The sequence below is a fragment of the Enterococcus sp. AZ119 genome (assembly GCF_050546175.1).
Lineage (GTDB): Bacteria > Bacillota > Bacilli > Lactobacillales > Enterococcaceae > Enterococcus > Enterococcus faecalis.
Genome location: NZ_CP172951.1, coordinates 220,001 through 277,671, shown reverse-complemented (window position 1 = coordinate 277,671; position 57,671 = coordinate 220,001). Strand labels below are relative to the sequence as shown.

General features: G+C 38.2%; 56 protein-coding genes and 8 tRNA genes (2 of these 64 running past the window's edge). 17 read left to right on the top strand and 47 right to left on the bottom strand.

What is annotated here, in order from left to right; translation table 11 throughout:
- A protein-coding gene (fdrA, locus tag IGL37_RS01425; RefSeq protein WP_080296938.1) for a DUF1116 domain-containing protein crosses the window boundary here: on the bottom strand, positions 1–558 show its 5' end (the start). It extends 2,454 nt beyond the left edge of the window; 558 of the gene's 3,012 nt are visible here — the first part of the coding sequence; the start codon lies at positions 556–558; the stop codon falls past the left edge of the window.
- A gap of 122 nt (positions 559–680) precedes the next feature.
- On the opposite strand from fdrA, the gene IGL37_RS01420 reads away from it, so the two are divergent.
- Positions 681–2,273 carry a PucR family transcriptional regulator gene (locus IGL37_RS01420; RefSeq protein WP_002355248.1) on the top strand — a complete coding sequence of 531 codons (1,593 nt, stop codon included), beginning with the start codon at positions 681–683 and terminating at the stop codon, positions 2,271–2,273.
- Positions 2,248–3,060, top strand: coding sequence for an alpha/beta hydrolase (locus IGL37_RS01415; RefSeq protein ID WP_033918199.1), 813 nt, complete (start codon positions 2,248–2,250; stop codon positions 3,058–3,060). The genes IGL37_RS01420 and IGL37_RS01415 overlap by 26 nt, the downstream gene beginning before the upstream one ends.
- 39 nt (positions 3,061–3,099) lie before the next feature.
- Here the strand turns inward: IGL37_RS01415 and IGL37_RS01410 are convergent, their stop codons facing one another.
- The 5 genes from IGL37_RS01410 to IGL37_RS01390 form a co-directional block, all read right to left on the bottom strand.
- Positions 3,100–4,311, bottom strand: a complete 1,212-nt coding sequence (locus IGL37_RS01410; RefSeq protein WP_025186534.1) for an amidohydrolase family protein — start codon at positions 4,309–4,311, stop codon at positions 3,100–3,102.
- Positions 4,312–4,362: 51 nt separating this feature from the next.
- Complete coding sequence (locus IGL37_RS01405; protein WP_002373191.1) at positions 4,363–5,166, bottom strand: ankyrin repeat domain-containing protein; 804 nt, start codon at positions 5,164–5,166, stop codon at positions 4,363–4,365.
- A gap of 173 nt (positions 5,167–5,339) precedes the next feature.
- Positions 5,340–6,383, bottom strand: coding sequence for a DUF4822 domain-containing protein (locus IGL37_RS01400; RefSeq protein WP_033918200.1), 1,044 nt, complete (start codon positions 6,381–6,383; stop codon positions 5,340–5,342).
- A gap of 218 nt (positions 6,384–6,601) precedes the next feature.
- Positions 6,602–7,567 carry a DUF4822 domain-containing protein gene (locus IGL37_RS01395; RefSeq protein ID WP_002387659.1) on the bottom strand — a complete coding sequence of 322 codons (966 nt, stop codon included), beginning with the start codon at positions 7,565–7,567 and terminating at the stop codon, positions 6,602–6,604.
- A gap of 184 nt (positions 7,568–7,751) precedes the next feature.
- Complete coding sequence (locus IGL37_RS01390; protein ID WP_430598804.1) at positions 7,752–8,729, bottom strand: DUF4822 domain-containing protein; 978 nt, start codon at positions 8,727–8,729, stop codon at positions 7,752–7,754.
- Between the two features lie 323 nt (positions 8,730–9,052).
- Between IGL37_RS01390 and IGL37_RS01385 the strand changes: the two genes are divergently transcribed.
- Both IGL37_RS01385 and IGL37_RS01380 read left to right on the top strand, forming a co-directional pair.
- Positions 9,053–10,396, top strand: a complete 1,344-nt coding sequence (locus IGL37_RS01385) for a sensor histidine kinase (RefSeq protein ID WP_002385380.1) — start codon at positions 9,053–9,055, stop codon at positions 10,394–10,396.
- A complete protein-coding gene (locus IGL37_RS01380) occupies positions 10,393–11,085 on the top strand; it encodes a response regulator transcription factor (RefSeq protein WP_002358364.1) in 693 nt (230 codons plus the stop codon). Before IGL37_RS01385 ends, IGL37_RS01380 begins: the two co-directional genes overlap by 4 nt.
- A gap of 51 nt (positions 11,086–11,136) precedes the next feature.
- On the opposite strand, the gene IGL37_RS01375 is transcribed toward IGL37_RS01380, so the two are convergent.
- From IGL37_RS01375 to IGL37_RS01365, 3 genes are all read right to left on the bottom strand, one after another.
- A complete protein-coding gene (locus IGL37_RS01375) occupies positions 11,137–12,282 on the bottom strand; it encodes a cysteine desulfurase family protein (RefSeq protein WP_033918201.1) in 1,146 nt (381 codons plus the stop codon).
- 125 nt (positions 12,283–12,407) lie between these two features.
- A complete protein-coding gene (gene ezrA, locus IGL37_RS01370; RefSeq protein ID WP_002355233.1) occupies positions 12,408–14,144 on the bottom strand; it encodes a septation ring formation regulator EzrA in 1,737 nt (578 codons plus the stop codon).
- Between the two features lie 185 nt (positions 14,145–14,329).
- Complete coding sequence (locus tag IGL37_RS01365; protein WP_002355232.1) at positions 14,330–15,016, bottom strand: HAD family hydrolase; 687 nt, start codon at positions 15,014–15,016, stop codon at positions 14,330–14,332.
- 186 nt (positions 15,017–15,202) lie between these two features.
- Between IGL37_RS01365 and IGL37_RS01360 the strand changes: the two genes are divergently transcribed.
- Positions 15,203–16,555, top strand: coding sequence for an aspartate kinase (locus tag IGL37_RS01360; protein WP_002385384.1), 1,353 nt, complete (start codon positions 15,203–15,205; stop codon positions 16,553–16,555).
- A gap of 22 nt (positions 16,556–16,577) precedes the next feature.
- On the opposite strand, the gene IGL37_RS01355 is transcribed toward IGL37_RS01360, so the two are convergent.
- From IGL37_RS01355 to IGL37_RS01345, 3 genes are read right to left on the bottom strand one after another with little or no spacing between them, the layout of a single operon-like run.
- Positions 16,578–17,114, bottom strand: a complete 537-nt coding sequence (locus tag IGL37_RS01355) for a haloacid dehalogenase (protein ID WP_002355230.1) — start codon at positions 17,112–17,114, stop codon at positions 16,578–16,580.
- Positions 17,115–17,130: 16 nt separating this feature from the next.
- Positions 17,131–17,964 carry a DUF72 domain-containing protein gene (locus tag IGL37_RS01350; RefSeq protein ID WP_002358361.1) on the bottom strand — a complete coding sequence of 278 codons (834 nt, stop codon included), beginning with the start codon at positions 17,962–17,964 and terminating at the stop codon, positions 17,131–17,133.
- A 49-nt stretch (positions 17,965–18,013) separates the two neighbouring features.
- On the bottom strand, positions 18,014–18,748 hold the full coding sequence (locus IGL37_RS01345; RefSeq protein ID WP_002355227.1) for an acyl-ACP thioesterase domain-containing protein: 735 nt from the start codon (positions 18,746–18,748) through the stop codon (positions 18,014–18,016).
- 274 nt (positions 18,749–19,022) lie between these two features.
- Between IGL37_RS01345 and IGL37_RS01340 the strand changes: the two genes are divergently transcribed.
- Together IGL37_RS01340 and IGL37_RS01335 are read left to right on the top strand one after the other, a co-directional pair.
- Positions 19,023–19,607, top strand: a complete 585-nt coding sequence (locus tag IGL37_RS01340; protein ID WP_002355225.1) for a lytic polysaccharide monooxygenase — start codon at positions 19,023–19,025, stop codon at positions 19,605–19,607.
- A gap of 42 nt (positions 19,608–19,649) precedes the next feature.
- Positions 19,650–20,696, top strand: coding sequence for a chitinase (locus IGL37_RS01335; protein ID WP_033918202.1), 1,047 nt, complete (start codon positions 19,650–19,652; stop codon positions 20,694–20,696).
- 95 nt (positions 20,697–20,791) lie between these two features.
- On the opposite strand, the gene IGL37_RS01330 is transcribed toward IGL37_RS01335, so the two are convergent.
- Positions 20,792–21,103, bottom strand: coding sequence for a DMT family transporter (locus IGL37_RS01330; RefSeq protein WP_002355223.1), 312 nt, complete (start codon positions 21,101–21,103; stop codon positions 20,792–20,794).
- A complete protein-coding gene (locus IGL37_RS01325) occupies positions 21,100–21,456 on the bottom strand; it encodes a DMT family transporter (RefSeq protein ID WP_002386054.1) in 357 nt (118 codons plus the stop codon). Before IGL37_RS01325 ends, IGL37_RS01330 begins: the two co-directional genes overlap by 4 nt.
- Before the next feature lie 265 nt (positions 21,457–21,721).
- Between IGL37_RS01325 and IGL37_RS01320 the strand changes: the two genes are divergently transcribed.
- On the top strand, positions 21,722–22,696 hold the full coding sequence (locus tag IGL37_RS01320) for a ring-cleaving dioxygenase (protein WP_002355221.1): 975 nt from the start codon (positions 21,722–21,724) through the stop codon (positions 22,694–22,696).
- A 21-nt stretch (positions 22,697–22,717) separates the two neighbouring features.
- Positions 22,718–23,338: a flavin reductase family protein gene (locus tag IGL37_RS01315; RefSeq protein WP_033918203.1), complete on the top strand. Its 621-nt coding sequence runs from the start codon at positions 22,718–22,720 to the stop codon at positions 23,336–23,338.
- A 43-nt stretch (positions 23,339–23,381) separates the two neighbouring features.
- Here the strand turns inward: IGL37_RS01315 and IGL37_RS01310 are convergent, their stop codons facing one another.
- Positions 23,382–24,710 (bottom strand): aminopeptidase C, encoded by a 1,329-nt coding sequence (locus tag IGL37_RS01310; RefSeq protein ID WP_002358357.1) that lies wholly within the window; start codon positions 24,708–24,710, stop codon positions 23,382–23,384.
- Between the two features lie 149 nt (positions 24,711–24,859).
- On the opposite strand from IGL37_RS01310, the gene IGL37_RS01305 reads away from it, so the two are divergent.
- Positions 24,860–25,249: a GntR family transcriptional regulator gene (locus IGL37_RS01305; protein WP_002358356.1), complete on the top strand. Its 390-nt coding sequence runs from the start codon at positions 24,860–24,862 to the stop codon at positions 25,247–25,249.
- Entirely contained in the window at positions 25,249–26,619 is a 1,371-nt protein-coding gene (locus IGL37_RS01300; protein WP_010709190.1) for a DUF5808 domain-containing protein, read from the top strand. The genes IGL37_RS01305 and IGL37_RS01300 overlap by 1 nt, the downstream gene beginning before the upstream one ends.
- A 44-nt stretch (positions 26,620–26,663) precedes the next feature.
- Here the strand turns inward: IGL37_RS01300 and IGL37_RS01295 are convergent, their stop codons facing one another.
- The 6 genes from IGL37_RS01295 to IGL37_RS01270 all read right to left on the bottom strand — a co-directional run bounded on the left by IGL37_RS01295 (position 26,664) and on the right by IGL37_RS01270 (position 33,236).
- Positions 26,664–26,870: a heavy-metal-associated domain-containing protein gene (locus IGL37_RS01295; protein WP_002355215.1), complete on the bottom strand. Its 207-nt coding sequence runs from the start codon at positions 26,868–26,870 to the stop codon at positions 26,664–26,666.
- A 21-nt stretch (positions 26,871–26,891) separates the two neighbouring features.
- Positions 26,892–29,378 (bottom strand): heavy metal translocating P-type ATPase, encoded by a 2,487-nt coding sequence (locus IGL37_RS01290; RefSeq protein ID WP_016627736.1) that lies wholly within the window; start codon positions 29,376–29,378, stop codon positions 26,892–26,894.
- Between the two features lie 15 nt (positions 29,379–29,393).
- The gene (locus tag IGL37_RS01285; RefSeq protein ID WP_002358353.1) at positions 29,394–29,834 is read right to left on the bottom strand and encodes a CopY/TcrY family copper transport repressor; all 441 of its coding nucleotides are present in this window, start codon (positions 29,832–29,834) and stop codon (positions 29,394–29,396) included.
- 128 nt (positions 29,835–29,962) lie between these two features.
- Complete coding sequence (locus IGL37_RS01280; RefSeq protein WP_002355211.1) at positions 29,963–31,126, bottom strand: cation:proton antiporter; 1,164 nt, start codon at positions 31,124–31,126, stop codon at positions 29,963–29,965.
- Between the two features lie 20 nt (positions 31,127–31,146).
- Positions 31,147–32,514: a TrkH family potassium uptake protein gene (locus IGL37_RS01275; protein WP_080296940.1), complete on the bottom strand. Its 1,368-nt coding sequence runs from the start codon at positions 32,512–32,514 to the stop codon at positions 31,147–31,149.
- Positions 32,515–32,645: 131 nt separating this feature from the next.
- Positions 32,646–33,236: a dihydrofolate reductase family protein gene (locus IGL37_RS01270; protein ID WP_002386047.1), complete on the bottom strand. Its 591-nt coding sequence runs from the start codon at positions 33,234–33,236 to the stop codon at positions 32,646–32,648.
- 198 nt (positions 33,237–33,434) lie between these two features.
- Here IGL37_RS01270 and genR point away from each other — a divergent pair, with 198 nt between their 5' ends.
- The 3 genes from genR to genA all read left to right on the top strand — a co-directional run bounded on the left by genR (position 33,435) and on the right by genA (position 37,161).
- The gene (genR, locus tag IGL37_RS01265) at positions 33,435–34,196 is read left to right on the top strand and encodes a transcriptional regulator GenR (protein ID WP_002362941.1); all 762 of its coding nucleotides are present in this window, start codon (positions 33,435–33,437) and stop codon (positions 34,194–34,196) included.
- Between the two features lie 173 nt (positions 34,197–34,369).
- Positions 34,370–35,704, top strand: coding sequence for a PTS sugar transporter subunit IIC (gene genB, locus IGL37_RS01260; RefSeq protein WP_002355207.1), 1,335 nt, complete (start codon positions 34,370–34,372; stop codon positions 35,702–35,704).
- Positions 35,705–35,730: 26 nt separating this feature from the next.
- Positions 35,731–37,161 (top strand): 6-phospho-beta-glucosidase GenA, encoded by a 1,431-nt coding sequence (genA, locus tag IGL37_RS01255; RefSeq protein ID WP_002358345.1) that lies wholly within the window; start codon positions 35,731–35,733, stop codon positions 37,159–37,161.
- Between the two features lie 36 nt (positions 37,162–37,197).
- Here the strand turns inward: genA and IGL37_RS01250 are convergent, their stop codons facing one another.
- The 4 genes from IGL37_RS01250 to efp form a co-directional block, all read right to left on the bottom strand.
- Entirely contained in the window at positions 37,198–38,334 is a 1,137-nt protein-coding gene (locus IGL37_RS01250) for a cystathionine gamma-synthase (RefSeq protein WP_002370176.1), read from the bottom strand.
- A 13-nt stretch (positions 38,335–38,347) separates the two neighbouring features.
- Positions 38,348–39,265, bottom strand: a complete 918-nt coding sequence (locus IGL37_RS01245; RefSeq protein ID WP_002370175.1) for a PLP-dependent cysteine synthase family protein — start codon at positions 39,263–39,265, stop codon at positions 38,348–38,350.
- A gap of 89 nt (positions 39,266–39,354) precedes the next feature.
- Complete coding sequence (locus tag IGL37_RS01240; RefSeq protein ID WP_002366057.1) at positions 39,355–39,492, bottom strand: hypothetical protein; 138 nt, start codon at positions 39,490–39,492, stop codon at positions 39,355–39,357.
- A gap of 168 nt (positions 39,493–39,660) precedes the next feature.
- Positions 39,661–40,221: an elongation factor P gene (gene efp, locus IGL37_RS01235; protein WP_002355202.1), complete on the bottom strand. Its 561-nt coding sequence runs from the start codon at positions 40,219–40,221 to the stop codon at positions 39,661–39,663.
- A 354-nt stretch (positions 40,222–40,575) separates the two neighbouring features.
- Here efp and IGL37_RS01230 point away from each other — a divergent pair, with 354 nt between their 5' ends.
- Positions 40,576–41,223, top strand: a complete 648-nt coding sequence (locus IGL37_RS01230) for a FusB/FusC family EF-G-binding protein (protein WP_002355200.1) — start codon at positions 40,576–40,578, stop codon at positions 41,221–41,223.
- 38 nt (positions 41,224–41,261) lie between these two features.
- Here the strand turns inward: IGL37_RS01230 and IGL37_RS01225 are convergent, their stop codons facing one another.
- From IGL37_RS01225 to fabF, 3 genes are all read right to left on the bottom strand, one after another.
- The gene (locus IGL37_RS01225) at positions 41,262–42,230 is read right to left on the bottom strand and encodes a dihydroorotate oxidase (RefSeq protein ID WP_002386045.1); all 969 of its coding nucleotides are present in this window, start codon (positions 42,228–42,230) and stop codon (positions 41,262–41,264) included.
- Positions 42,231–42,374: 144 nt separating this feature from the next.
- Positions 42,375–42,809 (bottom strand): 3-hydroxyacyl-ACP dehydratase FabZ, encoded by a 435-nt coding sequence (gene fabZ, locus IGL37_RS01220; protein ID WP_002355197.1) that lies wholly within the window; start codon positions 42,807–42,809, stop codon positions 42,375–42,377.
- A 1-nt stretch (position 42,810) separates the two neighbouring features.
- Complete coding sequence (gene fabF, locus IGL37_RS01215; RefSeq protein WP_033599793.1) at positions 42,811–44,049, bottom strand: beta-ketoacyl-ACP synthase II; 1,239 nt, start codon at positions 44,047–44,049, stop codon at positions 42,811–42,813.
- 297 nt (positions 44,050–44,346) lie between these two features.
- On the opposite strand from fabF, the gene fabI reads away from it, so the two are divergent.
- A complete protein-coding gene (gene fabI, locus IGL37_RS01210; protein WP_002358338.1) occupies positions 44,347–45,099 on the top strand; it encodes an enoyl-ACP reductase FabI in 753 nt (250 codons plus the stop codon).
- Positions 45,100–45,197: 98 nt separating this feature from the next.
- Here the strand turns inward: fabI and IGL37_RS01205 are convergent, their stop codons facing one another.
- The 5 genes from IGL37_RS01205 to IGL37_RS01185 all read right to left on the bottom strand — a co-directional run bounded on the left by IGL37_RS01205 (position 45,198) and on the right by IGL37_RS01185 (position 48,422).
- Positions 45,198–45,611: a DUF4809 family protein gene (locus tag IGL37_RS01205; protein WP_002355192.1), complete on the bottom strand. Its 414-nt coding sequence runs from the start codon at positions 45,609–45,611 to the stop codon at positions 45,198–45,200.
- Between the two features lie 29 nt (positions 45,612–45,640).
- Positions 45,641–46,576, bottom strand: coding sequence for a cation diffusion facilitator family transporter (locus IGL37_RS01200; RefSeq protein ID WP_002355191.1), 936 nt, complete (start codon positions 46,574–46,576; stop codon positions 45,641–45,643).
- A 142-nt stretch (positions 46,577–46,718) separates the two neighbouring features.
- Positions 46,719–47,393: an HD domain-containing protein gene (locus IGL37_RS01195; protein ID WP_002355190.1), complete on the bottom strand. Its 675-nt coding sequence runs from the start codon at positions 47,391–47,393 to the stop codon at positions 46,719–46,721.
- A gap of 12 nt (positions 47,394–47,405) precedes the next feature.
- Positions 47,406–47,918 (bottom strand): DNA-3-methyladenine glycosylase I, encoded by a 513-nt coding sequence (locus tag IGL37_RS01190; protein ID WP_002355189.1) that lies wholly within the window; start codon positions 47,916–47,918, stop codon positions 47,406–47,408.
- A 12-nt stretch (positions 47,919–47,930) separates the two neighbouring features.
- Positions 47,931–48,422, bottom strand: coding sequence for a methylated-DNA--[protein]-cysteine S-methyltransferase (locus IGL37_RS01185; protein ID WP_002362939.1), 492 nt, complete (start codon positions 48,420–48,422; stop codon positions 47,931–47,933).
- 111 nt (positions 48,423–48,533) lie between these two features.
- On the opposite strand from IGL37_RS01185, the gene IGL37_RS01180 reads away from it, so the two are divergent.
- A complete protein-coding gene (locus IGL37_RS01180) occupies positions 48,534–49,127 on the top strand; it encodes a bifunctional transcriptional activator/DNA repair enzyme AdaA (protein WP_002377894.1) in 594 nt (197 codons plus the stop codon).
- 17 nt (positions 49,128–49,144) lie between these two features.
- Here IGL37_RS01180 and IGL37_RS01175 read toward each other — a convergent pair whose 3' ends face one another.
- From IGL37_RS01175 to IGL37_RS01110, 14 genes are all read right to left on the bottom strand, one after another.
- Positions 49,145–49,888, bottom strand: coding sequence for an alpha/beta hydrolase (locus tag IGL37_RS01175; protein WP_033918204.1), 744 nt, complete (start codon positions 49,886–49,888; stop codon positions 49,145–49,147).
- Positions 49,889–50,025: 137 nt separating this feature from the next.
- Positions 50,026–50,844, bottom strand: coding sequence for a histidine phosphatase family protein (locus IGL37_RS01170; protein WP_033598082.1), 819 nt, complete (start codon positions 50,842–50,844; stop codon positions 50,026–50,028).
- 20 nt (positions 50,845–50,864) lie between these two features.
- Positions 50,865–52,331 carry a glycoside hydrolase family 1 protein gene (locus tag IGL37_RS01165; protein WP_002365000.1) on the bottom strand — a complete coding sequence of 489 codons (1,467 nt, stop codon included), beginning with the start codon at positions 52,329–52,331 and terminating at the stop codon, positions 50,865–50,867.
- Positions 52,332–52,453: 122 nt separating this feature from the next.
- Complete coding sequence (locus tag IGL37_RS01160; RefSeq protein WP_002355183.1) at positions 52,454–53,884, bottom strand: 6-phospho-beta-glucosidase; 1,431 nt, start codon at positions 53,882–53,884, stop codon at positions 52,454–52,456.
- Between the two features lie 23 nt (positions 53,885–53,907).
- Positions 53,908–55,806 (bottom strand): beta-glucoside-specific PTS transporter subunit IIABC, encoded by a 1,899-nt coding sequence (locus IGL37_RS01155; protein WP_002358327.1) that lies wholly within the window; start codon positions 55,804–55,806, stop codon positions 53,908–53,910.
- A 73-nt stretch (positions 55,807–55,879) separates the two neighbouring features.
- On the bottom strand, positions 55,880–56,722 hold the full coding sequence (gene licT, locus IGL37_RS01150) for a BglG family transcription antiterminator LicT (protein WP_002355181.1): 843 nt from the start codon (positions 56,720–56,722) through the stop codon (positions 55,880–55,882).
- Positions 56,723–56,964: 242 nt separating this feature from the next.
- Positions 56,965–57,036: transfer RNA gene (locus IGL37_RS01145), tRNA-Glu, on the bottom strand.
- Positions 57,037–57,051: 15 nt separating this feature from the next.
- A tRNA-Ser gene (locus tag IGL37_RS01140) sits at positions 57,052–57,139 on the bottom strand.
- A 10-nt stretch (positions 57,140–57,149) separates the two neighbouring features.
- Positions 57,150–57,223 (bottom strand) — tRNA-Ile (locus IGL37_RS01135).
- A gap of 13 nt (positions 57,224–57,236) precedes the next feature.
- Positions 57,237–57,307 (bottom strand) — tRNA-Gly (locus IGL37_RS01130).
- A 14-nt stretch (positions 57,308–57,321) separates the two neighbouring features.
- Positions 57,322–57,394: transfer RNA gene (locus tag IGL37_RS01125), tRNA-Phe, on the bottom strand.
- 5 nt (positions 57,395–57,399) lie between these two features.
- Positions 57,400–57,473, bottom strand: a tRNA-Asp gene (locus IGL37_RS01120).
- A gap of 48 nt (positions 57,474–57,521) precedes the next feature.
- A tRNA-Met gene (locus IGL37_RS01115) sits at positions 57,522–57,595 on the bottom strand.
- A 33-nt stretch (positions 57,596–57,628) separates the two neighbouring features.
- Positions 57,629–57,671: transfer RNA gene (locus tag IGL37_RS01110), tRNA-Ser, on the bottom strand; it runs 47 nt beyond the window's last position.

The following is a 57,671-nucleotide window of genomic DNA, read 5'->3' as shown; positions in this document are numbered from 1 at the left end:
ATTTGTAAAGGCGATTGGAATACTTGAGATAATACCAGTTCCACAGTCAGGCCCCATCATTAGTAAGCCTTTTTCATGCGCTAATTTTTTCAAACGTACTTCATCTTCAATTGACACATTATCCGTGAAAGAGAACACGTGTAAATCATTTTTTAAGGCACGTTCCATTTCTGGCGCACCATATTCACCAGGAATACTGAATAGCGCTACATTCGCCTCTGGTAAAAGATCAAACGCTTCTGACCAAGAAGTTGCTGCTTGTGCTTCTTCACTAGTTCCCTTTGCTGATAAATCATCTAAGAATTCATCAATCGCTGGCATAACTTCTTCCATGATGTTTTCTTTTTCACTGTCAACCACAATCATCATGTCGTTTGCAGATGCACTATTGGCCTCATCCGTTAACAAGTTCGTGTTGTTAAGGATGTCTTTGTTGGCATCTGTTCCCATCATGATTTGACTCATGGTTACACCATCTAATGCATTGATTTTATTGGTCAATAACATTAAGTTGATGGAGTCTTGGTAATTGTTTTTCAAAATTACTGTGTGTAACATTGTTCATCCTCCTATCTATTCCTTACAATGCTATTGTATCGAAACGAGAAAGTGTTTTCATCGGACATAATTCTAAAAAAATGGTATAATTTTTATCCATAAGAGGAAAAAAGGAGAAAATGATGAAATTAAGAGAGTTATTATCGATAGGTGACTTAAAAAAAGGTAAAATTTTGACGAAAGAGATTGGTTTAGACAATGAAGTTGACTCGGCAATGGTCTTAGAAGCGATTGACATTGAGAACTGGAGTAGAAAGAATCAGTTAATTTTGACTTCTTTCTACGCATTGCATGATCTACCCGAAAAAGAGTTGGAAAATTTTTTCGTAAAGATGCGCCGAATTGGCATCAGCGGCTTAATTTTGAAAACAGATCGATTCATTAAAATGATTCCAGAGTGGTTTATCGAATTATGTTTCAATTATGAAATTCCTTTAATTAAAATCACACAAGACATTAGCTATGAAAAAATTCTGTTTACGATTTACGAGCCTTTGTTGAATTATCAGTCGCATGTCTTACGTACGTATTACGATGTGCGCCAACGTTTCACCAAATTAGAGCGTCACTACCCAACGGTTGAGACGATTATGCAAGAATTTTATGACATCATTAAATTACCCTTCGCTTTAAAAATGTTGGATAAACATCTGGAAATTAGCGATGGCGACTTACCCCATGATGCGATTGTGCTCTCAAGAGAAAAACTAAAAAACAGTGAGTTCACTAAAAATGATTATTCTCTTTTAACACTTTATTCTCATGCCAACCCCAAAAAACAGTTGGCACTAGAAGTTTCTATTTTCAATAGTTATTCCACTAATTGTTTACTTCTGGTTTATTTACAAGATGAAAAGGTTAAAGAAACGGATTTAGTGATTATCGAAAATGCGATTGATGTCTTACAAGAAAAATTCAATACCGAAAATTTGTTAAAAAAAGAACGGTATACTCGTTTGAACAACTTAGCGGATGCTATTTTACAAAATACACCGCAAAATCCTGACGAGCTAAACAGTTTGCTTCGTGAAGTGCAAATGCAAGAGCTAGATTCTTACCAAGCGATTGCTTTTTCTACCAAAGACACCAATACACAACTCATGAAAGAACGAATTATTGCCTTACTTCGTACCCTGCGTGTGAAATCCATCTTCTTTGATCAGCTAAATTATTCGGCGGTCCTTTTTAACTTCAATGAAAGTGATGGAAAAATTACAAAGCTGCAATTAAGTCGTTTATTAGCTGAACTTTTAGAAGAAAACGACACGCTTACCGTTGCCGTCAGCAGTTTAAAATCACGAGAAGGGATTAAAGAGCTACTGATTGAATGTCTGGACATTCTGCGCTTTAATGAAACTTTTTATAACGGACCAATTGTCACCTTAGCCGATATCGGGGTATTTAAAAATTTTATCCGCGAAGACCAATTGGAAAATTTAGACGAATTAATTCCTCGCGCACTTTATCAATTAGCCGAAAATAACTACGATTTGTTTGAAACCTTGTACAGTTTTTTCCAAAATAATCGCAACTATAAACAGACCTCTGAAGCGATGTTCCTCCATTCAAAAACGATTCGTTATCGTTTAAACAAAGTGGAACAACTTCTTGATATTGACTTAGCCAATCCCTTGCAATTGTTAAATTATGAAATTGCCACATACATTATAAAGATGAGGAGACGTGCACTTGAAAAACAATCAAACACTCGCTAATGGCGCAACAGTCACTATCTACCCCACTACGACTGAACCAACGAACTATGTCGTCTATTTACACGGTGGCGGGATGATTTATGGAACCAAAAGTGATTTACCAGAAGAACTGAAGGAGCTGTTTACAAGCAATGGCTATACCGTTTTAGCGCTGGACTATTTGTTGGCTCCAAATACAAAAATCGATCACATCTTAAGGACGCTAACGGAAACCTTCCAATTGTTAAACGAAGAGATTATTCAAAACCAGCCCTTTGGTTTGTGCGGGCGTTCCGCTGGCGGTTATTTAATGTTACAGTTAACCAAACAATTACAAACACTAAATTCGACGCCACAATTTTTAGTCAATTTTTACGGTTATACAGATTTAGAATTTATTAAAGAGCCACGAAAATTATTAAAGCAAGCCATTTCCGCTAAAGAAATAGCTACCATCGACCAAACAAAGCCTGTTTGGGATGATCCTTTTCTTTCTCGCTATCTGCTGTATCATTACAGTATTCAGCAAGCGCTATTGCCGCACTTTTACGGATTACCAGAAAATGGGGACTGGTCTGCTTACGCACTGTCAGACGAAACATTAAAAACTTTTCCACCTTGTTTCAGTACAGCTAGCAGCTCAGACGAAGAAGTGCCGTTCCGCTATAGCAAAAAAATCGGACGGACCATTCCTGAGAGTACCTTTAAAGCGGTTTACTATTTAGAACATGATTTTTTAAAACAAACCAAAGATCCTTCGGTCATCACTTTATTTGAGCAATTGGATAGCTGGTTGAAGAAGCAATAAGCATAACAAAAAAAGAAGCGAGAAATCTCGCTTCTTTTTTTATTTTTGATAAAGTGTGGTTCCTTTTACCACACTGATTTCCACCGGTGTCTGACGAGCGACAAAAGCCGCCGCACATTCTGCTTCAGTGAGTAAGTATGTTGCTTCAGCACCAACTTTCGGCCAATTTGCTTGCCCTTGTTCGTCTAAAGTTGTGACACCATCTGTCACTAAGCCTAATAATTGTGTTAAAGCATCTTGATCTTTCACGTTAAAAAGTTCACCTAAACGAGCCAATTTTTCTTGTAATGAACCATCACCATAGGGAGACCAGCAATCGTAGATATTGTCACAACCAAGATGGACATTGACTCCATGACGTAACAATTCCATAATTGGCGGAATCGTGTTAGGTGTGATTGGCACGCTGGAATTAATATGAATTTTTTCTGCTGCTAAAGCATCATAAACTTCGTCACGTTCTTCACCAATGAAATCATTTAACCCGAAGGCATGGCTGATAAATACTTTGTCTTGTAGGCCATATTCTTTCGTTAAACGGATAATTTCTTTAATCGTTGTTGTCCCAGCTTCGTGACGGTCATGTAAATGAATATCCACACCGACACCATGTTTATCTGCTAAGCGGAATGTTTCAGCCAATGATTTTTTGTAATCACCATCTAGTGAATAAGGATCCACGCCACCAATAAAATCGGCGCCTTTTGCCAATGCTTGATCAACTAATTCAACGGAATCTGAACGTAGTAAGCCGTGCTGTGGAAAGACGACAATTTCTACCGCAAATGGTTTCGTTTGGGCCAATGCTTGGACTTCATCAAAATAACGTAAGTCTGTCATCGGTTCCACGTCGACATGTGTTCTGAAGGCTGTCGCGCCATGTGGTAATTCTAAGTCAATTAAATGGTTGGCGCGTTCTGTTAAAGAAAGTTCTAAACTATCTAAATAAGGGATTTCTGCTTCGACACGTTCCACAATTGACTTCGCTGGCGTCACCGGATACCACGGAACACCTAGTTTACTTTTATCAAAGTGACAATGTTTTTCAATCAAACCTGGTAAAATCAATTGATGGTGACCATCAATAATTGTCAACCCAGGTTCTTCTACCAATTCTTCATTGGGGATGATTTTTGTAAATACTCCATCTGTTACTTCAATTGCCACTTCTTTGGTTACTGTCCCAGATAACCAGTCACCTTCTTTTTGATACCCTGTTTCAATTCGAACATTTTTTAACCAATAATTCATGCTTTCCTTCACTCCTACCTGTATTTATTCCTTCCCGAAAGGACACAATACTTAGTTGTACTGTGCTAAAATTTTACTAATTTCCGTATAGCCTTTTTGATTGGCATAGTCCATTGCTGTTCGACCAGAATTGTCTTTAATGGATTGATCCGCACCATTTTCCATTAACAATTTTACAATATCTTGGTAAAGTTGGTTCCCTTCACGTAACCCCACTGCCTCAATCAATGCTGTATAGCCAAAGTCATTTTGGAAATCTATGTCTTCTCGTCCATCTTCTAACAAGAGCTTCACATTGTCAATATGTCCTTTTTCAGCTGCCGGAATTAACGCATTGCCACCGTAACGGTTATGCTTATTTAAATCTGGGGTCGCATTTTTTAACATATACGCTAAAATCTCCGTACGTCCTTGCGCTCCCGCATAAAGATAGGGACTATCACTAATGCTATTTTGCAGATTAATATCGGCACCCCGATCAATCAACGCTTTTGCAATCTCAATGTCATTATTGTGAACAGCGATATTGAGCGGTGTGTTGCCTTCTGTGTCGACTTCATCCACTTGATAAGTAGTATCTTGTAAAATTTCCTTGACCTTCTTCGTATCTCGTTGATTGGCTGCTTCTAAAAGCGCACCCACTTCATAGGTCTTCATCGGTTCTTTCACTTCCTCTTTTGATGTTGTTTGAGCCACCGAACGGGTTGTACTGGTGCTTTCAGTTTTTGCACTACTTTGAGTAGTCACCGTTTGACTATTTTTTGACGCTGCGGAGGGTGTTTCTCCTCCTTGACACGCAGCAAGTAATGGAATGGTCACGACACTTAATAGCCCCATTAAAATTTTTTTGTTCATTGTGCTCAACTTCCTTTCCTCGAGAGAAATATGAGATTTTTCTCCAGTGGTTCTAATCTAACGAATCTTTTTTTATTTGTCGATTAAAACGCTTTCTCTGTTTTTCTATTTTAAAAAGAGAGAAACCAAAAGAAGTCGAAACTTTTTTTGGTTTCCATTCGTATGTTTTGTTCTTAAAAGGTAAATTCAGGATTAAAAGTTCCTTGGTATGGTTCATGTTCCACATAGACTTGGATATCGTTTCCTTCGTTATCTTTACCCATTCGTGTGTACGTAAAACGATTATCATTCAATTCTGTTAACTCTAAGACAGCGCCATAGCGATTGGTTCCAATGGAAACATGGGCACGGAATTTATTTTGATTTCCTACTTTAAAGTAGCCATAGTCGCCACGAGTTTCACCAGTTTGTAAATTGAAAAATTCATATTTGCTGCTGTCTTGGTCAAATTTCGCTAAGCTGATAAAGTTTTGGTTGGCCGAAGTTACGTCATTGCCATCTTTATCCACTACTTTTGTGCCATTCCAAAGAAATTGCGGTGTCCCATCAAAGGAAGTTTTACCAATAATTTCATCCCCTTGTCGATTTACATCAATCTGGCCTGTTTGTTCTGTCATGGCACGGCGTCCATTCGTGAATTCTAGTGTTCTGGGACGATTATTGGGGTATGGCTGCGGACGACCATAAACTGGTCCTGAGGTTGCTTTGTTTTCTACGAAAACTTCAATATCATTTCCGTTTTTATCTTTCCCCATCTGTCTATACGTAAAAGTATCTTGGTATAAAGTTCTAAGTGGGTATACACCTTGATAATTTTTGGTTTCAGAAATAATTACAAGACGGGAAACATCTGTAATACCAGCGGTCATAAAGAAGGTTCCTTCATCTCCTGTTGATTCTCCAGTCTCTTTATCAAAAAATTCATAGAAACTAGTGGTTGCATCAAATTTGATTGCATGTAATAGGTTTTGATTTTCATCTGTTAAGTCATTCCCGTTTCGATCATAAACGCGTATTCCAGCCCAATCTTTTTCTGATAATCCTTCATCTTGTCTAATACCAACTGAACGTAAATACTCAGGTAAATCCCCTAAATTATTGGGATTGTCTACGCTTTGAGGAACGTATGCTTCTGCCGTCAAAGCCCCTCCTGCTCCACCAACTAATAACGCACTTAAAGCCAACAACGTAATTGTACCAACGATTTTTTTCTTCATAAACGACTACTCCCTTTCCTTTTGATAATTTAAGGATAGCAAGTAGTTATTAACTCCACCTGTCCATAATATGAACAAATTATTAAATAATAATCATTATAATTATCTTAATAATAATATTTAATTATAACTAATAACAATTTATTTATAGAAGAAGAGAAAACAAAAGAACGTTGGGGGACGTTCTTTTGTTAAATAAGAGAGAAGACAAGAGACTTTTAGAAAGTAAAGGCTGGGTGATATGTGCCTTGGTAAGGTTCATGTTCCACGAACACTTGAATATCATTCCCAGCATTATCTTTACCCATTCGAGTATACGTAAATCGATCATTGTTTAGTTCCGTTAATTCTAGCGCCGCGCCGTAGCGATTCGTACCAATAGATACATGGGCCCGAATCTTGTTATTGTCCACCACTTGGAAGTACCCAAAGTCGCCGCGGGTTTCACCTGTTTGTAAATTGAAAAATTCATATTTACTTGTGTTTGGATCAAATTTCGCTAAACTAATGAAATTTTGATTGGCCGCTGTCACATCATTACCGTTTTTATCTACGACTTTTGTGCCATTCCACAAGGTTGTTCCTAAAATTTTATCCCCTGATTTATTTGTCACAATTTTGCCAGTTTGATTGGTTAATGCTTCACGTCCATTTGTAAAAGCTAATTTTTTCCCATGATAAGGGATGTGTTCCACGTAAACTTCAACATCATTCCCCAGTTTATCTTTCCCTAAACGCTTGTAAGTAAATTTGTCTTTACTCACTTCGGTTAAATCCACTACGGCTTGATAATTTTGTGTCCGCGAAATTAAAATTCGTTTTGTGCCATCACCTGTCACAAAAAATGTTCCTTCGTCACCACGGGTTTCCCCAGTATTTTTGTCGAAAAACTCGTAAAAACCGGTTTCACCATCATATTTTGCTAAACCAATAAAATTAGCATTTTCTGCCGTTAAATCATTACCAGCAGCATCATAAACACGGGTTCCTTGCCAGTCCGTGCCAGATAAAATCTTAGTCGCCTTGTCGCCTCTTGTTTGGCCATTGTTTTGATGTTTGCCTAAATTTGCTGTAGCACTATTTGGATTGGCTGCATGATCTGCAAATGCTGGACTTGCATAACCTGCTATAAGTAACGTACTTAATGTTACTAAAGTAATCGAACTTAATACTTTCTTTTTCATAAAGCATCGCTCCTTTTCTTTGATAAACCTATCTTAACAAACGATTCTAAACTACCACTGTCAGAAAAATGAACAATTTATAAACGATTAAAAACAACTATAAACTATTTTTTTGTTAAAAATGAAGCGGTCAAAAGAATCCTTTACTTCCTTTTGGCCGCTTCATCCACTAGTGATTGACTAATTAGAACGTGAAGTCTGGCGTAAAGTCTCCTTCATATGGTTCATGTTCTACAAAGACTTTAATTTCTTTGCCATTGTTGTCTTTACCCATTCGTGTATACGTAAAACGTTTATCATTTAATTCTGTTAATTCTAACGCAGCTCCATATTTATTGTCACCAATTGAAACGTGGGCCCGGATTTTGTTATTATCAATTACTTGGAAGTAACCAAAATCTCCACGGGTTTTACCCGTTTCTAAATCAAAGAATTCATATTTACTTGTTTTATTATCAAATTTCGCTAAACTAATAAACATTTTATTTGCTTCAGTAACATCGTTACCGTCTTCATCTAAAACTTTCGTGCCATTCCATAATGTAGCCCCTAAAATGTCATCCCCAGGTTCACTGGTAACAATCTTGCCAGTTTCTGTTTCTAAATCTTTACGGCCATTCGTAAAAGTTAATTTCTCGTCAGAATAAGGGATATGTTCTACAAAGACTTCTACATCTTTCCCGTCTTTATCTTTACCCATTCGCTTATAGGTAAATTTATCTTTCGTCACTTCCGTTAAATCGACCACCGCTTGATAGTTTTGTGTATCCGAAATTAAGATACGCTTTTCGCCATCGTCTGTCACAAAGAATGTGCCTTCATCGCCACGGGTTTCACCTGTTTCTTTGTCGAAAAATTCATAAAAACCTGTTTCACCATCATATTTTGCTAAACCAATAAAATTAGCATTTTCTGCTGTTAAATCATTATTATTTTTGTCGTAAACTTTTGTGCCTTGCCAATCAGTACTGGATAAAATTTCTGTTAATTCTTGTCCTTTTGATTGCTCTTTAGCTGCTTCTGCTGAACTAGAGACTGCAGTGCTTGAGCTAGCTGCACTTGATTTATCTGTTGCAGAGTTGGCTCCGCCAGCACAGCCTGCAATCAACAACGTACTAAAGGTTAATAAGGTAAGCGTACTAAAAACTTTTTTCTTTTTCATGGTTGGTAATCCCCTTTTTCTTTTTGATATATTTAGAATAGCAAAGCCTTATAAACTCCTACTTGCCGAAAAATGAACAAATTATAAACAAATGAAAAAAAGTTAATAACAATACTAGCTTTTTTTTGTTCACTTGTAATACACTATAAGTAAGAAATAGATTAAAACCACTAGGAGGGACGCTTTTGACCATTAAACGCCGCTTTTTTATTTCTTATATTAGTGCCATCATTATTACTTTAGCCTCTGTTTTAGCTGTTTTATCCTTAGCTTCTTACATCACGTTAGGGACTGTTCCCAGTTTGCCCCAAGCTTACCGAATGATGAATAAGCAACGACCATTGACCGCTAACGAAGAAGAAAGTTATTTGGCCTTAGATCAATTGTTAAAAAAGTCACCGAAATTACTAGATACGCCTTTAAGTAAAGAATTAAAGGAAACGATTCAAACAATTGAGGCAAAAGGATTAAGTGTGATTATTCGAAAGAATGCACGGTTTCCTTACTATTCGGATAATTTAGTAGAAAAATCTTTGTCTGTACATATTCCAAACTACGAAATGAATAATATTATGCCAACTGGCACACTGGATAATGCAGGGCGTCTATATCATTATGTCAAATCCGATTTTCATTATTTAGATGGTTCTAACGGGAGCTTTATTGTCTTGAAACGCGAAAGCAGCCTTTTTGAATTCTTCACACGCTGGATTATCTGGATGATTTTGTTAATTATCCTTGTAGCAATTGCGGCAGCTTGGCTCATTAATAAGCGCTTAACCAAAACCACTATCGAGCCATTAGAAGCATTAGAAAAAGCGACTAAAACATTGGGTAAGGATGCCCAAAAAGAAAATCCATTTACGCCAACTAGCCACCAAACCGTCTCAACGGAAGTCAAACAGCTCCAACTTAGTTTTGAACAAATGTGGCAAGATTTAGAAGAAGCCAATGCGGAACGCGAAAAATATGAAGCTAATCGGAAAGAATTAATTGCAAATATTTCTCATGACTTAAAAACACCAATTACTTCTATTATTGGTTACGTTGAAGGTTTAATGGATGGCGTTGCCAATACTGAAGAAAAAAAACAGCGCTATTTAACGGTCATTCATGAAAAAAGTTTAGGCCTCAATGATTTAATTGAAGAATTATTTTTGTATTCTAAATTAGACCTAGATCGTGCTGTCTTTACAATGGAAAAGACCAATTTCACTCGTTTTATTGCACATATTCTTGAAGAATACCGTTTGGAACAAGAACTAGTAATCACTTCTGTACTTCCCACCGAAGCTTTATACGTTCAAATGGATCCCACGCAGATGAATCGAGTGATTACCAATCTAATTCAAAATAGCATTAAATTTGCGGATCCCACTAAAGAACAACTAGCCTTTACGATTTCTTTAACGCATAATCAAACAGACTTAGTTTTAACCATTACAGATAACGGCATTGGTATCGATAAAAAAGAATTACCTTATTTATTCGAACGCTTCTATCGTGTAGACAAATCTCGAACCCCAACAGTTAAAGGAAGCGGCTTGGGATTAAGTATTGTCAAACAAATTATTGACTATCATCAGGGAACAATCACTGTCACAAGTAAAAAAGGAGACGGCACCAACGTGATAATTACGCTGCCGTTGTTGGAGGATGAAAAATGAAACCACATGTATTAATTATTGAAGATGATCCAAGCATTGCTGATTTGCAAAAAGATTATTTAGAAATTAACGATATGACTGTCACAATTGAACATGATGGAAAAAAAGGATTGGAAGCAGCTTTAAATGAGCCCTTTGATTTAATTATTTTAGATGTGATGCTGCCAACTATGGATGGTTTTGAAATCTGTCGTGCAATTCGGAAAAAAAAGCAAACGCCGATCATGATTGTTTCGGCTAAAAAAGAAGATATTGATAAAATTCGTGGGCTTGGCTTAGGTGCGGATGATTATATAATCAAGCCGTTTAGTCCCAATGAATTAGTCGCTCGAGCAAAAGCCCATATGAACCGTTATCAATTGTTAAGCAACGCAGAACAACCACCACAATTACTAAAAATCAATGAAATCGCTGTCGACACTGCCGCCCACAAAGTGTTTGTTTTAGAAAATGAAGTTATTTTTACAAGCAAAGAATACAAATTGCTGGTTTTCTTGATGGAACATCCTAACCGTGTGTGGAATAAAGAAGAACTTTTTGAAAGTGTCTGGGGGTTTGATGCCTTAGATACTGAGGTTTCGACTGTCGTTGTTCACATTAAACGGATTCGGGAAAAATTAAAAAAAGCCAATCTTTCTGACTCTCCAATTGAAACACTCTGGGGAAGTGGCTACCGCTTCAATCGATAAAGAGAGCAAAAATAAGTCGGAGCCTATTTCTAGGCTCCGACTTATTTTTTATTAATTTACACGAGAAAATTTTTGATAAAGTTGGTTGAAAACAATCATAAATTGTTCAATTTCTGCCATTGTATTGCTTTCATCTAAACTAATGCGCACAGCGGAAGGTGCTAATTCCCCTGGCACATGCATGGCATACAAGGTGCTGCTAGCCATTTTTTTTCGGCTAGAACAAGCACTCGTAGTCGAAATATAAATCTGTTTTTCTTCCAATGCATGGACCAGCACTTCGCCACGAATCCCTTTCAAAGCAAAACATAAAATGTGTGGCGCAAAATGTTCATTATCTTGTGAAAAAACAGTCACATTTTGAAATTCTTCTAGCGCCTTTAATAAATAACTCCGTAATGTCGCCACATGTTGCGGCCGTTGTTGTTCGTTCTCTAAATGCAAGCGTAACGCTTTGGACATTGCCACAATTGCTGGTACGTTTTCTGTCCCACTGCGTTGGTTGTTTTCTTGCCCGCCTCCTGTTAAAAGCGGCGCTAAACGTTTTCCTTGTTTCCAATACATAAAACCAATGCCTCGTGGTCCATGAAATTTATGTGCAGAAAACGTTGCAAAATCCACCCGATCCGTTAACCACTCTGAGTAATTAACTTTCCCAATTGCTTGAACCGCGTCTACATGAAAATGAATTTTAGGAAACTCCGCTAAAACCTCGCTGATTTCTTTAATTGGTTGAATCGTTCCCACTTCATTGTTCACTGCCATAACAGAAACCAAAATCGTTTCTTTTCTAATTAATTTCTGTAGTTCCTCGACTTTTACACGACCTTCTTTATCCACTGGCGCATAAGAAAGTTCAAAACCTAGTTCGACTAATTGTTCCGCTGTTTCTGTAACTGCTGGATGTTCCACTGCAGAAATAATAATATGATTACCAAATTCTCGTTTTTCGATAGCCGTTCCTTTTAAAACCCAGTTATCTCCTTCAGTTCCGCCACTTGTAAAATAGATTTCATTTGCTGAAACATTGATTAGCTCCGCAATCTGCTTCCGTGCTTGTTGTAAGAGCCGATTCGCTTGGTTGCCTAAGTCATGCAGACTAGACGGATTGCCAATAATCCGCTGACTGGTTTTTACATATGTATCTAAAGCCTGGGGGTAAATCGGTGTAGTTGCACTATTATCAAAATAAATCATTTGTCACCCTTCTTTTTTAAAATTCTTTCCCATTATATACTTTCTAAAGTATCACTTCAAGTCACCACCACGCCATAAAAACAGAGGCTTGTCTGTCGACAAACCTCTGTTTAGTGATTGTTTAATTAAATTGCTGTTAAATTAGGGTTATTGATATTTTTAAAATAAAAATCTTCGATTCGTTTGAACGCCCCTGGCTCAACAGCTTCCAATGCCGTTCCAATTTCATCTAATGCATCTTGATAACGGAATTCTGTCGAGAATAAATACATGCTTTTATCTAAAGCCGCTCGGATGTTCTCGTGAGTATGACGATAGCGGTTTGCATATTGCATCATTTGTTCTGTCAGAGCTGCTGCATTGACTAAATCTTTTGTTTTCTTATCTAATAACTCTAAATCATCTTCGCATAAGTCACACAAACGATTGATTTCATCCATGTTAATGCGCATTTTATTTAAGGCTCGGCTTAAATCTTCAATTCGATCCGTTGCCACATAGAAAAATTCTAAGTAATCAGCAGACAAACCTGGTAATCGTTGCTTTTCAACATACCGCTTGATACTCCGTAAACGGAATTCGTATTCGTCGACTTTTTCTTGGGCGACTTTTTCGCCTTTTCTTAGTTCTTTCAATGAAGCATCAATTTCTAATTGTTGATTTTCAATATCATCTAAAATCTTATAGCATTCTTTATAGAACGCTTGAATTTCAGAGTAAGGAACGGTATGTTCTTTCATTCGAGGTTCCAAGTCTTTTTGACGGCGGATAATTTCTTCAATTTCCGTTTGGAAACCACGACTACGTCCTAGCTCGTTGTTGTTTAAGGTGTAGCTTTGTGATACATGGTCCAATTCAATCATTAATTGACGGTTATTTTTTAAGGAATGAGAAATATAATCGTCAATAATTTTTTGATTGGTCACGACATATTTCTTCGCTTCAATTTCACGTTCCATCACTTCATATAATGCATCAATCGCCGTTGCTGTGTCGCGATTTGCGACCTCTACTGCAGCAATCTCTGTTTTCTCTAAATCAGCCATTGAATTCTCGACACGTTTTTTCGCATGTTGAATTTCTTCAGCAAAGTTTTGTTCAGGGAACACATAATCGTCAGCTAATAATTGGTTGTAGCCTTCTTCGATTTCTTTTAATTGATCTGGGAAAGTTTCATTTAATTCTTCATACATTGGTGGAATCCGTTTCATTAAGTCTTCCAATTCATACGTATGACGTTCCGCATCTTCTAGGACTTCTCGAGCCTCGATTGGGTCCCCCGATGTATTTAGTGTGACAAATTGTGTGAATTCAATTTCGACGTTTCTTAATTGTTTTTGGATTTCGGAGTAAGCTGGACCAAAGCTAGCTTTATCATCTTTTAGTGATTTACTTAATTCTTCATAGACATCCAAAGCTTTTTGAACTTCTAATGAATTGCGCTCTTCACTTTCACGTAATTCTTTCAAGCCATTACGAATGACTTCCACTTCGGCTTCCATTTCGGTCATCGTTTCATTCGCTTCCACGACTGCTTTCTTCGCTTTCATGAAACGGAAAATTTCATTTTGATTTTCGACTTCATAAATTTGACTCTCTAGTTCGGCGAAAGAACGCGTCGATAGTTCTACCCAGCGTTGATTCCATTCACGGAAACTATTTTGACTCTGTCCAACTAGATGCATTTTTTTAATGTCATCGATTTCTTCAAAGACTGGCAAGTCAAACAGGGCTTCTTTACGAACTTCTAATTCATCTAATTGTTCTTGATTTTTTTTGCGCATAAAATAACCAATTAAGTATAGCACCGCAGCAATAATAACGATTACTAGTACTAAAATGATAATCCAATTATTCTTCATTTTGGCTCCTCCGATAATTTTTCTATAATAAAAGAAAGGTTGTTTGTTCTCTTCACACGGTTATCTATTGTTCCTGACCCTTGAAAAAGGGCATTCTTGCAGAAATACCTATAGAAAATTATAGCACAAACTGTATATTCATTCACTAGTTATAACAAACTTTTTTAAGAAAACCCGCGATCTTCTTACGAAGGGGTTGATTCACTGCTTTCATCGATCCGATTTTCACTAATTTTTTTACAAATATCACTTAGTTGTGTTAAGAAGGCATCCGCTTGACTTTGATCCATCCCAAAGTGTTCATCGCGCATCGCCCAAACTTCTAGCCCAGCTTCTTTGGCAGAAGCAATGCCTTTTTCTGAATCTTCAATGGCTATACATTCCTGTGGCGCAACAGCTAATTCTTGTAACGTGTGCAGATAAATATCCGGCGCCGGTTTACTTTCTTCGAAATCTTCCCCACTCACGACCGCATCAAAATAACTACTTAATTGCCCCACTGTCAAAACCTCTTCAATTGCGTCTTTTGTGGAAGAAGAAGCTAATCCGATTTTATAGCCTTGTCTTTTTAAAAATTGTAAAACACGTTTCGCGTTTTCATCAAGCACAGCTAAATAATCTATCGGATGCGCTTTTTTATAGGCTATGTATTGTTCATTTAAAAAAGCAATATCTAGCTCTTTTTTGTTGACTTGTTCAATCTTTTGCCATAATGAACGCATATCCGCACCGACTAATTCCGGCAAGGTTAGGCCCTCAATGGTCAAATCAAATTCCGCTAAAAATGCTTTACGTCGCTCATAATAATAAGCTTCGCTATCTACTAGGACACCGTCCATATCAAAAATAATGGCAGTTTTGGATTCTGTCATACTATTTAACTCCTTCGTTACGACTCATATCTTTACAGTTTAACAAAATTTTAAGAAAAAATGAAGAACAAATATTTTCATGATTTCCTAACTTTCTGAAAATAAGTGGTTGCTTTTCTAAATGTTTTTCGGTATCCTTTTACTAATCTACAAATGAGAAAATAATTAAAAACAGGAGTGATAAACGTGAACGTAGTTAAATTCGGCGGTAGCTCGCTAGCATCAGCACCACAGTTACAGAAAGTCTTACAAATCGTCAAGGAAGAGCCGCGCCGAACGTTTGTCGTTGTATCCGCTCCTGGAAAGCGAACCCCGCAAGATATTAAAGTGACTGATTTATTGATTCAATACTATCAGCGCTACTTAAATAATGAGGAAATTGAATCGACAATCTCTGCCATCATTCGTCGTTATGAAGATCTTTTTGATGAATTACACTTGGATAAAGCAGTTTTAGCTGATATTGCTATTTCGATTCGCCAATTAGCCACTTTACCAAAAGAAAACAATGCTTTTTTATTTGACTATTTTTTAGCTAGCGGCGAGGACAATAATGCAAAAGTTGTTGCCAGTTTTTTCAATCAGAATGGCTTAGATGCTCGCTACATTAGTCCAAAAGAATTGGGTCTCCTGGTGACACCTGAGCCAGGCAATGCTCGCATTTTACCAAAAGCTTTAGAGAAAATTAGTGCCTATCGTGAGACTCAACAAATCTTGGTTATTCCAGGTTTCTTTGGTTATACAGAAGCCGGCGAAATTTGTACTTTTTCTCGTGGCGGTTCCGATATCACAGGGTCCATTGTTGCCGCAGGTGTTCAAGCAGATTTGTATGAAAACTTTACCGATGTGGACGGAATTTATGTCGCCCATCCTGGAATTATTGAACAGCCTCAAACGATTCAAGAATTGACCTACAGAGAAATGCGGGAGTTAGCTTATGCAGGCTTTGCCGTCCTCCACGATGAAGCCTTAATGCCTGCCTATCGCGCAAATATTCCAGTCGTTATCAAAAATACCAACAACCCACATCATCCTGGCACCCTAATTACTACTTCTCGCAAAGTGAAGCATGCCCCTGTTGTAGGAATTGCTAGTGATCAAGGGTTCGCAAGTATTTACATTAGTAAGTATTTAATGAATAGAGAGTTAGGTTTTGGGCGACGGCTCTTAGAAGTACTAGAAAAATTAGCCTTGAGCTATGAGCATATGCCCTCAGGAATTGATGACATCACGATTGTTTTAAGAGAAGACCAGTTAACAACTGAAATTGAAAATCGACTGATGGCTCAACTCCAAGAAGTTTTAGCGCCTGATGAGTTACGCATCACGCATCACCTTTCTATGATTATGATTGTCGGGGAAGGCATGCGCCAACGAATTGGGGTTACTGCTGAAAGTACAATGGCGTTAGCCAAAGAAAAAATCAACTTAGAAATGATTAACCAAGGATCTTCGGAAGTAAGTATTATGTTTGGTATCAAAAAAGAACAAGAGGAAAAAGCCATCAAAGCCTTATATCGGACGTTCTTCCATGATTAATGAAAAAGACGAATGAGTTTTCTCATTCGTCTTTTTCATTGGTTTCAGTAATTTTCAATTGGCGTTGAATTTCCGCTTTAATTTTAGCTTCTGGCGCAAAATCTTGTTCCCAATTTTCAGGTTTTAATACTTTATTTGTTTCTGGATCATAATGTGGCTGCCCATCTGGAAATAATTTCCCCATATTGGCTTGATGAACGATTTCAATAATTTTTGTTGGATTGACGCCCATTAAGCAAAACGAACCATAAGTAAAATACAATAAATCAACTAGTGCATCCACTTCCTCCACTAAAGGATCAGATACTGGTTTGCCTTTCGCCAAGACTTTCTGCTCTGCTTTATCGACAGATTTTTTTAATCCGTTGACCAATTGTTGAAAAAGTACTTGGTCATTATCAGCAGCACTATATAAAAATTCTACAAGTTCTTCAACTTTAAACTCTGCTCGTCGACTGGCTAACTCTGGCGAAAAAGCAGTTGGTTGCTCTGGTTGTTGTGGATTAAAAACCTCGTGGAAGGCACAAGCCATTTCATAAGGGGATTGCTTTTCAGACATTCAGCTACCTTCTTTCTCAAAATAAATCTAATTGTTTTGGATTCAAATCATCGTAACTCAAATTCAAGACTTTTTGCATCTGTAGAGCGTTTTCTGCGGCATCGCCGCCAGAATTATTATTAAAAATTACGCCCACTTCTTTAGCTTCTTGCGACATTTTTAAAACAGCTTCGCTTAAATCAGCGATTTCCTGCGTATTATAATGATAAAGGGTTCTTTTTTTACGCCACTCTGCATCATTGGCTAACCAGCCAGCCGCATTACGTCCGTGAAACCGGAAGAGCACGAGATTAGGATTCGTTACATAAGGATAAAAGGGCACTGGATTCGTAGGAATCTGCGGTTCATCTACAATCACAAGTGAAAATTGATTTTCTTTCATAAATTGCAACATTTGTTTTACAAAGTTTGGTTGATACCATGAATTATTTCGTAATTCAATGGCGATGGGTAGGTCTTTAAACCAGTGACGAATTTTTTGCAAGTAAGCGACATTTTCTTTCGTACAACCAAATGTTCCTGAAAATTGTACCAGAAAGGCAAATAATTTTTTACTTTCAATTAATGGGGCCATACTTTCTAAAAAGGCGGTGATCATTTCTTCTTCACTTGCATAATAGGTCTGCCACTCACCTTGACAACTGATTCCACTATAAACTTTCATGACAAAGCGAAAGTTTTCGGGAACTGCTTTGACCCATTCAGCTACTCGTTCTTTGGGAGGAATCCCGTAATACGCCGTGTCCATTTCAACTAGTGGTAAATGACTGGCATATTCATAAAGCGTGGCCCGTTTTTTTCCAGTTAAATAGTCGTGTTCACTAAAAGATGTTAATCCTAAGCGAATCATGTCCTTCCTCCTCTGCGTAACTTTTTATTTTCTAAACCGTCATCTCAACTTAGTTGGTCCAATCGATATTCGCTTCACAATAGGTTTGACCATCAATCCGAATCTCATGGCGCGTTTTCAACTGATTTTCTTGTTCGACAATTTCGTAATGACTTTCGACTTCTTGGCCATATTCTACTTCTTTATCAAATTTCACAAGAATTTTTTTCGGTTGATGCGTTGTTAAAAAGTCATACCCTAACACATCCAATAACCAATTAAAGTAAATCGCATTATTAACATGTTGATTGCCATCAATATCAAAAAAACGCACACGATAAGGTAAAAAGTTCCCCTCTGTGACCTTTTCAATTTTTTCATGGCGATAAATTTTAGTGATTTTTTCAGAATCAAAAGGTGCAATAATTTCTGGTAACACACTACTGATTTTCCGATTTTTTTGATCCATTAAGACAAAGGTTGATTTCACAAAGACACATTCATTGCCTTCTTCATCATGAACCCAAAAGTTACGATAACAAAAATATTTGTTATAACTCATAGCTTGCGTTGTAATTGCTACTTTTTCACCAACTTTTGGTAAGCGGTGAATCTCTATTTCATAATTGGTGATGACCCAGCCTAGACCAAATTGAGCGACATAAGCCGCATCTCTTCCTAGTAATTCTGTTTGTTCTTCTGATACTTTAATGACAACCGCTAACAAAGCCGGTATCTTCATTGCACCAGTAAAATCGCCGTCATAGTAGGCAACTTCATAAGAGGATGTATGTTTTTTTCCCACGAAATAATCTCCTTTTTCCAATGGCTACTTTCGTGTCATTGTTTCTTCTTAAAAGTATACCACGTGATTTCTTCAATTGCGATTCCGAATGAAAAATTAACAAAACTTTGAAAAACACTATTATTTATATTATTTAAAAACATTCTTAATATTACTTAAAAAATATTGTTTTATTTTTAAAAATAACATTTCTTATTATTTGTATCCGAAAGATTATTATGTTATATTCCTATCTGTAAGCGCATACAAAATAATTTTTTAGGAGGTTTTTTTCGTGAAAAAGAGTTTATTAACAATCGTCCTGGCTTTTAGTTTTGTTTTAGGTGGCGCTGCATTGGCCCCTACTGTTTCAGAGGCTCATGGTTACGTAGCAAGTCCTGGAAGTCGTGCTTTCTTTGGTAGTTCTGCTGGTGGTAACTTAAATACAAATGTTGGTCGTGCACAATGGGAACCTCAAAGTATCGAAGCGCCTAAAAATACGTTTATTACTGGTAAATTAGCCAGTGCAGGTGTCTCAGGTTTTGAACCTTTGGATGAACAAACAGCTACTCGTTGGCACAAAACAAACATTACAACAGGTCCCCTTGACATCACTTGGAACTTAACTGCCCAACATAGAACTGCTTCTTGGGATTACTATATTACTAAAAATGGCTGGAATCCCAATCAACCATTAGACATTAAAAACTTCGACAAAATTGCTTCAATTGACGGTAAACAAGAAGTTCCTAATAAAGTTGTTAAACAAACAATTAATATTCCGACAGACCGCAAAGGTTATCATGTCATTTACGCTGTCTGGGGCATTGGTGATACGGTGAACGCCTTTTACCAAGCGATTGATGTGAACATTCAGTAAAAATACTCACATCTTAAACTACATTAAAGGAGTTCTCAAAAAATGAAGCTAAAAAAAATAATTCCTGCTTTTCTCCTTCTTTCAACCGTAGCAGTTGGCTTGTGGTTAACGCCTACTCAAGCTTCTGCAGATGCTGCGGATACGATGGTGGATATCTCTGGCAAAAAAGTGTTGGTTGGATATTGGCATAACTGGGCCTCAAAAGGACGCGATGGTTACAAACAAGGAACATCAGCATCGCTGAACCTTTCAGAAGTAAATCAAGCCTACAATGTCGTACCAGTTTCCTTCATGAAAAGCGATGGCACGACACGGATTCCTACGTTCAAGCCTTATAACCAAACGGACACTGCCTTACGACAAGAAGTCGCACAATTAAATAGTCAAGGTCGCGCAGTTTTATTGGCACTTGGTGGAGCAGATGCACATATCCAATTAGTCAAAGGCGATGAACAAGCCTTTGCGAATGAAATCATTCGTCAAGTGGAAACATACGGCTTTGATGGTTTAGACATCGACTTAGAGCAATTGGCGATTACTGCTGGCGACAACCAAACCGTCATCCCTGCTGCATTGAAAATAGTCAAAGACCATTATCGAGCACAAGGAAAAAATTTCATCATTACGATGGCGCCAGAATTCCCTTATTTAAAACCTGGTGCCGCTTATGAAACATACATTACTTCCCTAAATGGTTATTATGATTACATTGCCCCACAATTATATAACCAAGGCGGCGACGGTGTCTGGGTTGATGAAATTATGACTTGGGTTGCTCAAAGCAACGATGCTCTAAAATACGAGTTCCTCTATTATATGTCTGATTCATTAATCCATGGCACGCGCGGCTATCTACAGATACCAAACGATAAATTAGTCCTTGGTTTACCAGCAAATCGGGATGCTGCTGGTAGCGGCTATGTCGTTGAGGCTACCCCTGTAGCCAAAACTTTTGATCAGTTAGCAAAAGACGGTAATCCTATCCGTGGCTTAATGACTTGGTCTGCAAATTGGGACGTTGGTCAAGATGTCAACGGCAAGTCCTACAACAATGAATTTGCGACACGTTATAGTAACCTCGTAAAATAAAAGCTATTTTGAGACAGAACACCGCATTTGGTTCTGTCTCTTTTTAAATTTTACTCACCGGTCTTTCAATAATCCAAACAATGTTCTCTTGCTTTCTAACCAATTAATTTTAAACCAATCACAGAAACAATGATTAAAAAAATAAAAAATATCCGGCGTAGGTCTTTTGATTCACCTAAGAGCATTCCTAAAATAGCGCCTCCTGCTGTACCAATTCCTGTCCAAACTGCATAAGAAACGCCCATCGGCAATTGTCTCATCCCTAAATATAAGAATAAGAAACTACCACTAAACGCTAGAATTAAAATTAACAATGAACGTAAGTCTTTTTTTGTTGTAAATAATTTAATTGAACCTACGCCAAAGATTTCAAAACAGCCTGCAATAACTAAGTATAACCAACTCATCTTGTTTCCTCCTCTTTATTTCCAGTTACCATTTTTAAGCCAATCACACCTATTAATAACAGCAACAGAAAAAGAACTTTTCCTATACCCAAAGGTGTGTGGAATAAAAAATGATCTGTTACAATAGTTCCAGCACTACCTAAGCCGACAAATACAGCATAGGCTGTGCCGACTGGCAATTCCTCTCCTGCTTTAATCAGCGCATAAAAACTGATAAAGATTGCGATTACTGTCCCTAAAATCTCCCACCATGTTGTACTATGCTTCATGCCAATGACCCAAATCACTTCACAAAAAGCGCCAAAAATAACTTTTAACCAAGCTTTACTCATCTTGTTTTCCTTCCCTTCCAAACAAAAAAAGTGCCAACAAACAGTTCAGCTATGGCCTAAGAACTGTTCATTAACACTTTAGTCGCAAGCATCCGGCGATGTTTACGAAAGTTTATGTATTAAAATATCTCAGGCTATTATATTCTTATTTTTTTTAAAAATCAACTAAAAAATAATAGTTCGAATTCGAGACATTTCTTTTGCATTTTTAGGACTAATCATTTAAACTTACTTTTAGTAAGTTAATTAATCAAAAAATTATTTTTCTTTTAGGAGGATTTTTATTATGAATACACAAATTTTAGGTTTACACCACGTCACTGCCATGACTTCAAGTGCCGAAAAAATTTATCACTTTTTCACCGATATTTTAGGTCTACGTTTAATTAAGAAGACTGTCAACCAAGACGATATTGAAACATATCATTTATTTTTTGCTGATGATGCCGGCTCTCCCGGAACAGATATGACTTTCTTTGACTTCCCAGGCTTACCTAAAGGAACCAAAGGAACCAATACAATTTCTCGTACTTCCTTCCGTGTAAAAGATGATGCTGCTTTGGATTACTGGGTATCACGCTTTAATGAATATGCAATTGATCATGGAGAAATTCAAGAACGTTTTGGTAAAAAGTATTTAGAATTTGAAGATTTTGACAATCAACGTTACCAACTTATTTCTGATGAAAAGAACCAAGGTGTTGCGGCTGGCACGCCTTGGAAAAAATCTAACGTCCCTAGTGAACATGCTTTAATCGGCTTAGGTCCAGCCTTTGTAACTGTCGAAAATTACGAACATCTGCAACTAGTTTTAACTGAAGTTTTAGGGTTCAAATTGATTGATGCTGAAGGTAGTTTCCATTTATTTGAAGTTGGCGAAGGTGGGAATGGTGCCAGCATCATCGTAGAGCATCGGGAAGATTTGCCAGCGGCTCAAGAAGGCTACGGCAATGTCCATCACTTAGCCTTGCGCGTTGCCGATGAGGAAGCACTACGTTTCTGGATTGAAAAAATTAATCGTTTGGAATTTCCTAATTCTGGCTTTGTGGAACGTTTTTACTTTAAATCTGAATATTTCTTGGCAGCAACACATGTTTTATTTGAACTGGCAACCGATGGTCCTGGATTTTTAGAGGATGAAACCTATGAACACGCTGGCGAAAAATTATCATTACCGCCATTTTTAGAACCAAAACGGGCAGGGATTGAAGAATTTGTGCGTCCTTTCGATACTTCAGATGCGAATGTTCAAAGAAATTAGTATTTTTTCTAGGAGGCTCCTATGATTCATTACAATAGTAACGAGTTATCTGCAAAAACAGCGTATAAATTTTTATCAGGAAGTATTATTCCTCGGCCAATCGCTTGGGTTACAACACAAGATACAGCTACAGGTGTCGTCAACGCTGCTCCCTTTAGTTTCTTTAATGCGGCGGCAGCTGAAATTCCTTTAGCAACGTTGTCCATTTTACGACCAGACGAAGAGCCTAAAGATACGGCACGAAACATCTTGGCTACTAAAGAACTTGTCATCCATTTCGTTAACGAAGACGTTCTTACTCAAATGAATCAGACTTCGGCACCTTTAGCAGCAGAGATCAGTGAAATTGACACATTCGGTATTGAAACCATTGCCAGCCAGACTGTTGCTGTTCCAGCAATCAAAGCCGCGCCGATTCGGATGGAAGCTCGCTTACATCAATATGTACCTATTGCTAACCATGAAGGTCAAATTATTACGGATTTATTCATTGTAGAAATTACCGATTTCTATTTTGATTCAGCCGTTTTCGATGAAGAACATCAGTACATTTTACCTGAAAAACTCCAACCGATTGCTCGTTTAGCAGGCAATGATTATACAACATTGGGCGAAATCCGTGAAGTTCGCCGCCCAACGTAAAAAGAAGGCCCCGCCATGACGGCGGAGGCCTTCTTTTTCTGTTTTATGCTAATGCTCCCATTGGATCCCAAGGTGCCAAAACAGTTGGCGCTTGTTCCCAAGCTTTTTTCTGTTCATCAGTTAATAAATCTTTGTGCACAACGATTTGATAAGTGTATTCGTCCATCCACGCATCGCTCATAACGAAGAAGCCATTTTCACCGACTTTTTCGCCCCAGCTATTTTCCACTTTCCATTTTGTTGTTTGACCATCAACGATATCAACACCTGTTAAAACCATGGCGTGTGTCATTAAGCTTTCACCAAAGTCTAAACGTTCTGCTTTAGTCATCGTAAAATCAATATCAAAAAGATCGTTCATATCGTAAACGTCTAATGCCATAATTCCTGTGTCACGTGTTGAAGATTGTCCGACATCACAACCAAACCAAACAGATTCGCCTTGTTCCAATTGTGCAGCAGCTAATTTTTTGAAAGCAGCCATTTCTACATTTAAATATTTAACTTCTTTGCCGCCGACAACATTCCCTAACATTTCAACAGTGTATGTTTTGTTGAAGGGTTTATCTTCTGTAGGAGCATTAATAATACTTACATAATCATGTAAATTAACGCCAACGTATTTTTCAAAGAATGTTTGCGGTGTTAGATTTTGATCCAAATGATAATTTTTTTCTTCGTCACGGTATTCAAAATCAAAGGTTTCTGGCGGTGTTCCTAAAGAGATTGCTAAGAAATTATAAATTTCTTGTAACATTGCTTCTTTGTTTTTTTGGACTTCTTCAGCAGAAGCGCCTTTTTCAATTAAACTACGTAAAATTGTTGCATCTTTGCGTAATTTTTTATTTAAATAGTTGTTTAAATCACGTGAATTGGAACTATTGCTGCTTTCAGGCATTGCCGTTTTAGGCACTACGCCATATTTATCAAAAATTGAAACGATCATATCCCATTGCCCACCATCTTGTTGTGGTGTCGCTAATAAAAAGGCCACTTTACGACTAGTCAACGGTTGATCGGCTGTTGCAATAATATTTTCATAGAAATAATTTGATTTTTCATATTTATCCCAGAAAAATGTATAGTTTTGTGATAATTCAAAATCTTTTAATTGAAACGCATTTAACATTCTATGTCTAAATGTATTTAATGCCGCAAACATCCAGCAGCGACCGCTTTGTTTTTGATTGGCCACTTTTCCAGTAGCTAAGTCGACTGAAAAGACGGGTACGTTATTCACGGCTCCTTGTACAGATTCACCTGAAGCGCTGATACCATTTTTTACTACACTACGTTGTAAGGCATTTTGTTTATTATTGTTCAAGAAATCTTGATGGAATTTCTCTGTTAATTTTGGTTCAATTGCTGTCATATTTTCATCGTCCTTTCATTTTACGTTCTTCTTCATTATATGCTTCTCTTTAAACAGAAACAACCATTTACTCTAAATTCCTTGCTTTCCAACTCTTTTTGTATTAGTATATATAATACAGATAGCACAAATAAGACAGGAGTGATTCGATGCTTTTAGAAATAGATGAACAAAGCGAACAGCCCATCTATCAGCAACTCATTGATCAAATCATTGTAGGCATTGCCAAAGGTGAACTGGTTCCCAATGAAAGTTTGCCTTCTATCCGACAATTGGCGGACGAAATCGGGGTCAATATGATGACTGTTTCAAAAGCTTATAATAAGTTAAAGCAATCAGGTTATATTGTGACTGACCGTCGTAACGGCACCAAAATTGCCGCAAAGTTACCTGCTACCGCTGTTTGGCAACAGCAATTGCATGAGCGTTTAGAACTTCTGTTGGCTGAAAGTTTTTTACATCAGCAATCCGAAGCAGAAATCCAAGCACTTATTCAGAAAATTTATCAAAATTTTGATTCGAAAGGGCGTGCATTATAATGGCGGTATTCTTTTATTTCATCCTAGTTTCTGTCGCTTTTTTTATGGCATTTACTATGGGGATTTATGCAAATCCTCACAAAAATATTATTTTGGAAAACACTTTACCAGAAGATAAACTACAAGATCCCAGCGTTCAAGCAATCCGAAAACGTTATAAAAAACGCTTGGTTCAACTAGCAGCCGTTTTTAGTGTTCTTAGTTTACCTTTGTTATTTATTCCTTATGATTCGATTTTATTGTTCCTTTTTCTGTTACTTTTATTTAGTTTTATTGGCAGTGGCTACTATCTGCAAATCGTTTATATTCGCAAAATGGCCGCTTTAAAAATGCAAAACGGCTGGTTGCTACCTAAGCGTCCTCTCTTAATCGATACGCAATTAGTTTTAAATAAAAACCAGAAACTTATTTCATTTTGGTGGTTTTTACCTGCAATTATTCTTACTTTTGCTGGGGGCTTTTATTCCTTGCAAACGGCGATTGGTTCCTGGATTCTTTTCTTAATTACTGTTTTGATGTTAAGTTTGTTCATTGGCGGCTATTATTTTATTTCACGCTTACCTGTCAAACCGCTAACTAGTGACTCAAAAATTAATCAGCAAATCAATGATTTATTTCGGCATCATTGGTCTGTTTTAATGGTTTTATCCGCCTTAGTTTTTGCACCGCTAACCATTTTACCAACTTTCACAATTGTAATTGATTATACGGTTGCGATGGCCCTTACTTTTTGTTATTTTATTCTTTTGTTTGTTTATGTAGGCTTTCTCTTCTACTACCTATTTTCAATGCGCAAAAAACAAGATCAATTCGTTTTACAGGCTGGCGATTATCGCTATGGGGATGATGATCAATATTGGCGGTATGGGATTTATATCAATCCAAAGGACCCCAAAATCATGGTTCCTGATCGCATTGGTATGAATTTATCCATTAACCTAGGACGGCCTGCTGGGAAAATTATTCTAGCCGCTACTGGTATTTTAACGATTGCGGTGCTGTTCTTTGCCACAGTGCCGATGTTTATAAATGATTTTTCTAGTCATGCCTTTCAAGCAACTATTGAAAAGAAACAAATTGAGTTATCTGCCCCATTAGCAAAAACAAGGTCAATTCCTTTTAACCAAATCACTGCTGTTTCTTTGATTGATGACTTACCTCAAGAACGCATCCGCACAATGGGTGCTGCGACAGATAGTTACTTAACAGGAGAATTTAAAGTCGCTGGAAAACCTGCTTATTTACTAATTTATACAAAAAGTCATCCGATTCTGAAAATAGAAACGCGGAAGAAAGTTTATTATTATACTGCGCGTGAGGGTCAAGAAACAACTAAGATTTATCAGGAAATCAAAGCAAAACTTCCATAACAAAAAAACAGGGTCTACTCATGATGGTAGGCCCTGTTTTTTTGTTATTCGCTGACAACCTTGAATTTTGTATCTGCCAACGTGGTATTCAGTTCATCCTGGCTTACTTCACGATCTGCTGTTACAACGGCTGTTTGATCTGCCAAGTGAACCGCAACATTTGTTACGCCGTCAATTCCACTAAATTTTTCAGTGACCGCTTGAACACAGCCATCACATTTCATCCCATCAATTTTTACTGTTTTTTCCATTTCACTTCATCCTTTTCAATTTTATTTTTGACTTCCACTAGTTTTTTTCACCGTCGAAGGTTTAAATCCTTTTAAGCGTAAGGCGTTTAGTAAGACAGAGACTGAACTAAAACTCATAGCTGCTGCTGCAATCATCGGACTTAACAAAGGTCCACCAAATAAGTGTAACACACCCATAGCCACTGGAATACCTAATGTATTATAGGCAAATGCCCAGAAAAGATTTTCTTTGATGTTTTTGATGGTCGCTTTACTTAATTCAACTGCTGTAGGCACATCCATTAAATCACTACGCATTAGCACAATGTCGGCCGATTCCATTGCAACATCTGTGCCTGAACCAATAGCAATCCCCACATCTGCTTGGGCAAGTGCTGGTGCATCATTAATACCGTCACCCACCATCGCAACTTTTTTGCCTTCTGCTTGTAGTTTTTTCACTTCTAACACTTTATCTTCTGGTAAAACTTCACTTAAGACACGATCGATACCTACTTGTTTTGCAATCGCCTCGGCAGTACGTTTGTTGTCTCCCGTAATCATCACGGCTTCGATCCCCATTTTATGCAAACGTGCAATGGCTGTTTGACTGCTATCCTTCACAGTATCTGCTACCGCAATGATACCCGCAAACGAACCATCTTTTGCCACAAACATTGGGGTTTTCCCTTCTTCTGCCAAACGATCCGCTTGTTGAACAAACGTTGATAGCTCAATGCCTTCTTCTTTCATTAATTTTATATTGCCCAAAAGTAGGACTCGTTCGTTGATTGTCACACGGATGCCGTGACCTGGAATCGCTGAAAAATCGCTTCCTTCTACTAATGGCAATTGACGTTCTTTAGCCGCTCCCACAATTGCTTCACCTAGAGGATGTTCTGATCCTTGTTCTGCAGAAGCTGCTAATGTTAGTAACTCAGCTTCTGAAAGTGCTGAATCAGCAACTAAAATATCTGTAACCACCGGTTTGCCTTCTGTAATAGTTCCTGTTTTATCAAACACGATTGTTTGAATTTTGTGAGTGGTTTCTAAAGCATCCCCACTTTTAATTAAAACGCCATTTTCAGCGCCCTTACCTGTTCCCACCATAATCGCAGTCGGCGTTGCCAAGCCGAGCGCACAAGGACAAGCAATCACTAACACAGAAATGGTAATTGTCAAAGCGAAAATCCATGACTCTTGTCCTAAAAAGAACCAAGCCAAGCCAGAAAGAACAGCCAAACCAATAACGATTGGGACAAAAACACCCGAAATTTTATCAGCTAATTGTGCAATCGGCGCTTTTGAGCCTTGCGCATCTTCCACTAATTGAATGATTTGGGCAAGGGCCGTCTCTTTTCCCACTTTTGTCGCCTTGAATTGAAAGCTGCCATTTTTATTGATGCTAGCACCAATTACTGCATCACCGACTTTCTTTTCAACAGGCAAACTTTCGCCCGTTAACATGGCTTCATCCACAGAACTACTGCCTGAAACAATCACTCCATCAACAGGGATTTTATCTCCTGGGCGAACAATCACAATGTCATCCAACTGAACAGCATCAACTGGCACTTCAATTTCTGCGCCATCACGTAAAATATGAGCAGTTTTCGGCGCCAAACCCATTAATTTTTTTATCGCATCTGAGGTTTTCCCTTTTGAAACAGCTTCGAAATATTTTCCTAATGTAATTAAAGTTAAAATAACACCCGCTGATTCATAATAAAGAGCCATTGTAAAACTTGTATCTCCTAAGAATATCATGACTGTGCCATATAAACTATACACAAAAGCAGCACTGGTTCCTAAAGCCACCAAAGAAAACATATTCGGATGCCCTTTAAATAATGCTTTAAAACCAACTGTGAAAAATTCTCTGCCGACATATAGAACGGGTAACGTCAAAATCAATTGAACCATTGCAAAGGTCGTCGCATGTGTCATTGGATTCAAAAAATCCGGCAATGGTAAGCCTACCATATGTCCCATCGCAATATAAAGAAGTGGTACTGTAAACACCGATGAGATCCAAAAACGTTGCCACATCTCAGCAATATGTTTTTGTTTCTTTTCACGATCTTGGTCCGCTGTTGCACCTGCAGCGACTTCTTCTGTCGCTTGATAACCTGCATCCGTAACTGCTTTGATAATTTCAGCACTCGTTACTTGATGGTCGTCATAACTAACCACCAGTTTTTCCGTGGCTAAATTAACAATCGCTTGTTGAACACCAGATAATTGGTTCACAGCTTTTTCAATCGTTTGGGCACAGGAAGCACAACTCATTCCTTCAATCGCAAACGTTCGTTGCTGGGCTGGGCTAATCGCCTTGTAGCCAGCATCTGACACAGCTTCCTTAATTTCTTCTTCTGTGACTTCCGTCTGATCATACGTGACACTTAATTTTTCCGTAGCTAAATTGACACTTGCCTTTGCCATCCCAGGTAACTTCGCCGTAGCCTTTTCAATCGTTTGGGCACAGGAAGCACAGCTCATCCCTTCAATATCAAACGTTTTACTTTCCATTTTTTTCACTCCTTTTTAAATTAAATGACATTGGCATTGACCAGGAATACAGTTACAAGGGACAGATTCAACCGCCGTCTTGCGCTTCTCTTTCAAGAGTTCCTCTAATCGATCCAAATCGTCATAACTCAACTGACTCTCTGTTAAAATTGTTTCTACCACGGAACCAACTTTACGGCTGCACACCTTGGCTAAAAGTTCGTCTGCCACCGTTTCAACGCTCCGACGTTCTTCTACTAGCGGATAATAAATATATTTATTGCCTGCTTTCTCCGTCCCAACTAACCCTTTATCTGTTAAACGACTTAGTAACGTCTTGACGGTCGTTGATTTCCATTCTTTTTTCTCATTTAAAAGTGTATGAACTTCACGACTCGTGGTTTTGCCTTGGGTCCAAATAACCCGCATGACTTCCCACTCTGCATCAGTAATTGTCGCTAATTTATCTTTTGCCATACTCGTTAAATTCCTCCTTCATCAATAAAAAAAGAGTTCAAGGTTATCGACTACAAATGTAGTCGTTTATCTTGAACTCATCATATAGCTATTTTATTTTTTTGTCAACAACTTCTGCTCATCTTTTTTTATTGCAACGCAGATTCTTGTTTTTTAACAAAGTATTTCAATAAGAACGGTGCAACTAAGGTCGTTAAGATAATTACCACAATCATGCTCGTATAATACGCTTCTGAAAGTAATTTAGATTGGTAGCCAATTTGCGCAATGATTAATGCCATTTCCCCACGCGAAACCATCCCAGCACCGACCATTAAAGAACTTGTATTGGAGAAACCAACCATTTTCGCTCCCCAGGCGCCGCCCAGTAATTTCGTTAAAATCGCCATAATCGTCATTACCAAAATAAAAGGTAAATCTTTTCCTAACGTGTTAAATGTCACTGATAAGCCAATGCTGGCAAAGAAGACGGGAATAAACACGGCATAGCCAATAGCTTCAATATTGAAATCAATTTCTGTTTTTGCATCCGTTTGTCCCACAGCAATCCCTGCAAAAAAGGCACCTACGACAGAACTTAAACCAACTAAATCAGCCAAATAAGCCATGCCCAAACAGATAATCAATGACATGATAATCACAGACGACCCAATGTTCATTTTTTGACTTAAACGTAGTAAATAGGGAGCGATAAAGCGGACCAAAAAGAAAATCCCAATAAAGAATAAGCCTTGTTCAATTAACTTAACAATAAAGCTGACTTCTGTATTGCCGCCTGTACTTGCACCAATCATGCCGACAGCAACACTTAAAATAATCACGACCACGATATCGTCAACGACGGAAGCCCCAAGAATCGTTGCACCTTCTTTACTACTTAAAACATTCAACTCTCTTAATACTTCTACTGAAATGCTGACCGACGTTGCTGCTAAAACTAACCCAAGGAAAAAAGCTTCTTTCCAAGAAAAAGCAAACAGCTGACCAATCAACATAGTAAAACCAACCGGTAAAACGATGCCCAAAATAGCGACCATGACACTAGGTTTCGCATATTTTTTCAATAATTCCAATTCACATTCCATTCCAGCAATAAACATCAGCATAATGACACCAATTTCTGAAAAGTCATGCACAAACACATCTTGATGCACAATATTTAACATCGCTGGACCTAACACAATCCCTACTAGCAATTGCCCAATTACCGCAGGAATTCCTACTCTTTTACAAGCAACACCTGCTAAAGTCGTTGTAATTAAAATCAAACATAAAATACCTAAAAATTCCATTCTATTTCCCTCTTTCTCTATTAACCAATCATCACTGATTCTTTTGGATATTGAACTTTCGACTGACTTTCCAAGCCTTTCTTAATTAATGACAATAACACCGTGTACACACCCACACGACCGACGAACATTAGAAAAATAATCACCAGTTTACCAAAAACAGTTAAATCTGGTGTTAACCCCATTGTTAAACCGACCGTTCCAAATGCAGAAATCACTTCAAAAACAATATACTCAATCCCGTTTTTTAAAGGTAATGTTTCTGTAAACGAGAGAATAACCGAAGCAGTTACACATAAAAAAGTTGCCAAGAAGAACAAAGTAAATGCTTGGAGCACTACTCGCTCAGGAATTGTGCGTTCATGGAATTCCACTCGCTGTTTCCCTTTAAAAATTGCACGAAATTGTAAAAATAGCACACCAAACGTAGTGGTTTTCAAGCCGCCAGCGGTTGATCCTGAAGTGCCACCAATAAACATCCACAAAATCGTGACAATCAGGCCTGGATTACTCATTTTCAAATAATCAACTGAATAAAAGCCAGCCGTTCTTGGTGTAACCGACAAGAACCAACTGTTGACAAGACGCTGCCAAAAAGACATGTCAGCTGGAAAATGGCGATATTCTGAAATGTAAAAAATAACGGTCCCTAAGACTAAAAAGGTGGTGGTCACCGTTAAAGCAAGGCGTGTATGAATACTAACACGGTGCTTAATTTTATTTTTATAGCCTTTAATCATTGCAAAAATATCGCGCCACACAATAAATCCTAAGCCGCCAGCTATAATTAAAAAGCTAATGACTAGTAAAAGATAAGGCGAATTTTGATAAGGAACCATACTATCCCCTAGCAAATCAAAGCCAGCATTACAAAATGCCGAAACGGCATGGAAGAGACTAAAAAACATCCCTTTTTTCCACCCAAATGTTGGCACAAATTGAAAGGACAACAAGAAGGCTCCAAGTAATTGAATAATGGCCGCAAACTTCATAATATATTTCATTAAACGAAAAACTCCGGAAACTTCACTAACATTTAAAGCTTCTTGATACAACATCCGTACACTTAGTGACGCTTTTTTCCGTAGCAAACTAAAGAAAATCGTGGCAACGGTTAAAAAGCCTAAGCCGCCTAATTCAATCAAAATCATAATAATAACTTGCCCGATAGGACTCCAATGTTCCGCCGTATTCAAAGGCGAAAGCCCTGTAACACAGACGGCGGAAGTTGCCACGAAAAAAGCATCAATCCATTGCGTTTTTTGTCCAGCTTGTGCAGAAAAAGGCATCATTAATAAGATTGTGCCTACAACAATTAATAGAAAAAAGCCTAAGACAATTGTTTGAACAGGTGAAATATACAACCTTCTTTTGATCTGATGTTTCATTTTTTTCTCCTCTACCATTTCTTTGTCAATCAAAAACAACACAAACGGCTAGACAACTGTTGCTTTGTTCCTCTCGCCCTATGAGAAACTCAAAACCTTGAAAGCAACTTGCCCAACCGAATAATTATTTTTTAATTTTTGTTTTCACGTTGATAAATCGAATAAACCAACTCATTTTTTTGATAAACCTGTTTTAAACGAACTGGGATTGATTGAGCCATTGTCTCGTATAGAGCAATGCCCTCACCCAGAAACAGTGGTATTGTCGTCAAAATGAAGGTATCAATTAAATCAGCTGCCAAAAGCGGTTGAACCACTTTTGGGCCTCCAACAATCCAAATTCCCGCGCCGTCTTCTTCTTTGAGACGACGAATTAATGTGACTGGATCTTCCTTGGTAAAAGTTCTTGAAGCAGTTGATGGTTCTGGATGAGAGGTAATGATATAAGAATGCTTGTCTTCATAAAAATACACATCTGGGGACAATTCTTGTGTCACTTGATCATAAGTAGTCCGCCCCATTACCACAGTGTCTATTTTTTCATACATTTCATCGTAACTACGATCTTCTTCATCGCCACGAATATTCTCTTCTAACCAAGCAACACCGCCCGCTTTGTCCGCAATGAAACCATCAATACTCGCTGCAATAAATAAAATTACTTCCCGTGCCACATCAACGCCTCCTTTTCTCTTCTTATCTATTTTAGCTTGTTTTCTCAAAAAACTCTAGGGGTGCGCATTGTTATTTTTAAAAGAAAAAAGAGAAAAACTAGGATAATTGGGCTACTTTTTGTAAAATAGGAAATAAGAAACTTTTTATTGAGTTATTTTACATTTTTTTCAAGAAAAATAAGAATTGGTTTATTTGATTTACACAAAAAAATAACATATTCAGTTTTTATATAAAGGAGGATTACTTTGTTTGATTTAGAGAAGGTTCAGACCTTGAATGAATTAGAAATGCTCGTTTACCATTATGTATTGGAACACCTGCACCAAATCCCTCAACAGACCATTCGCCAACTGGCTACTTCCTGTCATGTCTCCACCTCAACGATTCTACGATTTTGTAACAAAATGGGCTATGCTGGTTTTTCCGAATTAAAATATGCAGTGAAAGAAGAAGCCAAACAAACACAAACGTTTGAAAATTTTTATGATGCCACGGTTCACGTCGATGCTTTTTTAAAAAAATTAAACCAAGAAACCTATTACGAAATGCTTCGTCCAGCAATTCAAATGATTGTTCAAGCACGTCACGTTGCCTTTACTGGCATTGGTACTAGCGGAATTTTAGGTAGTTATGGTAGTCGTTATTTTGCCAACTTAAATATCAATTCTTACAGTATTGCTGACCCCTTTACGCCTATCCCCAAGCGCGGATTTGAAAATACATTAGCCTTGATTCTGTCTGTATCTGGGGAAACCAATGAAATGATTAAACAAATGACCGACTTTAAAACAGCTGGCGCCAAAGTGCTAAGCATTACCAACAATCAACATTCAACTATTGCCCGCTTGGCTGACTACAACATCTCCTATTATATGCCCGACGAACGTTCTCCATTTGCAGATAAGTCAGTCAATACAACCACTCAAATCCCTGTCATTGCTTTAATTGAACTCCTAGCTCATCAAGCAAGTCAACTTTTAAAGGAACTAGATGAAACACCTTCCTAGTTGTTTTTCACAAAAGCTCATGCTGTCTAAAACAGCATGAGCTTTTTTGTTTTTTTTCTTGGTACATGTTTCTCATTCAAGCAAAAGTCTATTTTTTCTTCAAATAAGCTTATATAGTAAATATGTAAACGGATACATTTGCATTTATATTATTCTTCAAAGGAGAGATTTTTATGAACGAATGGATTAACGAGAAATTATTACCTCCAGTACTAAAATTCGTCAATACCAAAGCAATTACTGCCTTACGGAACGGGATGCTTTACACGATGCCTTTTACCATTGTTGGTTCCGTGTTTCTTCTATTAGCGAATTTCCCAGTTACAGCTATTTCTGAATGGGTTAACGCAAGCGGTCTGGCTGTTTATTTCAATCAAGCATATGGTGCATCTTTTGCGATTATGTCGTTATTTGCGGTCATCGGTATTGCCTACTCATATGTAAAAAGCGAGGGATTTGAAGGCCTCCCAGCGGGCATGATTGCCATGGTGGTTTTCATTTTGTTTATGTCATCTGAAGTCAAAGATGCGGTTTCTGGCGCAGTAGTTGGCAATGTCATCAACAAAGATTGGACAGCTGGCAAAGGGATGATTACAGCTATTATTGTTGGTTTGTTAGTCGGCGTTGTATATAGTTGGTTTTTACGTCATGATATTCGTATCAAATTACCAGAAGCTGTACCAGAAAATGTGGCCAATTCCTTTACTGCGTTAATTCCTGCCAGCGTCATTGTAACTGGTGCAATGCTAATTTTCATTCTTCTAGATAAAGTCTTCAATACGACATTCTTTGACTTTATTTACGAAGTGCTACAATCACCACTTCAAGGAGTCACAGATTCACTAGGTGGCGCATTACTATTAGGTTTTGTCATTCCCCTCTTTTGGTTTTTCGGTGTTCACGGGTCAACAATCGTTGGCGGTATCATGGGCCCTATTTTACAAGCAAACTCTTTAGAAAATACCGAAATTTTGAAATCAGGAAAAGACTTAACACTGGCTAATGGTGGCCATATTGTTACACAACAATTTTTAGATCAATTTTTAACGGTCACTGGTGCGGGCATGACAATCGGGTTAGTCGTGTTCATGGTTTTCTTTGCCAAATCAGCTCAGTTTAAGCAATTAGGTCGGCTTTCAATTGGGCCAGCTGTTTTCAATATTAACGAGCCAATTGTCTTTGCTACACCTATCGTGATGAACCCAATCATGGCTGTGCCGTTCATTATCACACCGATTGTTTCTTCTGTTGTGACATATTTTGCCTTGTACACAGGACTGGTTCCTCTCTTTACTGCGGTACAAGTTCCCTGGACTACTCCTCCAATCATTTCTGGACTTTTAGTTGGTGGTTGGCAAGCCGCGTTGCTTCAAGTAGTAGTACTGACGATGAGTTTCTTTATCTATTTACCGTTTGCTAAAAAAATGGATGCACTTAACTACGCAGAAGAAACCAATCAACCGATTACTGAAGAAACCCTTGAAAAAGTCGAAGCACAAAACGTATAAAAATTTGAACAAAGGACTGAAACGATATGTCAATTTTGAAAAATGATTTTCTTTGGGGCGGCGCTGTCGCTGCTCATCAATTAGAAGGAGGCTGGGACCAAGGCGGCAAAGGGGTGAGCGTGGCGGATGTAATGACTGCCGGTGCACATGGCGTCCCTCGTAAAATTACCGCAGGCGTTTTACCAGATGAACACTATCCTAACCATGAAGCGATTGATTTTTACCATCGCTATCAAGAAGATATTCAACTATTCAAAGAACTTGGTTTAAATTGTTTCCGAACCTCTATTGCTTGGACACGAATTTTTCCTAACGGAGATGAAGAAACGCCCAATGAAGAAGGTCTCCGTTTTTATGATGCACTTTTTGACGAGTGTTTGAAAAATGGTATTGAGCCAGTCGTCACACTGTCTCACTTTGAAATGCCTTATCATTTAGTCACAAAATATGGCGGCTTTCGCAATCGCCAGGTCATTGATTTTTTTGTCAAATTTGCTGAAGTCTGTTTCACTCGTTACCAGAAAAAAGTCAAATATTGGATGACCTTTAACGAAATTAACAACCAAGCCAATTATGAAGAAGATTTTGCACCTTTTACTAACTCTGGTATTGCTTACCAGGAAGGAGAAGACCGCGAAGCAATTATGTATCAGGCTGCTCATTATGAACTAGTCGCTAGCGCACGTGCAGTGAAAATTGGCCACGCTATCAATCCCGACTTCCAAATTGGCTGTATGATTGCGATGGTGCCTATTTATCCTTATTCTTGTAATCCTGAGGATATGATGATGAGTGTTAGCGCAATGCAAAAACGTTATTGGTTTACCGATGTTCATGTCCGCGGTCATTATCCAAGTGCAATTCAATGCTATTTGAAACGAAAAAACATTTCATTAGATGTCACAAAAGAAGATTTAACTGATTTAGCTAATGGCTGTGTTGATTATATTGGCTTTAGCTATTACATGTCGTTTGCTGTAAAAGGTGCAGAAAAGGCCCCTACTTTTGACTACAATGAAGCAAAAGACTTGGTGCGAAATCCTTATGTAGCAACATCTGATTGGGGTTGGCAAATCGATCCTATGGGCTTACGCTATGCAATGAATTGGTTCAATGATCGGTATGAATTACCACTCTTTATTGTTGAAAATGGCTTTGGTGCTATTGATGAGCTAGAACCAGACGGAACGATTAACGACACTTACCGAATCGCTTATTTACGTGAACATATTGAGATGATGAAAGAAGCCGTTGCGTATGACGGCATTGATTTGATGGGCTATACACCTTGGGGATTCATCGATTTAGTGAGCGCTAGTACAGGCGAAATGAAGAAACGGTATGGCTTCATTTATGTAGATAAAGACAACGATGGTCACGGAACGTTGGAACGGCGAAAGAAAAAATCGTTTGCTTGGTATCAACAAGTGATTGCTACGAATGGAGAAGAATTATAAACAAAAGGCCTTCGTCTAAAGACGAGGGCCTTTTGTTTATGCTTGTAATCCCTTTTCTAAATCAGTCAACAAATCTTCGACTGCTTCAATTCCTACAGATAAACGAATGAGTCCATCTTTAATTCCCACGGCTTCACGATTTTCTTTGGGGATAGATGCGTGAGTCATAATGGCAGGTACTTCAATTAAACTTTCTACGCCACCTAAACTTTCCGCTAAAGTAAAAATTTCCAACGCTTCTACGAAAGGAACGACTTGCTCATCCTTGGCTAATTCAAAAGAAATCATGCCACTAAATCCCGACATCTGTTTTTGCGCAATTTCGTGACCAGGATGACTCGCTAGTCCTGGATAATACACCGTTGCTACCGCTGGATGCGCTTCTAAAAATTCTGCAATTTTTTGAGCATTTTGGGCGTGCGCTGCCATCCGGACGCCTAATGTTTTTAAACTACGTTGGACCAGCCAACTATCATGTGGTCCTAAAACAGCACCAATCGCATTTTGTAAAAAGGCAATCTTTTCTGCGCTTTCTGGATGATTCGTTACGACTAAACCAGAGACTACATCACTATGGCCCCCTAAATATTTTGTCCCGCTGTGAACGACAATATCAGCACCTAACGCTAACGGCCGTTGAAAATAAGGCGTCGCAAATGTATTATCGACAATAGTTAACAACTGATGTTTTTTAGCAAGCTTAGCCGCCGCTTCAATATCTGTAATTTTTAACAGTGGATTACTTGGTGTTTCCAAAAACAAGGCTTTTGTATTTGGCTGAATTGCGGCTTCAATTGTTGATAAGTCGCTGGCGTTTACAATCGTGTAGCTTAACCCATTTGCTACAAATACTTTATCCAATAAACGGAAACTCCCCCCATAGACATCGTCACCTAATAAAATATGATCTTCGGGTCCAAACATAGAAATGATTGCATGAATACCAGCTAAGCCTGAGCTAAACGCAAAGCCATGGCTCCCACCTTCTAACTCAGCGATTAAGGTTTCTAACGCGTGACGTGTGGGATTACCTGAACGAGAATATTCATATTCTTTTGGCTGGCCCACGCCATTTTGTTCAAAGGTTGACGTTTGATAAATAGGAACACTCACTGCACCTGTTGTTGTGTCTTTGCTAATGCCGCCATGAATTAATTTTGTATTGAATTTCATAAAAGGTTTCCTCCTAAGAATAAATATTTTTTGATAAATAACGGTCACTACCGTCAGGAAAAATAGTTACAATTGTGCTGCCTGCTGGTAAGCGGCGCGCCTCTCTTAATGCCGCCGCAAACGCTGCGCCGCTGGAGCTTCCCACCAGCAAAGCGCTTTTCTTGGCTAATTGTTTGACCCAGAAAAAACCATCCTCGTCTGAAATGGTATAAAAGCCGTCCACAGGAATCTGTTTAAGAAAAGGCGGCACGAACTCCACGCCAATGCCTTCGATTTCATGTCCGTGTGCAGGTCCGCCATTTAAAATTGAACCTTCTGGCTCCACGCCCCATAATTGCGTCTTACTATTTTGTTCTTTGAGATATCTGCCAACACCTGCAAACGTTCCACCACTGCCTAAACCTGCGACAAAGCTAGTAATCTTTCCGCCTAAGTCTTGAACAATTTCAGGTCCTAATCCTTCGTAGTAAGCAGCAGGGTTATCCGGATTTTCAAATTGTAACGGCACGTAACTATTAGGAATTTCCTTGGCTAAGTCTTGGGCACTAGTTATCGCTCCGACAATCCCTTGCTCTGTTGGCGAAGGGACAATTTTAGCACCTAACGCTTGCATCAGCTGTTGTTTTTCCTGACTAAATTTTTCTGGCACAACAAAGATTGTCTTGAGGCCCAGTTGACTGGCAGCTAATCCAAGTCCAATCCCTGTATTCCCCGCTGTCGGTTCAATAATTGTTGTGGCTTGATTTATCTTTCCCGTTTTCATTGCTTCTTTGAGAAGATGCACACCAAGCCGATCTTTGACGCTGCCACCTGGATTCAAATATTCTAGTTTCGCATAAATTTTAGTGCCTTCTGGCATAGGATATTGTTCACTTGTAAATTCAAATAATGGTGTTGCTCCGATTGTGTCTAAAATTGACTGAACAATCATAGCGAATTCCTCCTTCTAATACATGTACATAAAACAAAAAGGTGCTGATCGCATCAGCACCTTTTTTGTTTATTTCTGGTTGTCTAGATTCAGAGAGGAATCGTGTTAGGCAATTTTTCAGAAATAACGGAGGTTTTCCCCATCACAAAAGAGTATGCTGCACTATTTTGCACCATACAACAACAGCTTTCCGTTTCTAAAAAAAGGCTAGCTTGTTTTTTCGTCATGGTTGATTTCCTCCTTCGTCATGTGTTGACCAAACTATACCATTTCCCATTTTCTAGTGTCAACGATTCTAACGATTGCTATTTCCTATCACACCAATGGTTTTCTTATAGGCAAAAGAATTAATAGACCAAAAAAAACAGAAGGCTAGCCTTCTGTTTTTCTGCTACTTATTTAGCACGTTTTAAATACGTACCTTCCGCAGTATTGATTTCTAATAATTCGTCTGCTTCAACAAAATCTGGAACATTAACAACTAATCCTGTTTCCATTGTAGCGGGTTTACCAGAACCAGTTACTGTTGCGCCTTTGATTGAAGGTTGTGTTTCAGCAACACGTAAGATTACCGTTGTTGGTAAAGTTAAACCAATGACTTCTTCACCATAAAATTGAATTTTTACTTCCATATTTTCTAATAAATATTTTAATTCTTCTTCAATTAAAGCAGTTGGTACTTCATATTGTTCATATGTTTCTAAATCCATGAAAATAGCCATATCATCTTGGCTGTATAAATATTGAACCGGTTTTGTATCGATGTGCGCTTTTTTCACTTTTTCATCTGGGCGCATTGTTGTATCGGTTGTTGAACCCGTACGAACATCTTTTAATTTCATACGCATAACCGTGTTACCTTTACCTGGTTTGTGGTGGCTAGCTTCCATTACTTTAATTAATTTGCCGTCTTGCTCAAAAGTCATACCGGCTTTTAAATCGCTTGCTGCAATCATTGTAATTTCTCCTTTTCTCTGGTTAATTCTTCATTATTGTAGCAAATAACCTAGGATTAATCTAGGAAATCACGTATCTTTTTTAGAAGTTTATCACTCCCCAGACATTGAATTGGGAAATAAAACGAGTTTAACTTGCCTTTTTTCTTGAATTGCGTTAGAATTACCAAGCTTTCATCAATTATTTTCACTTTTTACATAGAAAAAATCAATCATTAAAGGGGGTGATGATATGATACGTCAAACGCTATCTTTATCAAAAACACATGAGGTTGTCTGTCACTAAACATACGTTGGTGAGACAAATTGCCTTTCAGCGTATGTACTCGGTCTATTTGAAAGGAATTTAAAATCATGAACCCAACTATTCAACCTTACCAATTTAACATAATTAAAGAACAAGTCGCTGTGTTACTAAACACCTATACGTCTGTTAACGATGCTACGACTGTCAAAACTGTCCAGGCCCTATGTGCCGAAAAAATCAATGGGTTATTTCCAGAAGAACACCCTGCTGTTACGATTTTGTTGGACAAAGTGATGGATCGTCGTTTAACACGCGCACGTGCTGAAAAATATTTAGACGAATTAAAAGAAACCGTGCTGCCCTTTAAGGAACCTTCAACACCACAAGTCACGAAAGTCTTTCGCAAAGTGAAAAAGTTAAAGATTCCTGAGTGGGAAAACATGGATTTACGGAACAATACCTATGTCGGTTGGAACGACGCTGGGACTCAGAAAAAATTTATCTTAGCTTATCGAGAAAATAAATTAATCGGCGTCCACGGCACCCTTTCACCCACCATTGTTAAAGGTGTTTGCTCCATCTGTCAAACAATCACGAATGTGTCTATGTTCCTAGCTACCACCAAATCAGGCGGCGACGGAACCTACACGAAAAAAGGCAATTACATTTGCCATGATAGCGACACCTGTAACCAACAATTAACACAACCTGAATATTTGGAAGCCTTTATGGAAAATGTTAAGGCTGTGAAATAACAAAAAACCGTCAAGAAAATTTCTTGACGGTTTTTTTGTTACATCTCTTTCAATTTCCCACGAAATTCTTCAATACTTTCATAACCTTTTGCTGCCATGATTTCTTGTAATTCTTTGGCTAGACGCTCAAAAACTTGTGGACCTTCTTGATGCAATTGTGTGCCGACTTGTACTAATGTCGCACCACATAAAAGATGCTCAAAAACATCTTTTCCACATGTAATACCGCCCGTTCCAATAATTTTGATTTCTGGTTTCAAACGTTGCGCAAACGCACGAACATTGGCTAACGCTGTTGGTTTGACATATTCGCCGCCCAGTCCACCGAAGCCTCCTTTTGGTTTAATGACCACTTCTTCCTTGTCACTGTCAATATATAAACCATTACCGATGCTATTAATACTATTCACGTATACTAAAGGGAATTTATTTAAAATTTCAGCCATTGCGTCAAAATGTGCAATATCAAAAAATGGGGGTAATTTTACACCTAATGGTTTAGTAAAAAATTGGAAAACTTCTGTTAAAAGCTTTTCTGTTAATTCAAAATCATAAGCAATTTGCGGTTTACCAGGCAAATTGGGACAAGACAAATTAAATTCTGTCACTCCTGTGTATTCACTTTCTTGCACTTTTTTTAAAATAGCGATATTTTCCTCATAATTCATACCAGATACAGATAAAAAGCGTAACTCCTCAGGAAATTCCTTTTGACGTGCAATCTGATAATCTAAATAATAATCAATCCCTAAATTAGGCAAGCCCATTGAGTTAATACTTCCTAATGGTGTATCAAAATACCGTGGTTCCTCATTGCCCTGACGAGGATTAGGTGTTGCCGTCTTAGCGACAAAAGCACCTGCTTGAGAAGCCGCTAACTCGTCCATTTCCTTAATTGTCATACAATGAATACCTGATGCGTTCATTAACACATTCGCCAATTTATGTCCCGAAAACTCTACTGAAATATCCAAAAGAAAAACCCTCCTGTAAATTGTTTTACTCATAAGCTTACCACCTTCACGTAAGCTTTTTATGATTATAGCATGTTTTTTTGCGTTAGTGTTATTTATATAAATTTAAAAAGGAATAAGCCATTGTGACTTATTCCTTTTCTTAGGGAAACTAACGTATCCAAAATTGATTGATTCTTATCGTCCCACAATAAACGTCAATTCACATTCGCAGACCTTTTTATCTTCCACGTAAGCAGTCGCTTTGCCGATGCCGACAAAGTCACGTAATTTGACGATTTCAAAATGTAATTTCAAGACATCACCAGGGACCACTTTTTGACGGAATTTGGCTTTGTTGATACCGCCAATATAGGCTGTTTCACCTTCAAATTGATCCATTTTTAAGATTAAAATCGAACCTACTTGTGCCAATGCTTCAATAATCAAAACGCCTGGCATTGTTGGATTTCCAGGGAAATGTCCTTGGAAAAATTCTTCGTTAATTGTTACATTTTTTGTTGCAATAATCTTTTCATTTGGAATAATTTCATCCACATAATCAATATAACAAATCGGATAGCGATTAGGAATCATTTCCATAATTTCTGTTGCAGTCATTACTTTTTTCATACTAGTTTTCCTCCCATTTCTTCAAGCAAATTACACCATTATGGCCACCAAAGCCAAACGAATTACTAATTGTATAGTCCGCTGTAATGTCACGTGCACCTTCTGTGACATAATCTAAATCACAATCTGGATCACCAACTTGGTAGCCTACTGTCGGATGAGCTTTTCCTTCTTGCAATGTTTGTACACAAGCAATCGCTTCGATACCGCCAGCCGCGCCCAATAAATGTCCAGTCATACTCTTTGTACTTGAAATTGGAATTTGCGATGCTCGCTCACCAAAGACACGTTTGATGGCCGTTGTTTCCGCAGCGTCATTCGCTGGGGTTGACGTACCATGAGCATTGATATACCCAATTTGTTCCGGCGTAATCCCTGCTTCTGCAATCGCCATTTCCATCGCAGCCGCCGCGCCACTACCGTCTTTTAAAGGAGCGGTCATGTGGCTAGCATCACAGTTGCTGCCATAGCCAACAATTTCGCCGTAGATAGTTGCGCCACGTTTCTGTGCATGCTCGAGTTCTTCTAAAACCAGCATTCCTGCGCCTTCACCCATCACAAAACCTTTTCGTTCTTTATCAAAAGGAATCGAAGCCCGAGTCGCATCTTCTGTTGTATTTAAAGCATTCAATGCTGCAAAGCCTGCAATCCCAATTTCACATACTGTGGCTTCTGTCCCCCCAGTTACCATCATGTCCGCTAAACCATATTTAATCGTGCGAAAAGCTTCACCAATCGCATTCGTCGCAGAAGCACAAGCAGTCACGATAGTTTGAGAAGGTCCTTTTGCACCTAAACGAATCGAAATATTTCCCGCTGCCATATTAGCAATTACCATGGGCACGAAAAATGGTGTTACGCGTTTTGCGCCTTTTTTATCCATTACCCGTACTTGGTCTTGTAAGGTAGTCATCCCGCCAATCCCACTACCGACAATCACACCTAAACGAGTCGGGTCAATCGTTGCTTCTGTTAAACCACTCATTTCCCACGCTTCTAAAGCAGCGACCAAGCCATATTGAGAAAATAAGTCCATTCTTTTTTGCTCTTTGCGTTCTAAAACAGCACTTGGGTCAAACTCTTTCACTTCACCAGCCAAAGCTACCCCAGTATCTTCAGAATCAAATTTAGTAATTTTACCAATTCCTAGCTTGCCATCCACTAGATTATGCCAAAATTCTTTTACGGTATTGCCTAATGGTGTTACGGCACCCATGCCGGTTATGACCACTCTTTTCATACTGTACCTCCGAGTTTATTTTGATTATCAAACTATTATTTCATGCGGTTTCCAGCACTTTTTATTAAAAAATAAGAAAAATAGTTTGACTTTCAAAGTATTTTGGTTAATAATTCAGACATCAGGAAAAATGTCTGTTTTTTTCAAGATTAGAAAATTGAGAAGATTTTGTTATCATTCTCACACAGATAATACCAGTTGAAATTTTATTCGTCAACTCAATAAATGTAACTTTTACATTTTGATGAAGAAAAGCCTATTCTATCAACAAAAATTTTTTATTAAAGGAGATTTTATATGTTTTTACAAAATAAGAATGTCGTCGTAATGGGTGTTGCCAACAAAAAAAGTATTGCTTGGGGCTGTGCAAAAGCATTAAAAGATCAAGGGGCCAATGTTATTTATACGTATCAAAACGAACGCATGAAAAAGCAAGTGGTTAAATTAGCAGATGAAAATGATTTGTTGGTGGAATGCGATGTTGCTTCTGATGCGTCCATTCAAGCAGCCTTTGAAACAATTAAAAATGAAGTGGGCACGATCGATGGACTAGTCCATGCGATTGCTTTTGCCAAAAAAGAAGAATTGTCTGGAAACGTTAGTGACATCACTCGTGATGGTTTCCTATTAGCACAAGATATTAGTAGCTACTCTCTTTTAGCAGTCACTCATTATGCGAAACCTTTGTTAAATCCTGGTTCAGGAATTGTCACATTGACGTATTTAGGTTCCGAACGTGCGATTCCTAACTACAATATGATGGGGATTGCTAAAGCTTCTTTAGAAACTGCCGTGAAATATCTAGCTTTTGAATTAGCTGCAGATAAAATTCGTGTCAACGGAATCTCCGCAGGAGCGATTAAAACATTGGCTGTGACTGGTGTAAAAGACTACGATCAATTGATTAGTATTTCTAATGAGCGGACACCAGATAAAACAGGCGTAACCATTGAAGAAGTCGGAAACACTTGTGCCTTTTTAGTCAGTGAACTAGCTAGTGGTGTGGTCGGTGACATCATTTATGTCGATAAAGGCGTTCACTTAACTTAATCATTTTTTGTCTTTATTTTCTATTTATACATTAAAAAACAGAGATTGGACAATCTCTTTCACTCATTGATTGTCCAATTTCTGTTCTATTTTTTACTTTATTCTATAATAAAATTGACAGTTTCAATTCCAAAAACAGTTGTTAGAATTTGATTGACTTGTTCAAAAAGTTCTGGTAAATCTTCCAGTTTATTTTTAGATTGGATTTTTTCAGAACCGTTATCGTAGCTTAAATGATTGTACGCTTCTTTAAAGGTTACTGCTGTGTCTTCTTTTCGATAAAGGATATATTCGTCATCTAGCATATCCATTTGTAGCTCCTGTTTAAATCCATTTCTGGCAACAACAGCAGAAACTAGATGAGCAACTGTCAAGCCATCTAACGGAATGTCCACTCCATTCATTGCTAATGTGTAGACGGTATCTTCCACTAAACCACAGGCGTTGCAACCACCACTGGTTAAATCTACTGTACTTGTTATAATTGCCTCTTGCATCGTTTCTTCCCCCATATTGTTTTTTAAAGTTATTCTTTCATTTGTTATTTACGAACGTAATTCACATCATAATCGTCAACTTCAATATAGATATAGATTTTTTTATCAGGCATTTTACTGCGAATGTCTCGTTCAATCGCATTCACAACATCAGGTGCATCTTCTTCCATTGGTTCTACCACATCAATTTTTGCCGCTACTAAAATTTCAGTTGGACCTAAATGAACGGTCTTTACATCAATTAGTTTTTCAACATCCGCCCGATCAAATGCAGTTTTAATTTTTGCTAAATCTGTAGCGGTCACACTTTCTCCTATAATCAAACTATAAAATTCTTTCGCTAAGAAAATGGCTGCACACATTAATAGTAAACCAATCAGTAAACCACTGATAGCATCAAATGCAGCAATCCCAGTTACCATTGTTAAAAGGGTTCCCACCAAAGCTAAACACAAACCAATAACCGCACAAAAGTCTTCTGTAAAAATAATTAAAATTTCACTGTGACGACTTTCTCGCAAAAATTTTAAGAGCGATAACTTCTCTGTATTCAATTCTTTGATTTCTTTCATCGCTACACGCAAAGAGCTACCTTCCACAAGCAAACCAAAAATTAAAATACCAATGACAATAGCCACATTTTCTACTTCATGAGAGGGATGCAGTAACTTCTGAATAGCCTCCATTACGCCTAACGCGCCCCCACCAAAAAAGAGCATCGTTGCAACAATTGTACTAAAAAAGTATTTTGCACGGCCTTCTCCAAATTGATGTAACGCACTTTGCCCACGAGAAGCGCGCTTATTCCCAAAAAGTAATAACACCTGATTACTACAGTCCACGACACTGTGGATACTTTCATTCATCATAGCGGTACTACCACTTAAAGCAAAACCAACAAATTTACTAATCGCTACTAAAATATTCGCAATCAGTGCGGCAATAACTGCAAACATGCCACTCGATTTTTTTGTCTCCATAATTACCTCCTATATGTAACGTAAAACTAAGATAAACCACCCGTTTATTCATCCATCATTTTACCACTTCTGAGGTATTTGTAAAAAAGAGTTCTCTTAAAATTCAAAAAGAAATGTACTGACTGTTTTAGTTGGCCCTCATTTATCGGTGTCCATCCCACTCTTGATAAAATTCCTCCAGATAAAGTTCCATAAATTGATGACGCTTTTCCGCCAATAAGCGACCATAATTTGTATTCATTTGTTCCTTTAACTTTAAAAGTTTCTCATAAAAATGCATAATAGCAGTATCTTCCCCATTCCGGTATTCTTCTTGGGTTAACTGTTCACGAGGTTGTTTGTGAGGATCGTGAATTAAACGGCCTTTATTTCCCGAATAAGCCATCACCCGTGCAATTCCAATCGCACCGATGGCATCTAATCGATCCGCATCCTGGACCACTTTTCCTTCTAATGTAGTGACTGTTTTCCCAGTATTTCCTCCTTTAAAGGACATATTAGCAATAATGGAAAGGATGTGATTCGTTTGCTCTGTTGATACGTTATTTGCTTCCAACCATTGTTGCACCTTTAGTAAGCCAGCCTCTTCACTTTCGTTAAATTTTTCATCGCCAATATCATGTAACAATGCTGTTAATATACATAAAAATAAATTTGCTTGTTCTTTCTCTGCAATTGTTTTTGCTAATTGTGTCACCCGATAAATATGCCACCAGTCATGGCCACTTGCTTCGTTGGCTAATTCTTGTTGAACATAACGCTCTGCTGCTTGAATAATTGTTTGTTCTTCAAAACTAAGAGATTCATTTTCAAACATCCTAACACTCCTTTATTCTGGATTTAAAATTTCCACCTGGATAATCCCGCTAGCTTTCAGAAACATATTGGTGACAATCGGACCTACAAAAGAAAATCCTCTTTTTTTTAAGTCTTTTGCTACGTTATCTGACAAAAGCTGTGTGCGTGGGACTTGGTATGCTTCTTCATAAATAGATAAAACGGGGACGTTTTTTACAAATTGCCATAGATAATTGGCAAAACTGCCAAATTCTTCTTGTACTTTTAAAATTGCTTGCGCATTTTTAATGGTTGCTTCAATTTTGCGCCGATTGCGAATCATATCTGGATCAGCTACTATTCGATCGACTTCGTCAGGCAACAGCGCGGCAACTTTTTCCGGCTTCATTTGGCAAAAATTTTTCATGAATGCTACTTTTTTCCCTGCTGCTGCTTTCCAACTTAAACCAACTTGAAAAACACCCACCGTCAACAATAAAAACAGCAAATCATCCTCTCTTGTAGGTTTTCCCCATTGTTCTGTATACCATTGATAGTTGTTCATCGCCGCCTCCTTTTAAGACTGTTCAAATGTTAATAATGCTTGTTTCATTGCTAAACCACCACGGTAACCGGTTAATTGTCCCTTGCTGCCGATGACTCGATGGCAAGGAATGACCATTAATAAAGGATTTTTCCCAATCGCTGTGCCAACTGCTCGAACCGCACGTGGACGCCCAATTTTTTCTGAAATTTCTTGATAGGTTATTGTCTCACCATAAGGTATTTCTTGCAACGCCTGCCAAACTTCTTTTTGAAAGGGCGTTCCTTCGATGTCTATGGGGCAAGCAAACGTTGTCGAATGTTGGTTAAGATAACTTATTAGTGCTTCTTTATAAGGCGCAGTTTTCTTTTCAGAAGCTTCTAATTGTGCTTGAGGATACCAGTTTTTCAGTTCTTCTATCGATTGATTGGCTGAACCTACAAAAGCTAGTCCAGCGTCTGTCACACCAAGATAATAGTGATCGTTCTGCCATTCTTGTTGCGCATAATAAATCTTTTTTGCCATATTTCTACACTTCTTTCTCGTGTTTTTCTTATCTTCATTATAATTCTTTTGGCTTTCAAAATCTTGCGCTCCTATCACTTTTTACTTGTTTTTATTAGGGATTCTTTTACAATGAAGAAAACGGGAGGTGTGCTTACAATGAAAACAACGTATCGACTTACTCAGAAACGTTGGGAAGCCATTCAAAATAATAATACGCAATTTGATGGTGATTTTTTTTATGGTGTGACCACAACTAAAATTTTTTGTCGTCCTTCGTGCCCTTCCCGTGTGCCCAACAAGAACCACGTTCTGATCTTCAAAACGGCTCAGGAAGCTTTAACACTTGGTTTTCGTCCATGTAAAAGATGTCAACCAACCGGGCAAGTCGTTCCTAACGAGGAATGGGTTGCTCAAATTAAGCAATTTATTGATCTGCATTCAGCGGAACCTTTAAGTTTAGACTATTTAGCGCAAGCCTGCCACGGTAGTCCCTTTCATTTGCAGCGAACCTTTAAGGAACAGACAAAACAAACCCCATTAGCTTATTTAACAAGTATCCGAATTAGGCAAGCCCAAGAATTGCTTCTCCATTCACCCCTTACGATTCAACAAATCGCGAAAAAAGTTGGCTTCCAAACCGCAGCATATTTTGCCACCACTTTTAAAAAAGAATCAGGCGTAACCCCCTCTGTTTATCGCAGTAAAAATGAGCCGAAAAAATAACATTTCGGCTCATCGGATTATTTATTGGGGCGTAATTGTAGCCACGCTACAATCAATTGACTGATTTCTATTTGCTGTTGCTCGTTAGAAATTGTCGCTTTGTTGTCTCCTTTTTGGACACCGTAATTACCAAACCCTGCATGGTTACCACCTTTGATAGATACATACTGCGTATCTTTCGGCAAGAACTGTTTGGCTTTTTGATAGCTAGTCCAATTTAAAACACCATCGTTTGTAGCTGTTATTGACAGAACCGGCAGATCTTGCTTGTTTAGTGCACCTTTTTCGTCAGGATAGCTGGCTAAATAAATCATGCCTTTGATTCGTTGCTCATTTTCCGCTACAAAACGACTAGCCATCACACCACCCAGAGAATGTCCAGCCAAAACGAAGTTTTGTTGTGGATGATCCTTTATAATTTGTTCTGCAGCATTTGGTGCAAGAACCGCTAAATTCAAAGGAAAATGAACAACATAGACATCATAACCTTTCGTAGCAACTTCTTGCGCCCATTCACTATAACTAGCGGGCGCAACCAATGCACCTGGATAAAAAATCAGTGCTGTATCATTTTTTTGCCCGTTTGTATAATAATCATAGTTTTTTTCTTGCGTGGCACTTTGACTTATTTTTAAGGCTGAATCGGTTGCTTGATACGTACTATTTTTAATAAAAATAGTCAGACCGATGACTAATACCGCTAAAAAAAGCCCGATTCCTAGGACAATTTTTTTCCAGCGTGATTTTGTTCTATTTTTCATCTCATTTCCTCCCAATGAAAAAATTCTTCTTTCTGATTCTACCTTTAATAAAAAAAGAACACAACAATAGGAGTTGGTGAAGCAACCCTTCTGTTGCTCCACCAACTCCTAAATAGACTGTTTCTCTAATCCAGGGATTATTTTGTCTCTTTTTCGCCTGCTTCTAAGTAGCTGACATCATTGACTTTATCCAAAGTATACTCGCCATTTTTGTAATGAATCGTTGTAACACTAGCATTCTTCAAACCGCCTTCTGGGACTTTAAAATCATCAAATAAAGTTGCTAACAACGCTGAAATACTCAAGCCATGAGAGACCACTAAAACATTGCCATTCCCAGAATTGGCTGATTCTGTGGCAACAATTTTATCTAAGCCTTTTTTCAAACGTTTGGTAATTGTAGCATAGTCTTCTGCAGGCCAGTTATTCTTGCTTTCCTCGCGCTGTTGATCCAGTTTAGCTACGCTGTTGGCAAAGGATTCAGGAGTCATGTTTTTCATAAATTCTTCTAAGGAAACACCTTGATCATCAGCAATATCCTGCCACATTGTCTTGTTTAAATCCCCTTCATAGCTACCAAAATTAAATTCACGTAAATCTGGGTCACGCACGACTTCAAGGTCTTTGCCTGCTTTATTTTGATCTAAAATAAGTTGAGCAGTTTGCAAGGCGCGGCCACTATCACTACTATATGCATTTTGAAAGGCAACATCTTTCAGGCCAATCCCAGTTGCTGTCACAACTTTTTCACCTTCTGGTGTTAAGACCGCATCTGACCATCCTTGTACGCGGTCCGTCGTATTTAACATGGTTTTTCCATGGCGCACAATGTAAAGAGTTAGTTCTTCAGGTTTTGTCTCTTTTTCTTTTGTCGTTGCTTGCTGATTTTTACCACAACCAACCATTACTAAAATGGCCAGAAAAAGCATCCCCACAATCGTCAATCGTTTTTTCATTTTTTATTTCCCCTCATTTTCTACTCAGTTGTTAAGTTTTCACCATTACTAGCGATAACTTGTTTGTACCAATTAAATGATTTTTTCTTAGTTCGTTTCAAGGTTCCCTGACCTTCGTCATCCATGTCTACATAGATAAAGCCGTAACGTTTTTTCATTTCGCCAGTCCCTGCTGAAACTAAGTCAATACAACCCCATGGCGTATAACCAATTAAGTTAACCCCGTCTTCTTCTACTGCGGTTCTCATGGCTTCAATATGTTGTTTAAAATAATCAATGCGGTAATCGTCGACAATCGAGCCATCCTCTTGCAATGTATCCACCGCACCAAACCCGTTTTCAACCACAAACAATGGCATATTGTAACGATCTGACAACTGACACAATGAAATTCTTAACCCTAAAGGATCGACAGCCCAGCCCCATTCAGATTCTTGCAAATAAGGATTTTTAACCGCAGGCATTTGGTTGCCTCCGACATATTTTACTTCTTCGGGATAAGCAGTCGAAACGGTCGACATATAATAACTAAACCCGATATAATCAACTGTTCCTTTTTGAATAATCGCTAAATCCTCTGACTCCATTTGAATTGTCATTCCTTCACGCTCAAATTCTTTGAGCTTATGCGCTGGATAATAGCCCTTAGCCTGGACATCCATATAAAATTCTTGCTCTCGGTTAAATTGAACAGCTGCCATCACGTCCTCAGGTTTGCAGGACAAAGGATAACTTGGAATATAAGCCACCATCATACCAATCTGGAAATCTGGATTGATGGAATGTCCTAATTCAACTGCTTTCGCACTTGCTACAAATAGATGATGCGCTGCTTGATATTTACTTTGTTTATCATTATTGTGAATCCCAATTTGCGTCCAACTTCTTAAAAAATTAATTTCATTAAAAGTCATCCAATACTTCACTTTATCCTGATAACGCGTAAAAATGGTTTCGCAAAAGAAAACAAAGAAATCAATCACTTCACGATTTTTCCAACCATCATATTCATCGGCCAAATACATCGGAATATCAAAATGGTTAATCGTCACAACGGGCTCAATTCCATTGCGCAGCAAAGCATCAAAAACTTTATCATAAAAGGCTAAGCCTTCTTCATTAATCTCTTTTGTTCCATTTGGGCAAATCCGGCTCCAGGCGATAGACAGCCGAAAACATTTGAAACCCATTTCTGCAAATAAGGCGATATCTTCTTCGTAATGATGGTAAAAGTCCGTCGCTACATGACTAGGATAGTATAACTCTTCATCGATATAGCCAATCGCTCCTTCGGGTAATGCTTGATCGCGCGTACACGAAGCTTTTTGGCCTTCTTTAGTTAAATACGTAATCCGTCGCGGTTCTGTTTGACTACCACCAGTAATTGCATCTAATGTACTCAGACCTTTGCCTCCTGAAAGGTAGCCACCTTCATATTGGTTAGCAGCTGTTGCACCGCCCCATAAAAAATTTTCTGGAAATCCCATAAAATCCCTCTTTCCCTCTGTTTTTAGGCATCACAAAGAAACCATCAAGGGAATTGACGCTGGCAGAAGAGTCCTTGTTTTTTCTACCAACGTCAAACGCCCTTTAATAGTTGCTAATTTTATTAATTACTTAAATCTTCACCATTTGTTGCGATTACTTTTTTGTACCAATCAAACGATTTCTTCTTGCTTCGTTTTAACGTACCATTTCCTTCGTTATCGCGATCCACATAGATAAAGCCATAGCGTTTTTTCATTTCACCTGTTCCAGCTGATACTAAATCAATACAGCCCCAAGTCGTATAGCCTAACAAGTCGACACCATCTTGTTCAACGGCATCTTTCATCGCTTGAATATGCGCCGCCAAATAATCGATACGATAATCATCGACTACATAACCATTTTCGTCTGGTGTATCTACCGCTCCTAAGCCATTTTCAACAATGAATAGTGGTTTTTGATAACGATCATATAAGTCATTCATCGTAATTCTCAAACCAAGTGGATCAATTTGCCAACCCCATTCACTGGCTTTTAGATAAGGATTTTTCACAGAGGCAAAGATGTTACCAGCTGTTTGTTCATTAATTTCTGGATCTGTTGATGTGACACGAGAAGAATAATAAGAGAACGAAATGAAGTCCACCGTATGTTCTTTTAAAAGTTCTTCGTCGCCTTCTTCCATTTCAATTTGAATACCTTTACGGGCCATTTCTTTTAAAGCATACGCAGGGTATTCCCCACGTGATTGGACATCAATAAAGAAATAATTTTCACGATCTGCTTGTCGAGCAGCGAAAACATCTTCTGGTTTACAAGTATAAGCGTAGTTGGAACCAGCCGCTAACATACAACCTACTTGGTTTTCAGGATCTACCTCATGAGCAATTTTTGTCGCAATTGCACTTGCTAGTAGTTCATGATGAGCCGCTTGGTATTTCACTTGTTCTTTGTTTTCGCCTTCTTCAAAGTATAGACCTGCTCCCATAAATGGTGCATGTAAAATCATATTAATTTCGTTAAATGTTAACCAATATTTGACTAATCCTTTATATCGGTTGAAAATTACACGGCAAAGATTTTCATAGAAACCTACTAACTTACGACTACGCCAAGCGCCATATTCTTCCACTAAGTGCATTGGGCAGTCAAAGTGTGTAATCGTTACTAGTGGCTCAATCCCATATTTATGACATTCTTTGAATAAGTCTTCATAGAACTTCAAGCCTTCTTCATTCGGCTCTGTTTCATCTCCCATTGGAAAAATTCGACTCCAAGCAATGGATAAACGGTATGTTTTAAAACCCATTTCACCAAATAAGGCGATATCTTCTTTATAGCGATGATACATATCAATTGCCTCTTGTGCAGGATAGAAATGTTCTTCATCAAAGTTAAACATTTTCTTTTCACCAGTGATTACTGGAAAACGATCTGGACCCGTTGGCGCTAAATCGACGTTTGCCAAACCGCGTCCGCCTTCGTTATAGCCACCTTCACATTGATTGGCTGCTGTTGCGCCACCCCATAAAAAGTCTTTTCTAAATGCCATAAATTCTCTTCCTCCACATCTTTTTATATTAAAGCGGTCAGCAAATCATCACTTGTTGAAACTTCATTACTGCCGACTTCCAAAATATCTAAATAATCCGCTGTATTCGTCACAACGATTGGAATTTGTGTACTAAACCCAGCTTTTTTAATTCCTTCTAAATCAAAGGTTACTAATGTTTGACCTTTTTTCACGCGGTCACCTTGTTTTACAAAAGCTTCAAAGCCTTCGCCTTCTAATTGAACTGTATCAATCCCAATATGAATCAATAATTCTGTGCCGTTATCTGAAATCAAACCTAATGCATGTTTTGTTGGGAATAGTGTGACAATCGTTCCATCAAAGGGTGCAACCACTTTGCCTTCCGTTGGTTCAATCACGACCCCATTTCCTAATGCTCCATTTGCAAAAGCAGGATCCTCTGCATTTTTTAAAGATAACACTCGTCCTTTGACTGGACTTGTAATATTTTCTTTTTTAATCGTTGTTTTATCAATAATCACTTCTTCTTCCTCAACTGTATTGTCTTTCCAGAAGAAGAATGTTAGACCAAAACCAACGACCGCTGCAATGGCAATTGCAATAAAGGACTGAATCATCCCACTTGCATCATCACCATTGATAAAGTTTAGCACACCGAAAATTCCTAAACCACCCATTGTATAAGCTGTCACATTGTTGATCATCAAATATAAACCACCGACAGCGCCACCAATCATTGAATAAATAAATGGCCATTTTTTTGGTAAAGTGATTCCATAAATTGCTGGCTCTGTTACACCAAAAATACCAGAGATAATTGCTGGCGGACACAAAGCTTTTAACTTTTTATCTTTCAATTTGAAGAACATCGCTAAAACAACCGCTGTTTGCGCAAAACTAGCTGCAAATGATCCCGTTAATACTTGGCTTGAACCTTCTTGTGTCACTTGCATAATAGCTAATGGCACAACGCTCCAATGTAAACCAAAAATAACTAAGACTTGCCAGAAGAAACCAAGAATCAAACCATACAAAGCTGGTGAGAAACTCATTAATGCTGTAAAGCCAGCGCTTAATAAATCTGTTAGCATGCTAACGATTGGCCCAATTACTAAGAAACCAATTGGTAAGGCAATCAACAAGACGAAAAACGGTACTAAGAACGTTTGAACAACTTCTGGAATAATACGTTTAAACACTTTTTGAACTTGTGCCGCAAAAGCAATAATGAAGATGATTGGTACGACACTACTTGTATAGTTCGCACCGACCCAAGGGATCCCCATAAATGTATTATAGGCAGGTAAACCGAATAAATTATACGGTGCTGCGGCTCCGGCACCCGCTGTTGTTTCAAAGGCCGTTTGTAATGCACTTCCTTGAATCGTTGGGTAACATAAAGCTGCGCCAATCACGATCCCTACCATTGGATGCAACCGGAATTTCTTAGCTGCTGTATAACCTAAAATAACTGGCATAAAGTAGAAAATTGCATCGCCAATCCCATTTAACATGGTATAAGTCCCTGACGTAGCCGTATAGAGCTTTAAGAAAACCAATAAGGCATTTAACCCTTTGACCATCCCAGCCGCTGCTAACGCCCCTAAAAAGGGTTGGAAACAACCACTTAAAATATCTATTAAGCGATCAAATAAATTCCCACTGGAAGCTTCTTCTTCACGTTCTCCTGACAAGCCTGCAATACTAACTACTTCTTCATAAACGGCTGGAACATGGTTCCCAATAACGACTTGGTATTGTCCACCGCTTTTCATAACAGTTACCACACCATCCATATTTTTTAAGACATCATCATTCGCTTGACTCTCATCTTTTAATTTGAAGCGAAGACGTGTGATACAATGTGTCAAACTATTAATATTCTCTTGCCCACCGACATTTTTTACAATTTTTTCTGCTAGTTCATGATATTTTCCCATCTTTTTTTCCTCCAAAAATTTATTTTCATTTGAAGGTTTAGCCAACTGAATGTCACTATCCAAAGTGGTGCGTTTATTGTTCCGTTGTTTGTACAATTCGTGCAATGTGAATCGTTAGGTACAAGCGTTCTTCATTTGAAACTTGATAGTCATAGTTCTCATTTAAATACAAGCTGATCTTTTCCACGCAACGATAGGCGTTGAGATATTTCTTTTTAATTACCGCATACAGTTCTTCATCATCATTTTCGACAACTTCACGTTGGTGTAATAAGCGATAACAGAAAAATTTTAAATGTGTGCTAAATCGATAAAAGTAAACAGAGTCTTCATCAAAACTTACCTTAAAATAGTATTTGACGATATTTGTAATCTCTTGCATCAACTTTGTCAATTCGTAAATATTACCGACTTCTTCCTCCATCTCCGCATTTACCAAGTGCAATGCGATAAAACCTGCCTCATCCGTTGACAATTCCATTCCTACGCGCTTTTGTACCATTTTTAAAGCATTTACTCCTACTTCGTACTCTTCAGGAAAAAAACGTTTAATATCCCATAATAATAAATTCTTAATTGCAATTCCTTGTTTTTTTCTTTCTAAAGCTGTGTACAAATGATCCGTCAGAGAAATATAAATGGTATCATTCAAACTCTTTTTCAACGTTGATTTTGCATAAACAATAATGTCATCCGAGAGTTTCATCATCTCTAAAGGAATATTTCCTAACAATTCTTGAAACTTAAGTGATGTTTCTTGATTGGCTAAATAAAAAACTTGATCGATACTTTCATCAGGAACCCAATCACCAATGCGTTTCTTAAAAGCAATTCCTTTGCCCATAACAATTTGCTCTCGTTTATCATCATCTAATGTAATAACCACATTATTGTTTAAAATTTTGTGAATAATCAATGCCCCACCTCCTTTGTGTTTCGTTGAAAAAAGAAAAACCCAATTTCTTCAAAAAGAACGACACACCTGTCGCTTCATGAAAAAATTAGGTTTAGCTTGTCTTTAAACAATCACTATCCATCTATTTACTTATCCCTACATCCAAAGAATAACATATTTACAACAAATGTCAACGCTTTCAACGACATTTTTTTGTAATAAAAATAAAAAAAGCATACAAACATTGTTTGTATGCTTCACTATGACCCGTACGGGACTCGAACCCGTGTTACCGCCGTGAAAGGGCGGTGTCTTAACCGCTTGACCAACGGGCCATTAAAAAGAAAAAACGGAGAAGGAGGGATTTGAACCCTCGCGCCGGTTTCCCGACCTACACCCTTAGCAGGGGCGCCTCTTCAGCCACTTGAGTACTTCCCCAAGAAATAAATGGGCCTAAATGGACTCGAACCATCGACCTCACGCTTATCAGGCGTGCGCTCTAACCAGCTGAGCTATAGGCCCCAAATAAGAAAAAAGCGGGTGACGAGAATCGAACTCGCGACAACAGCTTGGAAGGCTGTGGTTTTACCACTAAACTACACCCGCAAATTTTTCTTGGATGGCGCGGGACAGAATCGAACTGCCGACACATGGAGCTTCAATCCATTGCTCTACCAACTGAGCTACCGAGCCAAAAACGGTCTGGACGGGACTCGAACCCGCGACCTCCTGCGTGACAGGCAGGCATTCTAACCAGCTGAACTACCAAACCAATTCGTTTTTGCTTTATGCAAATGTATGCTTTAAAAAATAAAAGCAATTGCGGGGGCAGGATTTGAACCTACGACCTTCGGGTTATGAGCCCGACGAGCTACCTGACTGCTCCACCCCGCGATAATTAGACTAAGGAAAATTGATTCCTAAGAAAGGAGGATAAGGGATTCGAACCCTTGCACGGTTTTACCCGCCT

Coding starts and splice junctions, on each gene's coding strand:
- IGL37_RS01290 (WP_016627736.1), bottom strand. CDS start 29,378: ATGGAAAGTAAAACGTTTGATATTGAAGGGATGAGCTGTGCTTCCTGT.
- IGL37_RS01160 (WP_002355183.1), bottom strand. CDS start 53,884: ATGGCATTTAGAAAAGACTTTTTATGGGGTGGCGCAACAGCAGCCAAT.
- IGL37_RS01170 (WP_033598082.1), bottom strand. CDS start 50,844: ATGAAAAAACGATTGACGATTGTGGGGATGCTTTTTCTGGCCATTTTA.
- IGL37_RS01175 (WP_033918204.1), bottom strand. CDS start 49,888: ATGAAAAATAGAACAAAATCACGCTGGAAAAAAATTGTCCTAGGAATC.
- IGL37_RS01305 (WP_002358356.1), top strand. CDS start 24,860: ATGCTTTTAGAAATAGATGAACAAAGCGAACAGCCCATCTATCAGCAA.
- IGL37_RS01380 (WP_002358364.1), top strand. CDS start 10,393: ATGAAACCACATGTATTAATTATTGAAGATGATCCAAGCATTGCTGAT.
- fabZ (WP_002355197.1), bottom strand. CDS start 42,809: ATGAAAAAAGTAATGACTGCAACAGAAATTATGGAAATGATTCCTAAT.
- IGL37_RS01225 (WP_002386045.1), bottom strand. CDS start 42,230: ATGAGTAAAACAATTTACAGGAGGGTTTTTCTTTTGGATATTTCAGTA.
- IGL37_RS01155 (WP_002358327.1), bottom strand. CDS start 55,806: ATGGGAAAATATCATGAACTAGCAGAAAAAATTGTAAAAAATGTCGGT.
- IGL37_RS01330 (WP_002355223.1), bottom strand. CDS start 21,103: ATGAGTTGGTTATACTTAGTTATTGCAGGCTGTTTTGAAATCTTTGGC.
- IGL37_RS01295 (WP_002355215.1), bottom strand. CDS start 26,870: ATGGAAAAAACAGTAAAAATTGATGGGATGAAATGTGATGGCTGTGTT.
- IGL37_RS01205 (WP_002355192.1), bottom strand. CDS start 45,611: ATGGGGGAAGAAACGATGCAAGAGGCAATTATAACAAGTACAGTAGAT.
- IGL37_RS01200 (WP_002355191.1), bottom strand. CDS start 46,576: ATGGAGACAAAAAAATCGAGTGGCATGTTTGCAGTTATTGCCGCACTG.
- IGL37_RS01350 (WP_002358361.1), bottom strand. CDS start 17,964: ATGATTCGCTTAGGATTAACATCTTTTAGTGAACACGACTATTTAACT.
- IGL37_RS01315 (WP_033918203.1), top strand. CDS start 22,718: ATGATTCATTACAATAGTAACGAGTTATCTGCAAAAACAGCGTATAAA.
- IGL37_RS01230 (WP_002355200.1), top strand. CDS start 40,576: ATGAACCCAACTATTCAACCTTACCAATTTAACATAATTAAAGAACAA.
- fabF (WP_033599793.1), bottom strand. CDS start 44,049: ATGAAAAGAGTGGTCATAACCGGCATGGGTGCCGTAACACCATTAGGC.
- IGL37_RS01185 (WP_002362939.1), bottom strand. CDS start 48,422: ATGGCAAAAAAGATTTATTATGCGCAACAAGAATGGCAGAACGATCAC.
- IGL37_RS01410 (WP_025186534.1), bottom strand. CDS start 4,311: ATGAATTATTGGTTAAAAAATGTTCGAATTGAAACAGGGTATCAAAAA.
- IGL37_RS01395 (WP_002387659.1), bottom strand. CDS start 7,567: ATGAAAAAGAAAGTATTAAGTTCGATTACTTTAGTAACATTAAGTACG.
- IGL37_RS01400 (WP_033918200.1), bottom strand. CDS start 6,383: ATGAAGAAAAAAATCGTTGGTACAATTACGTTGTTGGCTTTAAGTGCG.
- IGL37_RS01165 (WP_002365000.1), bottom strand. CDS start 52,331: ATGGGATTTCCAGAAAATTTTTTATGGGGCGGTGCAACAGCTGCTAAC.
- IGL37_RS01190 (WP_002355189.1), bottom strand. CDS start 47,918: ATGAACAACTATCAATGGTATACAGAACAATGGGGAAAACCTACAAGA.
- IGL37_RS01180 (WP_002377894.1), top strand. CDS start 48,534: ATGAAGAAAACGGGAGGTGTGCTTACAATGAAAACAACGTATCGACTT.
- IGL37_RS01250 (WP_002370176.1), bottom strand. CDS start 38,334: ATGAAATTCAATACAAAATTAATTCATGGCGGCATTAGCAAAGACACA.
- IGL37_RS01390 (WP_430598804.1), bottom strand. CDS start 8,729: ATGAAAAAGAAAAAAGTTTTTAGTACGCTTACCTTATTAACCTTTAGT.
- IGL37_RS01275 (WP_080296940.1), bottom strand. CDS start 32,514: ATGAAACATCAGATCAAAAGAAGGTTGTATATTTCACCTGTTCAAACA.
- IGL37_RS01310 (WP_002358357.1), bottom strand. CDS start 24,710: ATGACAGCAATTGAACCAAAATTAACAGAGAAATTCCATCAAGATTTC.
- efp (WP_002355202.1), bottom strand. CDS start 40,221: ATGATTGCAGCAAGCGATTTAAAAGCCGGTATGACTTTTGAGCAAGAC.
- fabI (WP_002358338.1), top strand. CDS start 44,347: ATGTTTTTACAAAATAAGAATGTCGTCGTAATGGGTGTTGCCAACAAA.
- IGL37_RS01195 (WP_002355190.1), bottom strand. CDS start 47,393: ATGTTTGAAAATGAATCTCTTAGTTTTGAAGAACAAACAATTATTCAA.
- IGL37_RS01240 (WP_002366057.1), bottom strand. CDS start 39,492: ATGACGAAAAAACAAGCTAGCCTTTTTTTAGAAACGGAAAGCTGTTGT.
- IGL37_RS01335 (WP_033918202.1), top strand. CDS start 19,650: ATGAAGCTAAAAAAAATAATTCCTGCTTTTCTCCTTCTTTCAACCGTA.
- genA (WP_002358345.1), top strand. CDS start 35,731: ATGTCAATTTTGAAAAATGATTTTCTTTGGGGCGGCGCTGTCGCTGCT.
- ezrA (WP_002355233.1), bottom strand. CDS start 14,144: ATGAAGAATAATTGGATTATCATTTTAGTACTAGTAATCGTTATTATT.
- IGL37_RS01280 (WP_002355211.1), bottom strand. CDS start 31,126: ATGGAATTTTTAGGTATTTTATGTTTGATTTTAATTACAACGACTTTA.
- IGL37_RS01245 (WP_002370175.1), bottom strand. CDS start 39,265: ATGATTGTTCAGTCAATTTTAGACACAATCGGAGCAACACCATTATTT.
- IGL37_RS01300 (WP_010709190.1), top strand. CDS start 25,249: ATGGCGGTATTCTTTTATTTCATCCTAGTTTCTGTCGCTTTTTTTATG.
- IGL37_RS01365 (WP_002355232.1), bottom strand. CDS start 15,016: ATGACAGAATCCAAAACTGCCATTATTTTTGATATGGACGGTGTCCTA.
- IGL37_RS01385 (WP_002385380.1), top strand. CDS start 9,053: ATGAATAAGCAACGACCATTGACCGCTAACGAAGAAGAAAGTTATTTG.
- genB (WP_002355207.1), top strand. CDS start 34,370: ATGAACGAATGGATTAACGAGAAATTATTACCTCCAGTACTAAAATTC.
- IGL37_RS01405 (WP_002373191.1), bottom strand. CDS start 5,166: ATGAACAAAAAAATTTTAATGGGGCTATTAAGTGTCGTGACCATTCCA.
- IGL37_RS01420 (WP_002355248.1), top strand. CDS start 681: ATGAAATTAAGAGAGTTATTATCGATAGGTGACTTAAAAAAAGGTAAA.
- IGL37_RS01285 (WP_002358353.1), bottom strand. CDS start 29,834: ATGGCAAAAGATAAATTAGCGACAATTACTGATGCAGAGTGGGAAGTC.
- IGL37_RS01320 (WP_002355221.1), top strand. CDS start 21,722: ATGAATACACAAATTTTAGGTTTACACCACGTCACTGCCATGACTTCA.
- IGL37_RS01355 (WP_002355230.1), bottom strand. CDS start 17,114: ATGTCTGAAAAGCAATCCCCTTATGAAATGGCTTGTGCCTTCCACGAG.
- IGL37_RS01375 (WP_033918201.1), bottom strand. CDS start 12,282: ATGATTTATTTTGATAATAGTGCAACTACACCGATTTACCCCCAGGCT.